The organism is Bosea sp. ANAM02 (assembly GCF_011764485.1).
In the GTDB taxonomy this organism is placed as follows: domain Bacteria; phylum Pseudomonadota; class Alphaproteobacteria; order Rhizobiales; family Beijerinckiaceae; genus Allobosea.
This window is the reverse complement of record NZ_AP022848.1, coordinates 57,100-111,422: the sequence shown is the minus strand read 5'-3', so window position 1 is coordinate 111,422 and position 54,323 is coordinate 57,100. Positions and strand designations below refer to the sequence as shown.

Annotated in this window: 60 protein-coding genes (2 of these 60 only partly in view); 22 read left to right on the top strand and 38 right to left on the bottom strand. The window is 65.7% G+C overall.

Annotated features, from left to right (window positions below; genetic code table 11):
- The 3 genes from typA to OCUBac02_RS00545 all read left to right on the top strand — a co-directional run.
- On the top strand, positions 1–546 hold the 3' portion of the coding sequence (typA, locus tag OCUBac02_RS00555) for a translational GTPase TypA (protein WP_047578856.1). The gene continues 1,278 nt to the left of window position 1, outside the view; the window shows 546 of its 1,824 coding nt (coding positions 1,279–1,824); its start codon lies off the left edge, out of view; it ends in the stop codon at positions 544–546.
- A gap of 139 nt (positions 547–685) precedes the next feature.
- A complete protein-coding gene (locus OCUBac02_RS00550; protein WP_173043052.1) occupies positions 686–1,624 on the top strand; it encodes an aldo/keto reductase in 939 nt (312 codons plus the stop codon).
- A 59-nt stretch (positions 1,625–1,683) separates the two neighbouring features.
- Positions 1,684–2,904, top strand: coding sequence for a DUF2254 domain-containing protein (locus tag OCUBac02_RS00545; RefSeq protein ID WP_173043051.1), 1,221 nt, complete (start codon positions 1,684–1,686; stop codon positions 2,902–2,904).
- Between the two features lie 4 nt (positions 2,905–2,908).
- Here the strand turns inward: OCUBac02_RS00545 and OCUBac02_RS00540 are convergent, their stop codons facing one another.
- Positions 2,909–3,574 carry a nitroreductase family protein gene (locus OCUBac02_RS00540; protein ID WP_465247746.1) on the bottom strand — a complete coding sequence of 222 codons (666 nt, stop codon included), beginning with the start codon at positions 3,572–3,574 and terminating at the stop codon, positions 2,909–2,911.
- A 95-nt stretch (positions 3,575–3,669) separates the two neighbouring features.
- Between OCUBac02_RS00540 and polA the strand changes: the two genes are divergently transcribed.
- The 5 genes from polA (at position 3,670) to OCUBac02_RS00515 (ending at position 10,477) form a co-directional block, all read left to right on the top strand.
- Positions 3,670–6,714, top strand: a complete 3,045-nt coding sequence (polA, locus tag OCUBac02_RS00535) for a DNA polymerase I (protein ID WP_244639047.1) — start codon at positions 3,670–3,672, stop codon at positions 6,712–6,714.
- Positions 6,715–6,965: 251 nt separating this feature from the next.
- Positions 6,966–8,099 carry an AI-2E family transporter gene (locus OCUBac02_RS00530; RefSeq protein ID WP_173043049.1) on the top strand — a complete coding sequence of 378 codons (1,134 nt, stop codon included), beginning with the start codon at positions 6,966–6,968 and terminating at the stop codon, positions 8,097–8,099.
- A 119-nt stretch (positions 8,100–8,218) separates the two neighbouring features.
- Positions 8,219–8,578 (top strand): DUF883 C-terminal domain-containing protein, encoded by a 360-nt coding sequence (locus OCUBac02_RS00525; protein WP_173043048.1) that lies wholly within the window; start codon positions 8,219–8,221, stop codon positions 8,576–8,578.
- Between the two features lie 47 nt (positions 8,579–8,625).
- Positions 8,626–9,006: a hypothetical protein gene (locus OCUBac02_RS00520; RefSeq protein ID WP_173043047.1), complete on the top strand. Its 381-nt coding sequence runs from the start codon at positions 8,626–8,628 to the stop codon at positions 9,004–9,006.
- A gap of 79 nt (positions 9,007–9,085) precedes the next feature.
- A complete protein-coding gene (locus OCUBac02_RS00515; RefSeq protein ID WP_173043046.1) occupies positions 9,086–10,477 on the top strand; it encodes a sensor histidine kinase in 1,392 nt (463 codons plus the stop codon).
- Positions 10,478–10,487: 10 nt separating this feature from the next.
- Here the strand turns inward: OCUBac02_RS00515 and OCUBac02_RS00510 are convergent, their stop codons facing one another.
- Positions 10,488–10,868, bottom strand: a complete 381-nt coding sequence (locus OCUBac02_RS00510; protein ID WP_173043045.1) for a response regulator — start codon at positions 10,866–10,868, stop codon at positions 10,488–10,490.
- A gap of 162 nt (positions 10,869–11,030) precedes the next feature.
- Entirely contained in the window at positions 11,031–11,465 is a 435-nt protein-coding gene (locus OCUBac02_RS00505; protein ID WP_173043044.1) for a DUF992 domain-containing protein, read from the bottom strand.
- 231 nt (positions 11,466–11,696) lie between these two features.
- Between OCUBac02_RS00505 and OCUBac02_RS00500 the strand changes: the two genes are divergently transcribed.
- Complete coding sequence (locus tag OCUBac02_RS00500; protein ID WP_173043043.1) at positions 11,697–11,876, top strand: hypothetical protein; 180 nt, start codon at positions 11,697–11,699, stop codon at positions 11,874–11,876.
- Between the two features lie 6 nt (positions 11,877–11,882).
- On the opposite strand, the gene OCUBac02_RS00495 is transcribed toward OCUBac02_RS00500, so the two are convergent.
- Both OCUBac02_RS00495 and OCUBac02_RS00490 read right to left on the bottom strand, forming a co-directional pair.
- Positions 11,883–12,545, bottom strand: coding sequence for an extensin-like domain-containing protein (locus OCUBac02_RS00495; protein WP_173043042.1), 663 nt, complete (start codon positions 12,543–12,545; stop codon positions 11,883–11,885).
- Positions 12,546–12,987: 442 nt separating this feature from the next.
- Entirely contained in the window at positions 12,988–13,782 is a 795-nt protein-coding gene (locus tag OCUBac02_RS00490) for a response regulator (protein WP_047581199.1), read from the bottom strand.
- A 260-nt stretch (positions 13,783–14,042) separates the two neighbouring features.
- Here OCUBac02_RS00490 and OCUBac02_RS00485 point away from each other — a divergent pair, with 260 nt between their 5' ends.
- From OCUBac02_RS00485 to OCUBac02_RS00475, 3 genes are read left to right on the top strand one after another with little or no spacing between them, the layout of a single operon-like run.
- On the top strand, positions 14,043–14,243 hold the full coding sequence (locus OCUBac02_RS00485) for a NepR family anti-sigma factor (RefSeq protein WP_156134872.1): 201 nt from the start codon (positions 14,043–14,045) through the stop codon (positions 14,241–14,243).
- Positions 14,230–14,844: a sigma-70 family RNA polymerase sigma factor gene (locus OCUBac02_RS00480; RefSeq protein ID WP_082009943.1), complete on the top strand. Its 615-nt coding sequence runs from the start codon at positions 14,230–14,232 to the stop codon at positions 14,842–14,844. The genes OCUBac02_RS00485 and OCUBac02_RS00480 overlap by 14 nt, the downstream gene beginning before the upstream one ends.
- A complete protein-coding gene (locus OCUBac02_RS00475) occupies positions 14,844–16,493 on the top strand; it encodes a histidine kinase dimerization/phosphoacceptor domain -containing protein (protein WP_173043041.1) in 1,650 nt (549 codons plus the stop codon). The genes OCUBac02_RS00480 and OCUBac02_RS00475 overlap by 1 nt, the downstream gene beginning before the upstream one ends.
- Before the next feature lie 78 nt (positions 16,494–16,571).
- On the opposite strand, the gene OCUBac02_RS00470 is transcribed toward OCUBac02_RS00475, so the two are convergent.
- Positions 16,572–16,859, bottom strand: a complete 288-nt coding sequence (locus OCUBac02_RS00470) for a hypothetical protein (RefSeq protein WP_047581205.1) — start codon at positions 16,857–16,859, stop codon at positions 16,572–16,574.
- Positions 16,860–17,042: 183 nt separating this feature from the next.
- Here OCUBac02_RS00470 and OCUBac02_RS00465 point away from each other — a divergent pair, with 183 nt between their 5' ends.
- The 3 genes from OCUBac02_RS00465 to OCUBac02_RS27435 all read left to right on the top strand — a co-directional run bounded on the left by OCUBac02_RS00465 (position 17,043) and on the right by OCUBac02_RS27435 (position 20,049).
- The gene (locus tag OCUBac02_RS00465) at positions 17,043–17,798 is read left to right on the top strand and encodes a Crp/Fnr family transcriptional regulator (RefSeq protein WP_173043040.1); all 756 of its coding nucleotides are present in this window, start codon (positions 17,043–17,045) and stop codon (positions 17,796–17,798) included.
- A 119-nt stretch (positions 17,799–17,917) separates the two neighbouring features.
- Positions 17,918–18,712: a class I SAM-dependent methyltransferase gene (locus OCUBac02_RS00460; protein ID WP_348521639.1), complete on the top strand. Its 795-nt coding sequence runs from the start codon at positions 17,918–17,920 to the stop codon at positions 18,710–18,712.
- A gap of 143 nt (positions 18,713–18,855) precedes the next feature.
- On the top strand, positions 18,856–20,049 hold the full coding sequence (locus OCUBac02_RS27435) for a GGDEF domain-containing protein (RefSeq protein WP_173043039.1): 1,194 nt from the start codon (positions 18,856–18,858) through the stop codon (positions 20,047–20,049).
- 3 nt (positions 20,050–20,052) lie between these two features.
- On the opposite strand, the gene OCUBac02_RS00450 is transcribed toward OCUBac02_RS27435, so the two are convergent.
- On the bottom strand, positions 20,053–20,568 hold the full coding sequence (locus tag OCUBac02_RS00450) for a hypothetical protein (RefSeq protein ID WP_173043038.1): 516 nt from the start codon (positions 20,566–20,568) through the stop codon (positions 20,053–20,055).
- A 138-nt stretch (positions 20,569–20,706) separates the two neighbouring features.
- On the opposite strand from OCUBac02_RS00450, the gene OCUBac02_RS00445 reads away from it, so the two are divergent.
- Positions 20,707–21,642, top strand: a complete 936-nt coding sequence (locus tag OCUBac02_RS00445; protein ID WP_173043037.1) for a glutaminase — start codon at positions 20,707–20,709, stop codon at positions 21,640–21,642.
- A gap of 116 nt (positions 21,643–21,758) precedes the next feature.
- On the opposite strand, the gene OCUBac02_RS00440 is transcribed toward OCUBac02_RS00445, so the two are convergent.
- The 8 genes from OCUBac02_RS00440 to OCUBac02_RS00405 all read right to left on the bottom strand — a co-directional run bounded on the left by OCUBac02_RS00440 (position 21,759) and on the right by OCUBac02_RS00405 (position 29,094).
- Entirely contained in the window at positions 21,759–23,381 is a 1,623-nt protein-coding gene (locus tag OCUBac02_RS00440) for an ABC-F family ATP-binding cassette domain-containing protein (RefSeq protein WP_173043036.1), read from the bottom strand.
- 79 nt (positions 23,382–23,460) lie between these two features.
- Positions 23,461–23,934 carry a Cys-tRNA(Pro) deacylase gene (ybaK, locus tag OCUBac02_RS00435; RefSeq protein ID WP_173043035.1) on the bottom strand — a complete coding sequence of 158 codons (474 nt, stop codon included), beginning with the start codon at positions 23,932–23,934 and terminating at the stop codon, positions 23,461–23,463.
- Positions 23,935–24,121: 187 nt separating this feature from the next.
- Positions 24,122–24,478: a cupin domain-containing protein gene (locus OCUBac02_RS00430; RefSeq protein WP_173043034.1), complete on the bottom strand. Its 357-nt coding sequence runs from the start codon at positions 24,476–24,478 to the stop codon at positions 24,122–24,124.
- An 11-nt stretch (positions 24,479–24,489) separates the two neighbouring features.
- On the bottom strand, positions 24,490–25,260 hold the full coding sequence (gene kduD, locus OCUBac02_RS00425) for a 2-dehydro-3-deoxy-D-gluconate 5-dehydrogenase KduD (protein WP_173043033.1): 771 nt from the start codon (positions 25,258–25,260) through the stop codon (positions 24,490–24,492).
- A complete protein-coding gene (gene kduI / locus OCUBac02_RS00420; RefSeq protein WP_173043032.1) occupies positions 25,260–26,096 on the bottom strand; it encodes a 5-dehydro-4-deoxy-D-glucuronate isomerase in 837 nt (278 codons plus the stop codon). Before kduI ends, kduD begins: the two co-directional genes overlap by 1 nt.
- 10 nt (positions 26,097–26,106) lie before the next feature.
- On the bottom strand, positions 26,107–27,387 hold the full coding sequence (locus OCUBac02_RS00415) for a TRAP transporter large permease (RefSeq protein ID WP_047575073.1): 1,281 nt from the start codon (positions 27,385–27,387) through the stop codon (positions 26,107–26,109).
- 3 nt (positions 27,388–27,390) lie between these two features.
- Positions 27,391–27,924 carry a TRAP transporter small permease gene (locus OCUBac02_RS00410; protein ID WP_052232002.1) on the bottom strand — a complete coding sequence of 178 codons (534 nt, stop codon included), beginning with the start codon at positions 27,922–27,924 and terminating at the stop codon, positions 27,391–27,393.
- Between the two features lie 183 nt (positions 27,925–28,107).
- Positions 28,108–29,094 carry a TRAP transporter substrate-binding protein gene (locus tag OCUBac02_RS00405; protein WP_173043031.1) on the bottom strand — a complete coding sequence of 329 codons (987 nt, stop codon included), beginning with the start codon at positions 29,092–29,094 and terminating at the stop codon, positions 28,108–28,110.
- A gap of 115 nt (positions 29,095–29,209) precedes the next feature.
- Here OCUBac02_RS00405 and OCUBac02_RS00400 point away from each other — a divergent pair, with 115 nt between their 5' ends.
- A complete protein-coding gene (locus OCUBac02_RS00400; protein ID WP_173043030.1) occupies positions 29,210–29,941 on the top strand; it encodes an FCD domain-containing protein in 732 nt (243 codons plus the stop codon).
- Positions 29,942–30,079: 138 nt separating this feature from the next.
- On the opposite strand, the gene OCUBac02_RS00395 is transcribed toward OCUBac02_RS00400, so the two are convergent.
- Both OCUBac02_RS00395 and OCUBac02_RS00390 read right to left on the bottom strand, forming a co-directional pair.
- On the bottom strand, positions 30,080–30,703 hold the full coding sequence (locus tag OCUBac02_RS00395; RefSeq protein ID WP_173043029.1) for a TetR/AcrR family transcriptional regulator: 624 nt from the start codon (positions 30,701–30,703) through the stop codon (positions 30,080–30,082).
- Positions 30,704–30,711: 8 nt separating this feature from the next.
- Positions 30,712–31,905, bottom strand: a complete 1,194-nt coding sequence (locus OCUBac02_RS00390; RefSeq protein WP_173043028.1) for a CaiB/BaiF CoA transferase family protein — start codon at positions 31,903–31,905, stop codon at positions 30,712–30,714.
- Between the two features lie 112 nt (positions 31,906–32,017).
- On the opposite strand from OCUBac02_RS00390, the gene OCUBac02_RS00385 reads away from it, so the two are divergent.
- The gene (locus OCUBac02_RS00385) at positions 32,018–33,169 is read left to right on the top strand and encodes an acyl-CoA dehydrogenase family protein (protein ID WP_173043027.1); all 1,152 of its coding nucleotides are present in this window, start codon (positions 32,018–32,020) and stop codon (positions 33,167–33,169) included.
- Positions 33,170–33,534: 365 nt separating this feature from the next.
- Here OCUBac02_RS00385 and OCUBac02_RS00380 read toward each other — a convergent pair whose 3' ends face one another.
- Entirely contained in the window at positions 33,535–33,939 is a 405-nt protein-coding gene (locus tag OCUBac02_RS00380) for a hypothetical protein (RefSeq protein WP_173043026.1), read from the bottom strand.
- Positions 33,939–34,202, bottom strand: a complete 264-nt coding sequence (locus OCUBac02_RS00375; protein WP_173043025.1) for a type II toxin-antitoxin system prevent-host-death family antitoxin — start codon at positions 34,200–34,202, stop codon at positions 33,939–33,941. Before OCUBac02_RS00375 ends, OCUBac02_RS00380 begins: the two co-directional genes overlap by 1 nt.
- Positions 34,203–34,914: 712 nt before the next feature.
- Between OCUBac02_RS00375 and OCUBac02_RS00370 the strand changes: the two genes are divergently transcribed.
- The 4 genes from OCUBac02_RS00370 to OCUBac02_RS00355 all read left to right on the top strand — a co-directional run bounded on the left by OCUBac02_RS00370 (position 34,915) and on the right by OCUBac02_RS00355 (position 36,632).
- Positions 34,915–35,247 (top strand): four-helix bundle copper-binding protein, encoded by a 333-nt coding sequence (locus OCUBac02_RS00370; RefSeq protein WP_173043024.1) that lies wholly within the window; start codon positions 34,915–34,917, stop codon positions 35,245–35,247.
- 74 nt (positions 35,248–35,321) lie between these two features.
- Positions 35,322–35,660, top strand: coding sequence for a DUF305 domain-containing protein (locus OCUBac02_RS00365; RefSeq protein WP_244639045.1), 339 nt, complete (start codon positions 35,322–35,324; stop codon positions 35,658–35,660).
- 60 nt (positions 35,661–35,720) lie between these two features.
- On the top strand, positions 35,721–36,191 hold the full coding sequence (locus OCUBac02_RS00360; RefSeq protein WP_173043023.1) for a DUF305 domain-containing protein: 471 nt from the start codon (positions 35,721–35,723) through the stop codon (positions 36,189–36,191).
- A 93-nt stretch (positions 36,192–36,284) separates the two neighbouring features.
- Positions 36,285–36,632, top strand: a complete 348-nt coding sequence (locus OCUBac02_RS00355; protein WP_173043022.1) for a hypothetical protein — start codon at positions 36,285–36,287, stop codon at positions 36,630–36,632.
- Between the two features lie 46 nt (positions 36,633–36,678).
- Here OCUBac02_RS00355 and OCUBac02_RS00350 read toward each other — a convergent pair whose 3' ends face one another.
- The 19 genes from OCUBac02_RS00350 to OCUBac02_RS00260 form a co-directional block, all read right to left on the bottom strand.
- Positions 36,679–37,242: a hypothetical protein gene (locus tag OCUBac02_RS00350; protein WP_173043021.1), complete on the bottom strand. Its 564-nt coding sequence runs from the start codon at positions 37,240–37,242 to the stop codon at positions 36,679–36,681.
- 59 nt (positions 37,243–37,301) lie between these two features.
- The gene (locus OCUBac02_RS00345; RefSeq protein ID WP_173043020.1) at positions 37,302–37,931 is read right to left on the bottom strand and encodes a Crp/Fnr family transcriptional regulator; all 630 of its coding nucleotides are present in this window, start codon (positions 37,929–37,931) and stop codon (positions 37,302–37,304) included.
- A complete protein-coding gene (locus tag OCUBac02_RS00340; RefSeq protein ID WP_173043019.1) occupies positions 37,931–38,419 on the bottom strand; it encodes a DUF411 domain-containing protein in 489 nt (162 codons plus the stop codon). The genes OCUBac02_RS00345 and OCUBac02_RS00340 overlap by 1 nt, the downstream gene beginning before the upstream one ends.
- A 162-nt stretch (positions 38,420–38,581) precedes the next feature.
- Positions 38,582–41,758, bottom strand: a complete 3,177-nt coding sequence (locus OCUBac02_RS00335) for an efflux RND transporter permease subunit (protein WP_173043018.1) — start codon at positions 41,756–41,758, stop codon at positions 38,582–38,584.
- Entirely contained in the window at positions 41,755–43,170 is a 1,416-nt protein-coding gene (locus tag OCUBac02_RS00330) for an efflux RND transporter periplasmic adaptor subunit (protein ID WP_173043017.1), read from the bottom strand. Before OCUBac02_RS00330 ends, OCUBac02_RS00335 begins: the two co-directional genes overlap by 4 nt.
- Entirely contained in the window at positions 43,167–43,565 is a 399-nt protein-coding gene (locus OCUBac02_RS00325; RefSeq protein ID WP_173043016.1) for a FixH family protein, read from the bottom strand. Before OCUBac02_RS00325 ends, OCUBac02_RS00330 begins: the two co-directional genes overlap by 4 nt.
- Before the next feature lie 127 nt (positions 43,566–43,692).
- Positions 43,693–44,046, bottom strand: coding sequence for a hypothetical protein (locus tag OCUBac02_RS00320; protein ID WP_173043015.1), 354 nt, complete (start codon positions 44,044–44,046; stop codon positions 43,693–43,695).
- Between the two features lie 57 nt (positions 44,047–44,103).
- Positions 44,104–45,279 (bottom strand): MFS transporter, encoded by a 1,176-nt coding sequence (locus OCUBac02_RS00315; protein ID WP_173043014.1) that lies wholly within the window; start codon positions 45,277–45,279, stop codon positions 44,104–44,106.
- On the bottom strand, positions 45,276–46,709 hold the full coding sequence (locus OCUBac02_RS00310; RefSeq protein ID WP_465247745.1) for an NAD(P)-binding domain-containing protein: 1,434 nt from the start codon (positions 46,707–46,709) through the stop codon (positions 45,276–45,278). Before OCUBac02_RS00310 ends, OCUBac02_RS00315 begins: the two co-directional genes overlap by 4 nt.
- Positions 46,710–46,751: 42 nt before the next feature.
- Positions 46,752–47,069 (bottom strand): ArsR/SmtB family transcription factor, encoded by a 318-nt coding sequence (locus OCUBac02_RS00305; protein WP_173043012.1) that lies wholly within the window; start codon positions 47,067–47,069, stop codon positions 46,752–46,754.
- Positions 47,070–47,128: 59 nt separating this feature from the next.
- Entirely contained in the window at positions 47,129–48,181 is a 1,053-nt protein-coding gene (gene arsB / locus OCUBac02_RS00300; protein ID WP_173043011.1) for an ACR3 family arsenite efflux transporter, read from the bottom strand.
- A gap of 7 nt (positions 48,182–48,188) precedes the next feature.
- Positions 48,189–48,614, bottom strand: coding sequence for an arsenate reductase (glutaredoxin) (arsC, locus tag OCUBac02_RS00295; protein WP_173043010.1), 426 nt, complete (start codon positions 48,612–48,614; stop codon positions 48,189–48,191).
- Positions 48,614–49,141: an arsenate reductase ArsC gene (locus tag OCUBac02_RS00290; RefSeq protein ID WP_173043009.1), complete on the bottom strand. Its 528-nt coding sequence runs from the start codon at positions 49,139–49,141 to the stop codon at positions 48,614–48,616. The genes arsC and OCUBac02_RS00290 overlap by 1 nt, the downstream gene beginning before the upstream one ends.
- Positions 49,134–49,490, bottom strand: a complete 357-nt coding sequence (locus tag OCUBac02_RS00285; protein ID WP_173049193.1) for an ArsR/SmtB family transcription factor — start codon at positions 49,488–49,490, stop codon at positions 49,134–49,136. Before OCUBac02_RS00285 ends, OCUBac02_RS00290 begins: the two co-directional genes overlap by 8 nt.
- Positions 49,491–49,656: 166 nt before the next feature.
- Entirely contained in the window at positions 49,657–50,199 is a 543-nt protein-coding gene (locus OCUBac02_RS00280) for a cytochrome b (RefSeq protein ID WP_173043008.1), read from the bottom strand.
- A 57-nt stretch (positions 50,200–50,256) separates the two neighbouring features.
- On the bottom strand, positions 50,257–52,629 hold the full coding sequence (locus OCUBac02_RS00275) for a heavy metal translocating P-type ATPase (protein ID WP_173043007.1): 2,373 nt from the start codon (positions 52,627–52,629) through the stop codon (positions 50,257–50,259).
- 76 nt (positions 52,630–52,705) lie between these two features.
- Positions 52,706–52,969, bottom strand: coding sequence for a heavy-metal-associated domain-containing protein (locus OCUBac02_RS00270; protein ID WP_173049191.1), 264 nt, complete (start codon positions 52,967–52,969; stop codon positions 52,706–52,708).
- Positions 52,970–53,082: 113 nt separating this feature from the next.
- Positions 53,083–53,877, bottom strand: coding sequence for an amino acid ABC transporter ATP-binding protein (locus OCUBac02_RS00265; protein WP_465247789.1), 795 nt, complete (start codon positions 53,875–53,877; stop codon positions 53,083–53,085).
- A 23-nt stretch (positions 53,878–53,900) separates the two neighbouring features.
- On the bottom strand, positions 53,901–54,323 hold the end of the coding sequence (locus OCUBac02_RS00260; protein ID WP_173043006.1) for an amino acid ABC transporter permease. 681 nt of this gene lie beyond the right edge of the window; 423 of the gene's 1,104 nt are visible here — the last part of the coding sequence; its start codon lies off the right edge, out of view; the stop codon is at positions 53,901–53,903.

Sequence of the window (54,323 nt, the reverse complement as noted above, 5' to 3'; positions counted from 1 at the left end):
CTGGAGATGCGCCCGTCCGGCGGCAATCGCCTGCGCCTCGTCTTCCATGCTCCGACCCGCGGCCTCATCGGCTATCAGGGCGAGCTCCTGACCGATACCCGCGGCACCGCGATCATGAACCGCGTCTTCCACGAGTACATGCCCTACAAGGGCGAGATCGCAGGCCGCCGCAACGGCGTGCTGATCGCGATGGAGACCGGCGAGGCCGTCGCCTATGCGCTGTGGAACCTCGAGGATCGCGGCCCGATGATGATCGAGCCGGGCTGGCGGGTCTATCAGGGCATGATCGTCGGCGAGCACACCCGCGAGAACGATCTCGAGGTCAACGTGCTCAAGGGCAAGAAGCTCACCAATATCCGGACCACCTCGAAGGACGAGGCCGTGCGCCTGACCCCGCCGATCCGCATGACGCTGGAGCGTTCGCTGGCCTGGATCGACGATGACGAGCTGGTCGAGGTCACGCCGAAGTCGATCCGCCTGCGCAAGGGCATACTCGATCCGAACGACCGCAAGCGAGCCCAGAAGCAGAAGGCCGAAGTGGCCTGAGTTCAGATGCCCGGGCGCGCGCCCGGGCATTTTCGTTTAGGGGTCTGCGCCCAGCGCAGCCCGCGGATGACATGCCGGGCGATTGCCCTTGCCCGCTCGCTCTGATCCTCTGCCGCCTCTCAGGGGAAGGATCATCACCATGCAATTCCGCAATCTCGGCCGCTCGGGCCTGCGAGTCTCGCTCGTCGGGCTGGGCTGCAACAATTTCGGCGGCCGCATCGACCTCGACGCGACCCGCAAGGTCGTCGATGCCGCGATCGAGCATGGCATCACCCTGTTCGACACCGCCGACATCTATGGCGAGCGCGGCGGTTCCGAGACGGCGCTCGGCGAGGTGCTGGGCGCGCGCCGCAAGCAGATCGTGCTCGCCAGCAAGTTCGGCATGGACATGGATGCCGAGGGCGTGAAGAAGGGCGGCTCGCGCCGCTACATCATGAACGCGGTCGAGGATTCGCTGCGGCGCCTCAAGACCGACTGGCTCGATCTCTACCAGCTTCACCGGCCCGACCCGCTGACCCCGATCGAGGAGACCTTGCGCGCGATGGACGACCTCGTCCGCCAGGGCAAGGTCCGCTATATCGGCTGCTCCAACGTCGTCGCCTGGCAGGTCGCCGATGCCCAGTGGACGGCGCGCGATCTCGGCATTCCCGGCTTCGCCTCGGCGCAGGACGAGTACAGCCTGCTGAAGCGCGGCGCCGAGAAGGACCTGATCCCCGCCATCGCCCATTACGGCATGGGTCTGCTGCCCTATTTCCCGCTCGCCAATGGCGCGCTCACCGGCAAGTACAAGCGCGGAGCGGCAATGCCGGAAGGTGCGCGCCTGACCAAGCTGCCGCAGCGCGCCGATGAGATCTTCAGCGCGGATAACTGGCGCCGCATCGAGGGCCTGACCGCCTTCGCCGAGCAGCACGGCCACACGCTCGTCGAGCTCGCCTTCTCCTGGCTGGCGGCGCAGCCCGTGGTCTCCAGCGTCATCGCAGGCGCGACGAAGCCGGAACAGGTTGCGGCCAATGTCAAGGCGGCCGACTGGGCGCTGAGCGCGGAAGACCTCGCCGAGATCGACAGGATCACGGCCTGAGCGATTGCGGAACCGCTTCGGCACCGGCCATGTTGTAGCCGTGCCGAGGGGAGAGCGCGTTGACACGCCTGCGTTGGGTCCTGAAACAGCTTTCGGAGCGCCTCTGGGTGAGGGCGGCGCTCTTCGCGCTTCTGGGTATCGCCAGCGCGCTCGCATCGATCGTCGCGGCGCCGCTGGTGCCGGAGGACGTATCGGCCAAAATCGGTGCGGATGCGGTCGACAAGGTGCTGGGCATCCTGGCATCGTCGATGCTGACGGTTGCGATCTTCTCGCTGTCGACGATGGTGTCCGCCTATGGCGCGGCGGCGAGTTCGGCGACGCCGCGCGCGACCTATCTCCTGCAGGCCGATACCGGTGCGCAGAACGCTCTGGCGACCTTCATCGGGGCGTTCCTGTTCAGCCTCGCCGGCATCATCGCGCTGAGCACCGGCCTTTACGGCTCCAGCGGGCGCTTGCTGCTCTTCCTCGTGACGTTGCTGGTCGTCGCCGTGGTGGTGGCGACCTTCGTCGGCTGGATCGACGCGCTGTCGCGGCTCGGCCGGATGAACGAGACGATCGATCGCGTCGCAGCCGCCGCTGCCGAGGCATTGGACGACTATGCCGTCTCCCGGACGATGGGCGCGCAGCCCGGCCGCGCACCGCCGGCCGGCGCCCGCGCGATCACGGCGGATCGGACCGGCTATCTCCAGCATGTCGATATCGCGGCCTTGGCACAGCTTTGCGAGGATGGCGGCGAGATCGACGTCGCCCGCATCCCCGGCGCCTTCGTCGGCAGGGGCGAAACGCTCGCCTATGCCAGCGCCTTCGACGAGGAGCGGGCCGAAGACATCCGGGACGCCTTCATCATCGGCGACCGCCGCTCCTTCCGCCAGGACCCGCGCTTCGGGCTGATCGTCCTCTCCGAGATCGCCTCGCGCGCGTTGTCACCGGCCGTCAACGACCCCGGCACCGCGATCGACGTGCTGGCCTCGCTGGCCCGGCTTCTGACGCGGCCGGTGCCGGAGGACGTGCCGAAGCCGGTGGCCAGTGTTCATGTGCCGATGCTCGTCCCGCACTCGCTGCTCGAGGACTGCATCGTGCCGATCGCGCGCGACGGCGCGGCGATGATCGAGGTCGCCCTGCGTCTGCAGCGCACGCTGGCGACGATCGCGACGAACCCGCGCTTCGCCGAAGCGGCGCGCGACCTCGCCGCGGACAGTCGTGAGCGCGCGCTGGCAACCCTGCCTCATGAGATCGATCGGCAAAGGCTGCGCGCGGCCACCGCCGCAAGCAGCCCCTGAGAGATCACAGGAAGGTCGCGATCTCCTCCAGCGGCTTCTTGCCGATGGCAGGGACGAGGCAATCTTCCGTGGGGTAGCCGACGACGAGCAGGATCAGCGCCTTCTCGTTGTCGGGCCGCCCGCAGAGTTCGTTGAGGAAATTCATCGGCGCCGGCGTGTGCGTCAGCGTCGCAAGGCCGGCATCGTGCAGCGCCGCGATCAGGAAGCCGGTGGCGATGCCAACCGATTCCGGCACGTAATAGTGCTTGATCCTGTTGCCCTCGGCATCGATGCCCCAGCGCTGCGCGAAGATCGCGATCAGCCAGGGGGCTGTCTCCAGGAAAGGCTTCTGGTCGTCGGTGCCGAGATGGGCGAGGGCGTCGAGCCATTCCTCGCCGGCGCGACCGGCATAGAAGGCGCGCTCCTCCTCCTCCGCACCCTCGCGGATCAGCTTCTTGCGCTGGGGATCGGCAATGCAGACGAAGCTCCAGGGCTGCTGGTTGGCGCCCGACGGCGCCGTGCCGGCGACGCGCACCGCCGTCTCGATCAATTCCCGCGGCACCGGTCTCTCCGAAAAGTCGCGCACCGTGCGCCGCTTGCGCATGCGGGCGAGGAAGGCGTCGGCCCGGCCCTGCATCTCCGCTTCCGGGACACCCTCGAAAACGAGGGGCATGGTGACATAGGGACTCACGGGCACTTCGCTCCTGACGCATTTTGGCCAGCTTGCTGCGAATCGCCGTCCGGATGCAATGGACCGGTTGCGTCCTCCCGCTTATGGTCCGCGCCATGAGCGACAAAGCCACGACCGCCCCCGCCCTCAAGCCCGGCGACCATCTCTTCCTGGTCGACGGCTCGAACTTCATTTTCCGGGCCTATTTCCAGTCGATCAACCAGGACCGGAAATACAATGCCCGTTCGGACGGCTTGCCGTCAGGCGCCGTCCGGCTCTTCGCGACGAAGCTGTTCCAGTTCGTCCGCGAGGGCGTGCTCGGCGTCCGGCCGACCCATCTCGCCATCGTCTTCGACAAGTCGGAGAATTCGTTCCGCAAGGCGATCTACCCGGCCTACAAGGGCAACCGCTCCGATCCGCCGCCCGATCTCATTCCGCAATTCCCGCTGATGCGCGAGGCGGTGCGGGCCTTCGGGCTCATTCCGGTCGAGCAGGATGTCTACGAGGCCGACGACCTGATCGCGACCTACGCGAAACAGGCCCGCGAGGCCGGCGCCGACGTCCTGATCGTCTCCGCCGACAAGGACCTGATGCAGCTCGTGAAGCCGGGCGTCGCGATGTATGACCCGGCCTCCGGCGACCAGAAGAAGGGCGCCGGCTTCCGCGCCGAGCGCCGCATCGGCGAGCCCGAGGTGGTCGAATATTTCGGCGTGACGCCGGACAAGGTCACCGACGTGCAGGCGCTGGCGGGCGACGCCACCGACAACGTGCCCGGCGCGCCCGGCATCGGCATCAAGACGGCCGCCCAGCTCATCGGCGAATACGGCGATCTCGAAACCCTGCTGGCGCGGGCGGGCGAGATCAAGCAGCCCAAGCGCCGGGAAACGCTGACCAATCCCGAGGTGATCGAGAAGGTCCGCATCTCCCACAAGCTCGTCAGCCTCGTCGAGGACGTGAAGGTCGAGACGCCGCTGGAGAACCTGACGCTGGAGCAGCCCGATCCGGCGAAGCTCATCGCCTTCCTCAAGGCGATGGAGTTCACCACCATCACCAAGCGCGTCGCCGAGGCCTATGAGGCGGATGTCGGCGCCGTCGATGCCGACCCTGACCTGGCGCCTGGTGGCGCGCGCGCGGCCGAGCTCAAGGCGCTCTATGCCGGTGCCGATGCCGCAGAGGATGCGGCTCCCGGCATTGCGGCGGCGGCATCTCTCGCGCCTGCCGCGGCCGCTTCAGCCGCCACAGGTGGCGAAGACGGCTGGCTGAAACCGGCCGATCTCGCCGCTGCCCGCAAGAACGAGGCGATCGCCGGCAAGATCGACCGCTCCGTCTACGAATGCGTGCGCACGCTCGCCGATCTCGAACGCTGGATCGGCTGGGCCTATGAAACCGGTCATGTCGCCCTCGACACCGAGACCAATTCGCTCGACGCGATGCAGGCCGATCTCGTCGGCATCTCGCTCGCGGTCGCGCCGGGCCGTGCCTGCTACATCCCGCTCCAGCACCGCGGCGGCGATGGCGGGCTCTTCGACGAGGGACTGCTGGCCGACCAGATTCCACTGGCACAGGCCGTCGCCGCGCTGAAGCCGCTGCTCGCCGATCCCGGCGTGCTCAAGATCGGCCAGAACCTGAAATACGACCTGCTCATCCTCGAGCGTCATGGTCTCTCCGTGTCCCCGATCGAGGACACGATGCTGATCTCCTATGCGCTCGATGCCGGCAGCAACAGCCACGGCATGGACAAGCTCTCGGAATTGCATCTCGGCCACGAGACGATTCCCTATGCGCAGGTCGCCGGCACCGGCAAGAATCAGGTCACCTTCGACAAGGTGCCGCTCGACCGGGCGACCGACTATGCCGCCGAGGATGCCGACGTCACGCTCCGGCTCTGGCTCGCGCTGAAGCCGCGCCTCGTCGCCGAGAAGAAGACGGCGGTCTACGAGGTGCTGGAGCGGCCGATGGTCGAGGTCCTCGCCAGGATGGAGCGCCGCGGCATCGCCATCGACCGGCAGATCCTCTCCCGGCTCTCCGGCGATTTCGCGCAGGGCCTGGCGCGGCTGGAGGACGAGATCTACGAGCTCGCCGGCGAGAAGTTCACCATCGGCAGCCCCAAGCAGCTCGGCGACATCCTGTTCGGCAAGATGGGGCTGGAAGGCGCCAAGAAGACCGCGACCGGCCAATGGGCGACCGGCGCCGGCGTGCTGGAGGATCTCGCCGAGCAGGGCCATGCGCTGCCCTCGAAGATCCTGGAATGGCGCCAGCTCGCCAAGTTGAAATCGACCTATACCGACTCGCTGCCGGGCTATGTGAATCCCGAGACCAACCGGGTCCACACCTCCTATGCGCTGGCGGCGACCACCACCGGCCGGCTCTCCTCCTCTGAGCCCAATCTGCAGAACATCCCGATCCGCACCGAGGCCGGCCGCAAGATCAGGACGGCCTTCGTGCCCGAGAAGGGCTACAAACTGGTCTCGGCCGATTACAGCCAGATCGAACTGCGCCTGCTCGCCCATATCGCCGAGATTCCGCAGCTCCGGCAGGCCTTCGCCGATGGCATCGACATCCATGCGATGACGGCGTCCGAGATGTTCGGCGTGCCGGTCCAGGGCATGCCGAGCGAAGTTCGCCGCCGGGCCAAGGCGATCAATTTCGGCATCATCTACGGCATCTCGGCCTTCGGCCTCGCCAACCAGCTCGGTATCGGCCGCGAAGAGGCGAGCGCCTATATCCGCAAGTATTTCGAGCGCTTCCCCGGCATCCGCGACTACATGGACCAGACCAAGACCCATGTCCGCGCCCATGGCCAGGTCACCACGATCTTCGGCCGCGTCTGCCATTTCCCGGCGGTCGCCTCCAAGAACCCGTCCGAGCGCGCCTTCGTCGAGCGGCAGGCGATCAACGCCCCGATCCAGGGCTCCGCTGCCGACATCATCCGCCGGGCGATGACCCGGATGGACTCGGCGCTCGCCGCCAATCGCCTCAATGCCCGCATGCTCCTGCAGGTCCATGACGAGCTCGTCTTCGAGGTGCCGGAGGCCGAGGTCGAGAAGACCCTGCCGATCATCGAGACGGTGATGGTCGAGGCGCCGCATCCGGCCGTGCAGCTTCGTGTGCCGCTCGCGGTCGAGGCCCGTGCCGCCGACAACTGGGACGAGGCGCACTGAGAACTGGACTGCGCGCCGCCTTCGAGCCCTCATCCTGAGGAGCGAGCCAAAGGCTCGCGTCTCGAAGGATGTTCCAGTTATCACTGGAGCCTCCGGGAACATCCTTCGAGACGCCGCCGATGCGGCTCCTCAGGATGAGGGCTGTGGTGGTCGCATCGGGGCCATGAGGTAGCTGGAACCCGGCCGATCCTCCCGGCGTTGATCCTTCCGACGCGCCAGGGGGGCGCGGGTTGCGCGTTGGGATCGAAGACATGCTCAGCTCATCGGCCTGGCGGCCGTTTCCGCGCTACATGGCGGAACCGGAACCGGCGGAGGACAACGCCGAGGTCACGCCCTCCGAGCATGACCTCATCGTCCGCTATGCCATCGTCGGCATCTTCGTCATTCTGGCCATGGCCTCGCTGGCGCTGACCAAGGTCATCGCCATGCCGATCGTGGCGGGGGTGATCTTTGGCCTGGTTCTCGGCCCGCTCGTCGATATGCTGGCGAGTCGCCGCGTGCCGCAGCACGCGGCCGCGGCCCTGGTCGTGCTGCTCTTCATCGGCCTGCTCTTCGGCGCGATCGCCATTCTCGCGGTGCCGGTCGCCGGCTGGAGCGACCAGGCCCCGGCGATGATGGCGGCGCTCAGGAGCAAGCTTGCCGGCGTCTTCGCCTTCATGGACGAGTTCAAGCGCGGCATCGGTTCGCTCACCGGCAAGGGCGCGGAGCTCAGCGTCTCCCAGGGCAACCCGCTCTTCGACATCGCCCTGACCTCTTCCGCGGCGGCAGGCGGCATGCTGATCTTCGTCGCGACGATCTATTTCTGGCTGGCGACGCGTCGCCATCTCAAGGCGCGGATTCTCCGGCTCTGCCTCGGCCGGAGCGAGCGCCGCTCGGCCGGCTCCTTCTTCGAGGAGATCGAGGCCCGGGTGGCCCGCTATTTCGCGCTGGTGACCACCATCAATTTCGGCATGGGCGTGCTGACCACGGCGATTGCATCGCTCGCCGGCCTGCCCTTTCCGGTGTTCTGGGGCGCGCTCGCCTTCCTGCTCAACTATCTCGCCTTCATCGGCCCGATCATCGTGGCAGTCCTGCTGCTGGCGGGCGCCCTGCTCGATGCCCCCTCGATCGTCGCGGCCTTCTGGCCGGCGACGGCCTATTACGTCCTGCACCTGATCGAGGGGAATGCGGTCACGCCGATCTTCGTCGGCAACCGCCTGACGATCTCGCCCTTCCTCGTCTTCACCGCCTTCGTCTTCTGGCTCTGGCTCTGGGGGCCGGTCGGCGCGGTGCTGTCGACGCCGATCGTCATCGTCGCCATGGTCGCGCAAGAGGAATTCGCGCGCTATCGGCGCGAGAAGGCGAAGGCCGAGGCCGAGGAAGCCGTGGAGGCGAAGGCCGCCTGACGGCCGCTTCCGGAACCGAAGCAACGCTCATGCGTTTGCCGAAACAAGGCGGAGGGCCTTGCGGCGACCGCGTCTCCTCGCCACCATCTGACCTTCATCAGCGACAGGATCACACCGCCATGGCCACCACGACATCCGCGAAACGTCAGGCCGCCGCTGCCGCCAAACGTGCGAAGGCCGAGGTCGAGGCCGGTGCCGAGGATGTCGCGACGGAGGCGCGCCAGGCCGGCGCCCGCGCCAGGCGCCAGGCGAGCGCTCTGGAAGACACCCTGACCCGCAGCGCCGAGGATATCGCCGCGACCGTCAGTGAGCGCCTGCGCGCCGTCGGCGTCGACACCGACAGGATGGTCGATGTCGCCAAGGAGCAGGCGACCGAGCTGCAGCAGCTGATCGAGGACGAGATCCGCGAGCGGCCGCTGCGTGCGCTCGGCATCGCGGCGGCCGTCGGCCTCTTCGTCGGCTTCCTGTCGGCGCGCTGACCATGCTCGGGGGGATCGGATCCTTCATCACCGCGGAAGTTTCCGGAGTGGTAAGGCGCAATGTCACCGTCTACGGCCTGTTCGGCCTTGCCGCGCTGCTGATGCTCTGCGCCGGCGGCTACGCCCTGAATGCGCTGCATACCGTGCTGGTGCTGCGCTATGGCGCCGTCGCCGCCAGCCTGTGGATCGCCGGCGGCCTTTTCTTGGCGTCTCTGATCGCGCTCGGGATCGCTGCCATCGTCAAGAACCGCCGTCGGCCGCCGCGCCCGGCCGCGACGGCGGCGCTCGCGGCCGCGCCGCTGGCCGCGAAGCTCATCGGCTCGCGCCTGAGCTGGCGCATGGCGGCTGCCGGCGGCATCGTCGTGCTGGGCGCGATTCTGGGTCGCCAGATCGTCGCCGGCGGCTCGGATGACGATGCGGAAGCCTGATCCCGTGCCGATCGGCAGCATGGACGAGGCATGTCTTTTTACATAGGGATGTCGCCATGCATCCCCTAACAAGACTTGCATGTCTGCACAGGTGAGGCCTCGCACCCGCTTTCCGATGCCGGTTTTCCCGGTCTTCGGCGCGCGCCTTCGCTCGGCGACGACCACGATCATCGCGATCGGCGTGGTCGCGCTCGCGATCCTGCTCGCCGCCTTGATCAACTGGCAGGCACGGCAGACGGCGGACAGCGTGTCCCACGCGATCGAGATCCGCGAACGGGCCGAGCGTTTTCTCGGCCGCATGCGCGACGCCGAGACCGGGCAGCGCGGCTTCCTGCTCACCGGCAGGATCGATTACCTCGATCCCTTCACCGAGGGACGGGCCGCGGCCGGTCCCGAGCTCGACATCCTGGCGGCGTTGGTCGATTCCGATCCGGTCCAGAAGGAGCGGGTCGCGGCGCTGCGTGCGGATATGGCGATCAAGTTCGCCGAGCTGGACCGGACGATTTCGCTGGAGCGGGCCGGCCGGCGCGGCGAGGCGCTGGCGCTGGTCCGCAGCGAGAGCGGCATCGCCGCGATGGACCGGCTGCGCGACACGGTCCAATTGGTCCAGCAGAGCGAGAATATCCGCCTGAGGTCGCTCTACAGTCGCGAGGAGCGCCGCCGCCTCTGGGGCAGCACCGGCATCGTCGTCGCGCTGGCAGGCCTGGCCTTCGCCGCCTGGCAGCAATTGCGCAGGCGCCAGCGCCTGAGCCATGCGCTCGCGATCAGCAATGCCGAACTCGAGCAGATCGTGGGCGAGCGCACCCGCCAGCTCGAAAGCGAGCGCCTGCGCATCGAGGCGTTGCTGCGCGATGTGAACCACCGGGTCGGCAACAACCTCGCCATGGTCTCGGCGCTGCTCAACGTGCAGAGCCGCCAGACGCGCGAGCCGGCGGTCAAGGCTGCGTTGGCGCAAGCCCAGTCGCGCATCCAGGCGATCGCAGCAGGGCAGCGGCGCCTGCGTCTCGATATCGAGACCGACGAGATCGATGCCCGGCCCTATATGGAGGATCTGCTCGCCGAGATCGGCAAGACGGCCGAGGGCCGTCCGCTCCGGATCGAGCTCGAAATGGATGCGATCCGCCTGCTTGGTCGCGATGCCGTCTCCTTCGTCGTCATCGTCAACGAGCTGGTGACCAACGCGATCAAGCATGCCTTTCCCGACGGCATGGCCGGAAGGATCGTCGTCCGCTTCCTGCCGATCGCATACGAGGGCGAACCGGCCTTGGCGCTATCGATCGAGGATGACGGTGTCGGCATGCCCGCCGAGGCGGGGAGCAAGGGGCTCGGCCAGACCGTGATCGCGAGCCTGCTGCGCAGCATGCGGGCCGTGATGACGTCGGAGCCGGTTCATCCGGCGCAGATCGACCGCCCGGGCACGCGGGTCACGATCGTCTTTCCGAAGCACGAGGCGCTCCCGGGCCAGGCTTGAAGCCGCGCTTTCAGGCTTGTGCCGCCTCCAGGGCCGATCCGCCCACGGCGCTTTTGACGAAGGCTGCGACCTCGCGCGTCGAGAACGGCTTGCGCAGGAAGCGCACGTCGCGCAGGCTCGGCGGCACCTCGTGGGGCGCCGATCCCGAGACGAAGGCAAAGGGTGTTCCGATTTCCTGAAGCGCGCTCGCGACGTCGAAGGTCTTGCCGCCGACGACATCGATGTCGAGCAGGGCGCAGGCGAGTTGCCTGCCCGTCATCCGCCGCGCCTCGGCCACGGATTCGACGACGATCAGTTCGACCCCGTCGCCGAGCTGCTCGGCCACGGCGGTCTCGATGTCCATCGCGATGAACGGGTCGTCCTCGACGATGAGTACGCGGATATCAGCCATCGACCGGCTCTCTCACTCACTGCAATCCTGTTACCTGACCCCAACGTCACAGGATTGGCGATGTTCCTGCTCTGGCGCCCCAGCATGGCGGAAAGCTTTGGATTTGAGTCGATTTTGACCGGTCAAGGTTAGCAAAAGGTAATTCGACCCTTCGGCGGCGCGTCAGCGCCGCCGCCCCGGTGGGACGAGCGTCAGTTCCAGCGCCGTGACGCCGATAGCGATGTTAAGGCCGCGATTGCCCTGGAGCGGGAGCGGCAGCAAGGTCGCCTCATTGTCCCTGCCGCCCGACAGGGCATTGCTCGGCGTGGATGGCGCGGCCGCGTTGCCACTCTTGTAGGGCCCGCTCAACGCGCCCAACGGCGCACGCGCATAGGGCCCATAGACGCGCCAGACCATGGTCGCGGTCCGGACGGGGCCGAGACCGAGGCTGAAGCTGCGGACGATGCCGGTATAATGCTGCACCGGTCCGCGGCGCGGCCTGAAGCGGCATTCGGTCGGACGTTGCGCCTTGGCGATCGCGTTGAAATTGCTGCCGACGGTGCAGGACAGGCGCCCTGTCGGCGGACCTGCCGACTGCGCGGAAGCAGGCTCATGCATTCCGATGAGGCCGGCGAGGGCAAGGGCGGTTAGACAGGATCGGAATTGCCCTCGGTTCATCGCGAATGCTCCTGGTGAACTGCGGGACGAACGCCCCAAGAAACCCACAGTTCCGGATTAGGGAACCGGGAGAGGTTTGTCGCGTTGGCGTTTCATCTTGGCATGGGAATGTCGATGTCCGTGAGTCGTCGTCTTGGGGAAACCCCAACAATAATCGATCCCGATCTCGTGATGGCGCTGCCGCCTTTCTGGGAGCTCGAAGATCTCGTTGCGACCGGCCTCGACCAGCAGGGCGCACTGGCGGTCATGGCCGCGCGGCGCAGCGGTCCCCGGCTTGTCGGGGATATCGCCGCCACGGGGGACGAGCAGGGTTTCCTGCTGCGTTTCGGCCGGGTCGAGAGCTCCCACTGAAGGCGATCACTGGCAGAAGCGCGACGCGCGCGAGCGCCGTTCCTGGATATCGACATGCAGGTGATTGGCATGGGCCGCGTCGGAGCCCGGCCCCAGCGTGGTCATGAAGGCGCCGCAGGCCGATTGCCGGACAGCATCGAGAAAGCGGTTCTGCACCAGGCCGCTCGGCGTCTCGACCACAACCTGTGACGCGGTCCCGCCATTCCCCAGCCTGAAGGCGAAGATATCGAGCGCCTGACCGGTCGCGTGCTCGCTGACCGGCCCGGCGGTGGCCCGGTTGCGCCGCCGGCATTCATGCCCGCCGCCGACGCGCAAAGCCGTGAGATCGCGCTCGAAATAGCCACGCGCCAGCGGCTGCACGCTGCGGTCGAGCCAGTCCGCCAGCGTCCGGGCCATGGCGCAGCTCAGCAGCGGTGGCGGTTCGAACGACACGGTCGCCCCGCCGCCCACGCCCCGGATGGCGAGAGCCTCGACACGCACGGGATCGATGACCCGGCAGGCTGCGTCGCCATGTTGGGGGGTAGGGGTCGCCGGGGCGACACGATTGCCGGGGATGGCGGCCAGAGCCGACAGGCATGGGCTTGACCCGGCCGGTGCCGGTGCGTCTCCGGCTCTCGTGGAGGCAGGCTCCGCTCCGCCGGCGCCGGCCTTTCCAGCCTCGTCAGGCATGGCTGGGCGCAGCTCAGGTGGTCGTGGCGGAGGACTGCTCGGAAACCGGCGCCGCGGCAGGGGTGGCCTTGCTCGCAGAGGACATGATGCAGAGGCCGATGGCGGCGATGGCGGCCGTGGCTCCGAGCCTGGCCTTGCCTAGCTGTCGAGGGCCGAGGCGCTGGCGATCGCCAGGCCGGTCAGGCCGGCAAGGGCGAGGGAGAGAAGTTCCGCGCTGGGGGCTCCCGGCTGTATGTATCCCGAGAAAAGCGCGGTCCCGATCGATAGCGCCGCGATCACGGCCGAGAAACAGGTCGTCGCCATAGTCCACGCCCTCCCCAACTGCAAACGAAACCGTCATTTCACGCGAAACGCATCATTTCCGCTCGGGTTCCGAGCGGCAAGAAAAAAGGCCCGCGGATCGCGCCGCGGGCCTCGATCGTCGCCGAGCGGCGTCGAAGCGTCAGGCGGCCTTGCGGCCGGCGCGGCGGTCGAAGAACAGCGCCTGGCTGATCGCGGCCTTCACGGCCTCGGGCTGGAACGGCTTGGTGATCAGGAAGGCCGGTTCGGGCCGGTCGCCGGTGAGCAGCCGCTCCGGATAGGCGGTGATGAAGATCACCGGCACGTCGATCGAGGTCAGGATCTCGTTGACGGCGTCCAGGCCCGAGCTGCCGTCGGCGAGCTGGATATCGGCGAGCACGAGGCCGGGCCGCTTCTTGGCGACGAGCGCGATCGCCTCGCGCTGCGTGCGGGCGACGCCGGTGACGCTGTGGCCGAGCTCCTCGACCATCGTCTCGATGTCGAGCGCGATGATCGGCTCGTCCTCGATGATCAGGACCTCGGTCGCGACCTGTTCGGCGATCTCCTGCCCGGCCGCCTGGACCAGCGCGGCCGCTTCCGCAGCGGAGACGTCCATCACCTTGGCGACGTCGTCGATCGGGAAGCCTTCCACCGTCCGCAGCAGGAAGGCCTGACGCGGTCGCGGCGTCAGCGCTTCGAGATTGCGCTCGGCCGGAGCGCGCGCCAGCTCGACGATCGGCGCCGTGGCGTCGACGCTGGCCGAGGACCACAGCTTCAGGAAGGTCCTGTACAGGCCAATGCGCGGATCGAGATCGCGCGGGAAGCCGGAGGGATCTGCCACGAGGGCTTCGAGCATCGCGACGACATAGGCGTCGCCGCTCGGCTGGCTGCCGCACAGCGCGCGCGCGAAGCGGCGCAGGTAAGGAAGATGAGGCGCAATTTCTTTTGCAATCGACATGAACGCGTCCCTTTTAGCGTGCGGGAATAATGGCTTAGGATGCGTCGGAAACAAGAAATTTATTTTTGCGGAACCGTGGAACCTTGTCGAAGAATGCCTGTTATTAAGGCGTATTGGTGTCGCCATCGCGACCTGGCTCCGGCATCGCCGGCAGGAACGGCAAGACCGGAGATGGCAGGAATTGGAGATGCGGGACCGGCTGGAAAAGCCGGCCCGATGGTGGTGGTGCGAGGGCTGACATGAGCAGGTTGGATGCAGCGATGACGGAACCTGACGATCCCGAGGATGGGTTCGGTCTGGTTCTGGATCCCAGGGTGCAGGAATCCATCGGCCGCTCCCTCAAGGCCCATTACGACGACATCGTGAACGCACCCGTGCCCGACAAGTTTCTCGTGCTGCTCGCGCAGCTTGAGGCGACCGAGCAGCGTGCAGCCGGAGCGTCGCACGATGAGTCCCAGTGAGACGGTGACGGCCGCGCCGGCCGAGACCTTGGCTCTGGAGCGCAGGACCGAGGACTTCAAGGACGGGCTGATCCGCGAGATTCCCAATCTGCGCGCCTTCGCCGCGTCCCTCTCGGGATCCATGCAGCTGGCTGACGACCTCGTGCAGGACACGCTGCTGAAGGCCTGGGGCAATTCCGACAAGTTCGAACCCGGCACCAGCCTGCGCGCCTGGCTCTTCACCATCCTGCGCAACACCTATTACTCGCTCTACCGCAAGCGCGGCCGCGAGGTGCAGGACAGCGAGGGCACCTATGCCGAGCGCATGGCGACCCATGGCAACCAGGAAAGCCATCTCGATCTCGCCGATTTCCGCAAGGCCCTGGCGAAGCTCCCCGAGGAGCAGCGCGAGGTGCTGATCATGGTCGGTGCCACCGGCCTGTCCTATGAGGAAGCGGCGGAGATCTGCGGGGTGGCGATCGGCACGATCAAGAGCCGCGTCAATCGCGCCCGCACGAAACTCGCCGAGCTGCTGTCGATCGGCAGCGTCGACGATCTCGGTCCGGGCCGCACCAGCGCGGCTGCGATGCAGAGAGTTGGTTCCGAACCCGTCGGGTCCTGATGCGTTTGCGGCGTTTCAGCACTGTCAGGACACGCCTGCTGGCTTTGCTGGTCGCGATCGCCATTCCGATCGCCTGTGCCTCCGCTTTCGCGGCCTATGCGACCTACCGGGCCGCGATCGTCGCGATCGAGGCGGTGCAGTCGCGCGCCGTCGATGATTTCGCGGTGCGCACCCGCGTCTGGTATCGCGGCATGTCGCGCGTCCTGCTCGCCTTGGGTACGGTGGCAAGCGAGGCCCGCCTCGGTGCTGCCGGCTGCGCCGATGCCGGCATCAAGGCGTTGAAGGGATCCGGCGGTGTGCGCGGATTCCTCCTGCGCAATCGGGATGGACAGCTCTGCACCGGGGCGCTCGATCCCGGACTCACGGCCGAACTGCTCGATCAGGTCGCCCGGCAGCTTGCCGGCCGGGCTCCGGTCGGGATGTGGAATGGCGCCGATCTCGGCAGGATGCGCTACGATCAGGTGACGGCGGGCGGGCGGCGCTATCTCGCCGTGCTCGCATCGGACCTCCCCGGAGAGGGGTTGCTGCAGCAAGGGCTTCTGCTGTCCGATCCGACGCTTCTCGAGAACGTCTTCGACCTGGGCGAGGACCGTCAGGTCCTGCATATCGCTCTTGTCGGGCGTGAAGCCGGCGTCGTCGCCAGCCGGGGCGACGACCGCGATCTTTCCTGGCTCCCGCGCACGGACCTCATCCCGGAAAAGCATGCGCGCTGGGAGGCCCCGAGCCGCGCTGACAAGGATAGCGTCTTCGCCGCCCGCATGGTGGCCGACCCCGATTTCTACATCGTTGCGAGTTTCGACGATCGTCCGGCCGAGGCGGCGCGGCTGCAGTTCATCGTGCTGCTGCTCGCCCCGCTGCTGACGCTCGGCCTGCTCTGTCTCGTCTGCATGCGCGCCATCGAGAAGCATTGCCTGCGCTGGCTGCGCGGCATCGAGGTCGCCGCCCGGTCGAGGACGGCCAACAACCGCGTGCGCGCAACGGTGGCGGAGGGCATGCCCAGCGACATCCGCAGCGTCGCCGAAGCCTTCAACGGCATGGTCGAGGAGCAGGAGGTGCGCCAGCGCCGTCTCCAGACCGCGCTCGACGACAACCGTTTCCTCGTGCGCGAGCTGCACCATCGGGTCAAGAACAGCCTGCAGGTCGTGCAGAGCTATATCGGGCTGAGCAAGCGCGACCATCGCGACGAGGCGCGGCTGGCATTGGCCGATGCGGAATGTCGCGTGCATGTCCTCTCGGCCGCCTATCGCTTCACCCTTGCCGATGGCGAGATGCAGCCGGTCCGCGTCGATCTCTTCCTGGACGATGTCGTGACGATGATCTCGAACCTGATCCGCAGCCGCGACCAATGGGTGACGAGTCGGATCGAGACAGCGGCGACGCTCTCGGTGGACCGCATCATCCCGCTCGGCTTTCTCGTCGCGGATGTCGCCTCGCGCGCGCTGCGGGGCACGCCCGGCGTGCGGATCGTCGTCGAGGTGCTGGATGTCGATGCGTCGGCGATCGAGGTGGGGCTGACCGTCGACCGCGATATCGAGCACAGCGCGCCGCCGCGCCTCTTCGCCGGCCTCCTCACCCAGATCGAGGCAGTGCAGACGCAGGAGCCTCAAGGCCGCAGCCTGGGACGCTGGCGCATCGGCCACGGTTCCTGAGACCATCCGCCCGAACGGAAACGCGCCACCGATCCGATGAGGAGCGGCAGCGCGTGGGCAAGAAAAATGGTTGGCTGGTCAGCGTACGATATGGGTGACCGGACCGCCGGCCATGGCCTGTTGCGAAGGCGACGCGATCGCCCGCTTCGCGGCGCTGCGCGAGCGGTCGGCGTGATCCACGGCGGCGAGTTGCAGGTTGTCGGCATAGCCGCGCTCGCTCGCACCCTTGGCAAGCGCCACAGTGGTCGAGCTCTGGTCGTCAGGCGTTTGGAGCCCGGCTCCCAGGGTCAGGCCGGTCACGGCCGCGCCCATGAGGCCGAAGAAGACGACGGCGCGCATGGCCGGCGCGAGGCTGGACTTCTGCATCTATGTCTCCAGGGCTGTCCGGCCGATCGACCGGTTCTCGGCAGGGAAACGCCGGACAAGACATTTCGGTTCCCTGCGCCCCTGAGGGCTCGGCCCGTCCCTCTCCCTGCGGAACGCGAAGCAGCCTTGCCGCGTTGTCCGAAAGCCGGCTCCGTGCCGGCGATCGGGGGATCGCATTCGACCATGAACATCGCCAGCCGGCCGGGGCGCCTCGGCACGCCATGCCTCGCTTGTCCCTTGCGGCTCAAGCCGGCCTTCAAGGACAAGACCGATGACGAAATCCGCTTCATCCAGACGATGAAGATCGATCACCGGACCGTGCGCGCCGGATGCGACATCATCCATCCCGGTCAGGAGGATGCGGAGCTCTATACGCTCTTTTCGGGTTGGGCTTTCCGCTACAAATCCCTCCCGGACGGGCGTCGCCAGATCCTGAATTTCCTGTTGCCGGGCGATCTCGTGGGGTTGCAGGCCTCGGTGCTTGCGGCCGCCGAACATGGCATCGAGGCGCTGACGGATGTCGAGCTTTGCGTCTTCCCGCGCAAGCGCCTGTGGGATCTGTTCGAGCGGATGCCGGCGCTGGCCTATGACGTGGCCTGGCTCGGCTCGCGCGAGGAGTGCATGGTCGACGACAATCTCACCTCGGTCGGGCAGCGCAACGCGGCCGAGCGCCTCGCGGCCTTGGTCATCTCGCTCTATCACCGGGCCGATGCGCTAGGGCTCGTCAGCAATGACAGCTTCGACTTTCCACTATCGCAGCAGCAGATCGCCGATGCACTCGGGCTCTCGCTCGTTCATACCAGCAAGACTTGGTCGCGCCTGCGCCGGGAGGGGCTGTTCGCGCTGGCCGGGGGCAGGCTCACCTTGCTCAACCCGCATCTGACCGCGCGGATGGCCGAAGTCTATGAACGGATCACGGCGCCGCGGCCGCTGATCTGACGGGTTCGATTGCGGCCGATGCGGATTAAAAGCTTGGCGACAGCCCGCTCTTGACCCCATATGCCGCGCAGGTAACGTGATTTGCGTCAGACGCGTCTCTGCGGCGCTCAAGGGGTGTCATGTCTTCGACGATCCGCCATCGCCCGCCACGTGCCGCATCGCTGGCGGTTCGCCTCGGGCAGTCCCGCGTCGCGACGCGGCTCGAAGGCGAGATGCGCGTCACGGCAGCCGATCTCGTCGATCGCGTGGCCGAGGCGAAGCTCAAGGTGGCCGCCGTCCGCTACAAGGTCGAAGGCGAAGTCCGCAGCAAGGCCGAGAAGCTCAAGAGCCGCGTGACCGAAGCCAAGACGAAGCTGGGCGACGAGGCACGCTTCATCAAGTCCTGGATCGACGACCCGCGCCGGACCGGCTCGGTCACGCCGTCGAGCCCGGCGCTGGCCCGGCGCATGGCCTCCTTCGTCGACCCTGCGCAGCCCGGCCCGGTCATCGAGATCGGCCCCGGCACCGGCCCGGTCACCGAGGCGCTGATCGAGCGTGGCATCGACGAAGGCCGCCTGGTCCTCGTCGAGTACAGCCCAGAATTCTGCGCGTTGCTGAGCAAGCGTTTTCCGCGGGCGACGATCGTGCAGGGCGACGCCTATGCGTTGTCGACGACGCTCGCCGGCCATCTCCAGGAGAAGGCGATCGCGCTGGTTTCCAGCCTGCCGCTGTTCAACCGGCCGCCGGCGACCCGTTCGGCGCTCGCGCGCGAGGCGTTTCCGCTGCTCGTGGAGGGCGCACCCTTCATCCAGTTCACCTATTCGGTGATCTCGCCGATTCCGCGCAAAGGCTCGGGGCTCAAGGCCTTCGTATCGGACTGGGTATTGCGCAACATCCCGCCGGCACGCGTCTGGGTTTATCGCCAGATTCGATGATTTTCCGATATTCTGACGCTGCGTCAGCGCGCTTCATCGCGTATTCCGGCCGTTTCCATACGAAATCGTAAGACCTCGCCGTTAGGCAGCGGTCGCGATCAGGTGCCTGTCGGCCTGCTCGCGCATGAGGAGCCTAACAGCCGATGAGTGGCGCAGTCCTCCGCTACAGCCTGCCGCGTTGGCGCCTGACGCGCTGGCTCGCGGATGCCGGACCGGATGTTCCGCCCGAAATCCGGGTCGCGCTGATCGCCAGCCTCTACGGCACGCTGCCGATCTTCGCCGGCGGCGTCATCAATTCGCTTGCGGTCTCCTTCCTGATCGCCTGGCGCATCCCGACCCTGCCCTTCATGCTGTGGTGCGCCTTCGAGCTGGTCTGCTGCAGCATCCGCCTCGCCGTGCTGGTCCATGCCCGCCGCCGGGCCCTGCGCGGCGCTTCCACCCCGACCGATCTCTATCTGCTGCTCGGCATCGCCTGGGCAGCCGGCATCGGCGCCGGCACCTTCCTCAGCCTGATGAGCGGGGACTGGGTCGCGGCGACCCTGGCCTGCCTCTCGGCCGCCGCGATGGTCGGCGGCATCTGCTTCCGCAACTTCGCGGCGCCGCGCATGGCGGGCGTGATGATCGGTTTGACGCTCGGGCCTTGCGTGCTCGCCGCGCCCGTCCTGTCCGAGCCGATCATGCTGATCACCTTCATGCAGATCCCGTTCTACCTCTTCAGCATGACGGTCGCCGCCTACAAGCTCAATGCGATGTTGATCTCGACCATGCGGGCCGAGCGCGAGAACGCCTTCCATGCCCGCCACGACATGCTGACCGGCCTGTCGAACCGCACCGGCCTGGCCAAGGCCTTCGCGACGCGCTTCGAGAGCGAGACCGCGCCGCGGGGCCTGGCGCTGGTCTATCTCGATCTCGACGGCTTCAAGGCCGTGAACGACAACCATGGGCACATGGCCGGCGACGCGCTGCTCCAGCTCGTCGCCGAGCGCCTGCGCGGACTCGTGCGCAGCACCGACATCGCGGCCCGCATCGGCGGCGACGAGTTCGTCGTGCTTTCCGAGCAGACCGAGCGGGTCCAGCTCCAGCGCTTCGGCGAGCGCATCGTGCGCGAGATTTCGGAGCCCTACGAACTCGACAGCGGCCATCAGCTCAGTATCGGCGCCTCCGTCGGCATCGCGCTGGCGCCCGAGCACGGTCGCGACATGAACAGCCTGATGGCTGCGGCCGACGCCGCGCTCTACCAGGCGAAATCGCGCGGCAAGTCGCTCTGCGTCATCGCCGGGCAGCGTTCGGTCCTGGACGCGCGCGCTTCAGGCGGGCGCTCGCTGCGACTGCAATAGCCGCTACTCGATCGTGCAGGCATCCGTCGCGGGCAGCAAACGCCAGACGCCGTCATCGGGCTTGGCGGGAATCTTCACCGCGCCGTCGGCGATCTCCTCGGCGTCATAGGGATTGGGATTGGCGATGATCCCGCCATTGCGGATATCGAGGGCGCCCTGCGGTCCGCTCTCCAGCCGCCAGTGGCCGGCCTCCCATTCCGGCACGCAGCGCAGGGCGTTGCCCTGTGGCTTGCAGAAGCCGCCGAGCTGGTAGTCGAAGCGGCCCGTGGTCGTGCGCTGGCGCAGGTTGAAATAGAGGGCGACATAGAGCGCCGCATGCGGCTCGGCCTGCCAGTTGACGGGCTTGTGGACGAGGCGGATCTTCGCGACCTTCTGCTGTGGATGCGCCTTGAGATGGGCCTCGTCGTAGGCGCGCTCCCAGCAGGCGTCCCGTTTCGGTGGCAATTCGCTTTCGAGCGGGCGGGCCATGGCCGGCAGGGCGGCGACCAGCAGGGCGGAAACGACGGCAGCGCGGCGCATTCTGAGGGCCTCCGGGCTTTGGAGCCTCAGGTCAACGCAGTTTCAGGCCGGTTGCAACGGTTTTCGCTCGGCGCTTGACCGCGAGCGCGCGCTGGGGCTTGGCTGTCGCGCCGGGACGGAACAGCCGGAGCGGGAAGCGTGACGGATATCGGGCGGCTGGTCCGCGACATCACCGACGAGATGCGCGGCGCGCAGGAGCGCGGCGAGGTCGCGACCTATATCCCGCCGCTCGCACGCATCGATCCCCGCCAGTTCGGGCTCTGCGTCGTGACGGCCGATGGCGAAATCCATGCCGCCGGCGACAGCGAGGAGCCCTTCTCGATCCAGAGCGTCTCGAAGGTCTTCGCGCTGACGCAGGCGCTCGGCAAGGTCGGCGATACGCTCTGGCGCCGGGTCGGGCGCGAGCCCTCGGGCACGCCGTTCAATTCGATCGTCCAGCTCGAGCGCGAGCAGGGCGTGCCGCGAAACCCCTTCATCAATGCCGGCGCGCTGGTCGTCTCGGATATCAACCTCGCCGGCCACGAGCCGCGCGTCGCCATCGGCGAGCTGCTGCGCTTCATGCGCTACCTCGCCGATGACGACACGATCATCATCGACGAGGCGGTGGCGCGGGCCGAGCAGGCGACCGGCTTCCGCAACATCGCGCTCGCCAATTACATGAAGGCCTTCGGCAACATCACGCATCCGCCGGAGCTGACGCTCGGCGTCTATTTCCACCAATGCGCCATCGCCATGAATTGCCGCCAGCTCGCCATGGCCGGGCGCTTCCTGATGCATGGCGGCTACTACGAGCCCGGCGGGCCGCGCGTCGTCTCAGGGCAACGGGCGCGGCGCATCAACGCGCTGATGCTGACCTGCGGCCATTACGACGCCTCGGGCGATTTCGCCTTCCGGGTCGGCCTGCCCGGCAAGTCCGGCGTCGGCGGCGGCATCCTGGCGATCGCGCCGGGCAAGGCCGCGATCGCGGTCTGGTCGCCCGGCCTCAATACCAACGGCAATTCCCTGCTCGGCACGCTGGCGCTGGAGCGCCTGACCGAAGCGACCGGCTGGTCGGTCTTCGCGCTCGCGCGGTAGGGACAATGCGCGTCATGCTCGGGCTTGACCCGAGCATCTCGTGCCGAGAAGGGCGCCTCTTCCCGCCTGAGATTCTCGGGTCTGCGCTTCGCTTCGCCCGAGAATGACGGGGAGATTTAGCTCCGCAACCCCGGCGCTTCCTGCCCGGTGCGAGCGACATACTCGGTATAGCCGCCGCCATAGGCATGCACGCCGTCCGGCGTCAGCTCCAGCAGGCGGTTGGACAACGCGGCGAGGAAATGCCGGTCGTGGCTGACGAAGAGCATCGTGCCCTCGTAGTTCGAGAGCGCGGTGATCAGCATCTCCTTGGTGGCGATGTCCAGATGGTTGGTCGGCTCGTCCAGCACCAGGAAATTCGGCGGATCGTAGAGCATCATCGCCATGACGAGCCGCGCCTTCTCGCCGCCGGATAGCACGCGGCAGCGCTTCTCGACATCGTCGCCGGAGAAGCCGAAGCAGCCGGCGAGCGAGCGCAGCGAGCCCTGCCCGGCCTGCGGGAAGCGGTCCTCCAGCGCCTCGAACACGGTGCGCTCGCCGTCGAGTACTTCCATGGCATGCTGGGCGAAATAGCCGAGCTTGACGCTGGCGCCGATATTGACCGTGCCGGCATCGGGCTCGGTCGTGCCGGTGACGAGCTTCAGCAGCGTCGACTTGCCGGCGCCGTTGACGCCGAGCACGCACCAGCGCTCCTTGCGCTGGATCTGGAAGTTCAGCCCGTCATAGATGCTGCGGCTGCCATAGGCCTTGCCGACATTCTTGAGGCTGACGACGTCGTCGCCGGAGCGTGGTGCCGGCTGGAACTCGAAGGCGACGCTCTGGCGCCGGCGCGGCGGTTCGACCCGCTCGATCTTGTCGAGCTTCTTCACCCGGCTCTGCACCTGCGCGGCATGCGAGGCGCGCGCCTTGAAGCGCTCGATGAAGGCGATCTCCTTGGCGAGCATCGCCTGCTGGCGCTCGAACTGCGCCTGCATCTGCTTCTCGGCCAGCGCCCGCTGCTGCTGGTAGAACTCGTAATCGCCGGAATAGCTGGTCAGCGCGCCGCCATCGATCTCGATGATCTTGCCGACGATGCGGTTCATGAACGCGCGGTCATGCGAGGTCATCAGCACGGCGCCGTCATAGTTCTTGAGGAAGGATTCCAGCCAGATCAGGCTTTCGAGGTCGAGATGGTTCGACGGTTCGTCGAGCAGCATCGCATCGGGGCGCATCAGCAGGATGCGGGCGAGCGCGACGCGCATCTTCCAGCCGCCGGAGAGCCCGCCGACATCGCCCTCCATCATCTCCTCGCTGAAGCCCAACCCCGCGAGCACCTCGCGGGCGCGCCCGTCGAGCGCATAGCCGTCGAGCTCCTCGAAACGGCCCTGCACCTCGCCATAGCGGGAGATGATCTCCTCCATCTCGTCGGCCCGGTCCGGATCGACCATGGCGGCTTCGAGCGCGGCGAGCTCGGCCGCGACCGTGCTGACCGGGCCTGCCCCGTCCATCACCTCGGCGACGGCGCTGCGCCCGGCCATCTCGCCGACATCCTGGCTGAAATAGCCGATGGTGATGCCGCGATCGGTCGAGACCACGCCCTCGTCGGGCGCTTCCTCGCCGGTGATCATCCGGAACAGGGTGGTCTTGCCGGCGCCGTTCGGTCCGACGAGCCCGACCTTCTCGCCCTTCAGAAGCCCGGCCGAGGCCTCGATGAAGACGATCTGCTTTCCGTTCTGCTTGCTGATATTCTCGAGGCGGATCATGGAAATAGGGAACCTTGGAGGAATGCTCCCGCGGCACTAAGCCATCGGGGCGTGTCGGGAAAGATCGGGGAGCCTGCCATCAGGCCGAGATGACGGCGCTGCGGGCATTGGCCGCGCTCAGGAGATCGGCGGGCGCGAGCGCGATCTGCAGGCCGCGCTGGCCGCCATTGACATAGACCAGCGCCTCGGCAGCGGCCGGCTCGTCCACGATCACCGGCAATCTGCGCTTCTGGCCGAAGGGGCTGACCCCGCCGACCTTGTAGCCGGTCAGACGCTCTGCATCGGGCACCGGCATCATTGCCGCAGCCTTTCCGCCGAAGGCCGCCGCGACCTTCTTCATGCTGGCCTCGCGATCGGAGGCGAGCACGATGCAGACCGGCTTGCCGTCCACCTGCGCGATCAATGTCTTGAGCACGCGATGCGGCGGCTCGCCCAGCGCCTCAGCCGCCTGCAATCCGACGCGCTCGGCATTGGGGTCGTAATTGTAGCTATGAAGCTCGAAATGGATTCCGAGCTGCTTCAGCGCCAGAGTGGCGGGGGTCGTCTGAGCCATCGTGCCGGTACCGCATGGGCGGAAACATGGAAATCCGCCTCTCTCTGCAGAGATTTCCCGAAATATCAACGGCTCTCTAGTCTCAGACAGGGCCGGCCAGCAACAGAGCAATGTCAGCGCGGCGTTACCGGCGATCTCGCAGATCGTCGGAACGTGATCCGTGCGCTCCGGCTTCGCCCTTGGATCGTCAAGGGTCGTTTGGAGAAGTCACGAAATCCCGGCGCATCGGCGTGAAGACATCGACGAGGACGCCGGCCTCGATATTGACCGCGCCGTGGATCGCATCCGGCGGCACGGTGAAGCTGTCTCCGGCGACGAGGCGCTCGGTGCGCCCGGAGATGGTGATGTCGAAGACCCCGCTCTCGACCAGCGAGCACTGGATATGGGGATGGCTATGCGCGGGGCCGATCGCACCGGTCTCGAAGCGCACGCGCACCATCATCACCTCGTCGCGATAGGTCAGGATCTTGCGCGTCACGCCCTCGCCGGCGGGCTCCCAGACGAGATCGGCGTCATGGGCGAAGGGCTGGTTCCTGCGGTCCATGTCATTCTCCCTCAGCGCGCGAGCCAGCCGCCGTCGACCGGCAGAACGATGCCATGGATATAGGCGGCGGCATCCGAGGCGAGGAAGACGGCTGCTCCGCCCAGCTCCCGCGGCTGCCCCCAATGCCCGGCCGGGATGCGCCCGAGGATCGCGGCGTTGCGCTCGGGATCGGCGCGCAGGGCTTCGGTGTTGTTCGTCACGAAATAGCCCGGCGCGATGGCATTGACGTTGATGCCCCTGCCGGCCCATTCGCAGGCCAGCAGCCGCGTCAGCCCGGCAAGCCCGCTCTTCGACGCCGTATAGGACGGGATGCGGATGCCGCCCTGGAAGGAAAGCAGCGAGGCGATGTTGATCACCTTGCCGCCCTTGCCGTCGGCGAGCATGCGTTTCGCTACCGCTTGGGTCAGGAAGAAGGTCGATTTCAGGTTCACGTCCATCACCGTGTCCCAATCGGCCTCGGTGAAGTCGATCGCGTCGGCACGGCGGATGATCCCGGCATTGTTGACGAGGATGTCGAGCCGCGAGCCGTCGGCCCTCGCCACCGCTTCGGCTTCCTCGACGATCCGCGCGACCGGCTCCAGCGTGGCAAGATCGGCGGTGATCTCATGGAAGGGCTGGCCGGCCGCCGCGACCAGCGCCTTGGTCTCCGCCGCGCTCGAACGGCCGACCGCGACGATGCCGGCCCCCGCCTCGGCCAGCGCGACCGCGATCGCCTGGCCGAGACCGGTATTGGCTCCGGTGACGATTGCCGTGCGGCCGGTCAGGTCGAAGGGCGAGACCATCAGCGCAGGTCCCCGGTCGCGACCATGTCCATGTCGGTATAGTCGACATTGTCGCCGCCCATGCCCCAGATGAAGGAATAGGCCTTCGTCCCGACGCCGGAATGGATCGACCAGCCGGGCGACAGGATCGCCTGCTCATTGGCGACGACGAGATGGCGGGTCTCGTGCGGCTCGCCCATCAGGTGGAAGACGCGCGCGTCGGCGGGGACGTCGAAATAGAGATAGATCTCGCAGCGCCGGTCATGAACATGCGCCGGCATGGTGTTCCAGGTGCTGCCCTCCTCCAGCGTGGTCACGCCCATCACGAGCTGGCAGGTCTCGCAAACGCCGGGGATGATGTACTGCCGGATGACGCGCTTGTTGGCGGTCGCCTGCTCGCCGAGCGCCAGCGTCTTGGCGTCGGCCTCGCGGATCACCCTGGTCGGATGCACGGCATGGGCCGGGGTCGAGAGCAGGTAGAACCTCGCCGGATTGCCCGCAGCATCGCTGGCGAAGGAAACCGCCCCGGCTTCCTTGCCGATATAGAGCGCATCGCGCTTGGCGAGCGCGTAATCCTGGCCGCCGACCGAGACCTTGCCGGGGCCGCCGACATTGACGATGCCGAGCTCGCGCCGCCTGAGGAAGGCGTCGGTACCCACCGCCTTCGGCGTCGGCAGCGTGACGGGCTTGTCCGCCGGCATGGCGCCGCCGACGATGACGCGGTCGAGATGGCTATAGGTCAGCCTGACCTCGCCCGCAGCGAACAGCGTCTCGATCAGGAAGTGGCGCCTGAGCTCCGCCGTGTCGAAGCCCCTGACGGCTTCGGGATGCGAAACCTGGCGAATCTCGATGGTCATGATCGGTCCTTCAGTGGAACAGGCGCGGCAGCCAGAGCGACAGGCCGGGCAGATAGGTGACGAGCAGGAGCACGGCGACGCTGGCGCCGTAGAACGGCCAGATCGTGCGCATGGACTCGCCGATGGAGATGCGGCCGATGGCGCAGGCGACGAACTGCACCGAGCCGACCGGCGGGGTGTTGAGGCCGATGCCGGCGTTGAGGATCAGGATCACGCCGAAATGCACGGGATCGACGCCGAAGGCCTTGACCACCGGCAGGAAGATCGGCGTGCAGATGATGATCATCGGCGCCATGTCCATGAAGGTGCCGAGCACCAGCAGGATCAGGTTGATCATCAGCAGGATGACGATGGGATTGTCGGAAACCGCCTTCATCGCGGCGATCGTCGCCTGCGGCACCTGCAGAAAGGCCATCAGCCAGCCGAAGGCGCCGGCCGTGCCGATCACCAGCAGCACCATCGCCGTGGTGCGCACCGCGCCCAGGGTCGCCTCGACGAAGGCCGTCCAGGTGAGCTGGCGATAGACGAAGACGGTGACGAGCAGGGCGTAGACCACCGCGACGCAGGAGGATTCCGTCGCCGTGAAGACGCCCGAGCGCACGCCGCCGAAGATGATGGCGATCAGCAGGATGCCGGGCAGCGCCAGCACGACATGGCGGCCCACCGCGGCGAAGCCCGGAAAGGCCTCGCGCGGATAGCCGCGTCGCGCCGCGACGGCCCAGGCCGCGACCATCAGGGCCAGGCACAGCATCAGCCCGGGCACGATGCCCGCGGTGAACAGGTCGGCGATGGAGAGGTTGCCGCCGGCCGCCAGCGAATAGATGATCATGTTGTGGGAGGGCGGGATCATCAGGGCGATGATCGCCGCGTTCGCCGTGACGTTGACGGCATAGTCGGCATCGTAGCCGCGCTTCTTCATCTGCGGGATCATCAGGCCGCCGACGGCGGAGGCATCTGCGACCGCCGAGCCGGAGATGCCGCCGAACAGCGTCGAGGTCACGACATTGACCTGGCCGAGGCCGCCGCGCAGATGGCCGACGAGGCTCGCCGCCATCTGGATCAGCCGCTCGGCGATGCCGCCGCGGATCATCAGGTCGCCGGCATAGATGAAGAACGGGATCGCCATCATGGCGAAGGCGTTCATGCCGGAATTCATCTGCTGGAAGACGACGACCGGCGGCAGCCCCATATAGGCGACGGTCGCGAATGAGGCGAGGCCGAGGCAGAAGGCGACGGGCACGCCGATCAACAGCAGGACCGAGAAGACGCCGAAGAGAATCCAGAGTTCCATCGCTCAGGCCTCCCGGCTCTCACCGAAATGAACGAAGCCGAGCGGCGCCTGCCGCTCGCCGGTGACGAAGAGGAGCAGCTTCTCGAGCGCGAAAAGAGCGATCAGCGCGCCGCCGGCGGCGATCGGGACGTAGTCCCAGCCGCGGGATATGCCGATGATCGGCATCCGGTCGCTCCACGTTCCGGCGGCGAGCTGCCAGCCATAGCCGAGCATGGCGAGGCCGAAGGCGCAGACCAGGGCCTCGCCGACGACGATCAGCACGGCGCGCAATCGTGGCGGCGACAGCACCAGCCCGACCTCGAAGCCGAGATGGTCGCTCTCGCGCACGCCGACGGCGGCGCCGAGCAGGATGAACCAGGACATCAGGAAGAGCGATCCGGCTTCGACCCAGATCGGCGTGTCGTTGAGCACGTAGCGGCCGAACACGCCCCAGGCGACCATCGCCGTCATCAGGACGAGGCCGGCTCCGGCGGCGATGAGCGCGAACAGGCTGAGCTTGGCGTCGATACGTGTCAGGAAAGCGGTGAAAGCGCGCATGGGATGTCCGTGGATGCGGGTTTCTCATCCTCAGCCTTCATCCTGAGGAGCCGCGAAGCGGCGTCTCGAAGGATGGTCCGGCGATCTCTGGATCATCCTTCGGGACGCAATCTGCGATCGCTCCTCAGGATGGGGGCTTTTGGAAATCGGGGCGGCCCGGAAGCCGCCCCGCCTAGGCGAGGCTCAGTTCACCGCCTGGATCGCGGCGACCATTTCCTTCAGCTTCGGGTCGGTGACGAACTTGTCGTAGACCGGCTTCATCGCGTCGATGAAGGGCTTCTTGTCGACCTGGTTGATCTGGGCGCCACCGGCCTTGACCTTGGCTTCGGAGGCCTTCTCGCGGGCATCCCAGAGCTCGCGCATCTTGGCGACGGATTCCTTCGCGGCCGCCTTGATGATCGCCTGGTCGGCGGCGTTGAACTTGTCGAAGCTCTTCTTCGACATCACCAGCGCTTCCGGCGAGAGCGAATGCTCGGTCACCGAGTAGAACTTGGAAACCTCGAAATGGCGGGTCGACTCATAGGACGGCCAGTTGTTCTCGGCGCCGTCGATGACGCCGGTCTGGAGCGCGGAATAGACCTCGCCGAAAGGCATCGGGGTGGCATTGGCGCCGAGCGCCGAGACCAGCGCGACGAACATGTCGGACTGCTGCACGCGGATCTTCATGCCCTTCATGTCGGCGGGCGTGTTGATCGGACGCTTGGAATTGTAGAACGAACGCGAGCCGGAATCGTAGAAGGCGAGGCCGATCAGGTCGTGCTTCTCGAATTCCTTCAGCAGGTTGTCGCCGATCGGCCCGTCCATCGTCTTCCGCATGTGGTCGACCGAGCGGAAGATGAAGGGCAGGGACGGAATGTTGGTCGCCGGGATCAGGTTGTTGAACGGCGCCATGTTGATGCGGTTGATGTCGATGACGCCGAAACGGGTCTGGTCGATCGTGTCCTTCTCCTGGCCGAGCTGGGCCGAGTGGAAGACGTTGATCTTGACGCGGCCCTGCGTGCGCTCCTCGAGCAGCTTGCCGAAATGGCGGACGGCCTCGACGGTCGGGTAGTCGGTCGGGTGGATATCGGCCGAGCGCAGCGTCACGCTCTGGGCCGGGGCTGAGGTCGCGGCGGCAGCCGAAAGGGCGAGCGCTGCGGTATAGGCGAGGAAACTGCGGCGTGCGGTCATGGTGCGTTCTCCCGTGTTTTCGAAGGCCCCGCCGTTTCCCGGCTTGTTCGCTGGCGCCTCGAACGTAAGCTTGCTGCCAGCCCCCTTGCGGTTGCGGCAGTGATTGTATGGTAGTATGTTGTGGTATGGTACGCAACAGGCTGTGGAGGTTTTCGACTTGAGCCTTTCGTTGGCGTCACCCGCCCTCGCACTGGGCGCTTCGGCGGCCGGGCGCGTCGAAGCCGAACTGCGTCGCGCGATCATCGCACTCGAACTGCCACCGGGCACGCGGCTGTCGGAGCAGGAGATCGCGCTGAAATACGGGGTCTCGCGCCAGCCGGTGCGAGAGGCCCTGATCGCGCTCGCCCGGACGCGGCTGGTCGACGTGCAGCCGCAGCGCGGCACGGTCGTGGTCAAGTTCTCCGTCCGCAAGATGATGGAGGCCCGCTTCGTCCGCGAGGCGGTCGAGGTCGCGATCGTCCGGCAGGCTTGCCAGTCCTTCGCCGCGCAAAGCCGCCAGCGGATCGGCGATCTCCTCGACATGCAGGACAAGGCGGCCGCGCGCGACGACCACGCCGCCTTCCAGCGCTATGACGAGCTGTTCCATATCGAGCTGACCGAGGGCGTCGGCATGCCCCTCGCCTGGGAGGCGATCCGGGACATCAAGGCGCATATGGACCGGGTGTGCCAGCTCACGCTGCCGGGGCCGGATGCGATGCTGCCGCTGGTGCAGCAGCATCGCAGCATCATGGTTGCGATCGACGCTCGGGACTCAGGACGGGCGGAAACGGCGATGCGCCACCATCTCACCGAAATTCTGCGCGCACTCCCCAGAACGGAAGCGAGCTTTCCCGATCTGTTCGAATGACCGTCGCCGCTCCGCGAACGCGGCTAGAGCATCGGACTGAATATCATATTCAGTCCGATGCTCTAGGCCTTTGATTTTGCATCGGCTTTTCCGAAAGCCGCGTTCCACTTTTCGGGCCGATGCTCTAAAGGCCGCCAATCAAGCGCGCAGGCCGCCGAGCATCAGGTCGCAATAATCCTGCGCGAAAGCAGCCGCGCGGCGGCCCTTCCCCGGCTTGAACCAGCGCACCATCCAGTTGAGCAGCGAGAGCACGGCGCGGCTGGCGACGTCGATATCGACCGCCCGGAAGGCCCTCGTGGCGACGCCGTCGGCGATGATCTGCCGCAGGGCCTGTTCGTGCTCGTCGCGCAGCTTCTGCGCCTCCACGATCATCACCACATTCTCCATGCCGCCATAGCCGACGAGCATGGTGAGGAAGCCGTCATAGTGCTCCTCGAAGAAATCGGCATGCGCGGTCATGAAGCGGGCCAGCGCCTCTTCCGGGCCGGAGGCCTGCGCCGTCGCCCGCGAGACGTGATGGCGCAGCCCTTCGAGCGTGCGCACGATGATCGCCTCGTAGATCTCCTTCTTGTTGGGGAAGTAGTGATAGATCGCGGCCTTGGTCACGCCGACGGCGGCCGCAAGCTCGCCGAGCGACGACCCGTCATAGCCGTCGCGGGCGAAGAGCCGGGCGGCATCGTCGAGGATACGGTCGCGCGCGTTCGCGATGGTCGGCGGGCGGCCTTGGCGCCTGGGTTTCGCTTCGGTGTTCGTCCCTGCCATGGCTGACCTCAGCCGATCGCGCCGGCGGCGCGCAGTCGCTCGATCTGCTCGGGCCCGAGACCGAGATGCTCGGCAAGGACCGCATCGGTATGCTCGCCGACCGCGGGCGGCGGCGTCGGCTCGCGCTGCGGGCTTGCCGACATCCGCAAGGGGCTGCGGACCGAGCGGAAGGTGCCGATCGTCGGCGCCGGAACGGAGACGACGCTCTGGCGCAACGCGGCGATGTCGCTCGTCAGCGCCTGGCCGACGCTGCGGACATCGCCGGCGGGCACGCCGGCAGCGTGCAGATCGCCCAATACGTCCGTCAGGTTCAGGCTTGCGAAGTGCCGTTCGAGCAGGGGCAGCAGGGTTTCGCGATGCTCGGTGCGCTTGCGGTTGGTCGCATAGCGCGGATCGTCGGAAAGGTGGGCCAGGCCAAGCGCCCGGCAGAACCGGCGGAACTGCTCGTCATTGCCGACGGCGATGGCGATCCGCCCGCCGATGCAGGCGAAGATCTGGTAGGGCACGATGCTGGGATGGGCGTTGCCGTAGCGGCCGGGTTCACTGCCGGTATTGAGATGGCCCGAGGCGATATTCGCCAGGAAGAACAGGGCGCTGTCGTTGAGGCCGATATCGAGCCATTGCCCCTCGCCGCTGCGCTCGCGCATGTAGAGCGCCGCGAGCACGGCCTGCACGGCGTTCATGCCGGTGACGAGATCGATGAAGGCGACGCCCAGCCGCATCGGCTCGCCGTCGCGCTCGCCGGTGATCGCCATGAAGCCGGATTCGGCCTGGATGATGAAGTCGTAGCCGGGGCGTTCCTCCTGCGCATGGCCGCGGCCATAGCCGGAGATCGAGCAGACGATCAGGCGCGGATTGATCGCCTTGAGGTCGTCATAGGTCAGCCTGAACTTGCGCAGCGAGGCCGGCCGGAAATTCTCGACGAGGACATCGGCCTTGCGGGCGAGTTCGACGATGATCTCGCGACCTTCTGCCGTGCCCATGTTGACGGCGAGGCTCTTCTTGTTGCGGTTGGCGCCGAGATAATAGGTCGAGATGCCTTCGACCGAGGGCGGCATCCAGCCCCGCGTGTCGTCGCCCGCGCCGGGCTGCTCGATCTTCCAGATCTCGGCACCGAGATCGCCCAGCGTCATCGTCGCCCAGGGGCCGGCGAGAACGCGGGTGAGATCGAGGACCTTGATGCCTTCCAGTGCCGCGCCCATCGCTCGTCCGTCTTGCATTTCGATATTTACTTACCGGCTGGATGGTATTTAAATAACCCGCCTTGTCAAGAAAGTCCGAGCTGCCGGACGGCGGCAGGCGAGGGAGATGGCGATGGCTTTGGATAGCGAGACCATGCGGGACCTGCTGGATACGGTGGCGCGCTTCGTCCGCGAGCGCCTGCGGCCTCTGGAGCATCAGGTCGCGCGGGAGGATCGCATTCCGCCCGAGATCCGCCGGGAGATCGCGGAGATGGGCCTGTTCGGCCTGTCGATCCCGGAGGAGTATGGCGGCCTCGGGCTGACGATGGAGGAGGAGGTCCGCGTTGCCTTCGAGCTCGGCCGGACCTCGCCGGCCTTCCGCTCGCTGATCGGGACCAATAACGGCATCGGCTCGCAGGGGCTGATCATGGACGGCACCGAGGAGCAGAAACGGCGCTATCTGCCGCGACTGGCCTCGGGCGAACTGATCAGCTCCTTTGCGCTGACCGAGCCGGAGGCGGGCTCCGATGCCGCTTCTCTGAAGACCTCGGCGCGAAAGGTCGAGGGCGGCTATGTCCTCAACGGCACCAAGCGCTTCATCACCAATGCCCCGCATGCCGGGCTGTTCACGGTGTTCGCGCGCACCGATCCGGCGCAGCCCGGCGCAAGAGGCGTCTCGGCCTTCCTGGTCGAGGCGGGCACGCCGGGGCTTTCGCTCGGGCCGGTCGACAGGAAGATGGGCCAGAGCGGCTCGCACACCTGCGATGTGATCTTCGCGGATTGCCGCGTCCCCGGCGATGCCCTGCTCGGCGGGCGCGAGGGACAGGGGTTCCGGACGGCGATGAAGGTGCTCGATCGCGGGCGCCTCCACATCTCGGCGGTCTGCGTCGCGATGGCCGAGCGCGTGATCGAGGACAGCCTGCGCTATGCCGTCGAGCGCAGGCAGTTCGGCCAGCCGATCGCCGAGTTCCAGCTCGTCCAGGCGATGCTCGCCGACAGCCGGACTGAGGCCTATGCGGCACGCTGCATGGTGCTGGAGACGGCGCGCGCCAAGGATCGCGGCGAGGACGTCGCGACCGATGCCGCCTGCTGCAAGCTCTTCGCCAGCGAGATGGTCGGCCGAGTGGTCGACCGCGCGGTGCAGATCCATGGCGGCGCCGGCTATGTCGCCGATCACGGCATCGAGCGCTTCTACCGGGATGCGCGCCTGTTCCGGATCTACGAGGGCACGTCGCAGATCCAGCAGATCGTCATCGCACGAAACATGGTGAAGGCGCTCGGCTGATACCCGCCCTTGACGTCATGTGTCGTTTCTCAGCAAAAGATGACTCGGAATTGCGCTCAGAGCCGGCGTTTTAGCAAGAGTCATTGACTCGATTATCTTAGAAGCATGACTCATCAAGTTTGCGGCTGAGTCGGGCTAAAGATTGGGGCCTCAAGCCTCTTGGTGTTCCGTCGCTTAGCCGGATTGGATCGCTCGCGCTTGGCAGCTGCCGGGCAATGTCGTCCCGTATCGAGCAAGGCTACGGACCCGAAATTCAATCTTCGACTGGTTTTTCCCGACAGGCCTTTCGTGCCATGGGAGGCAGTGTAGCAATGTGATCGGTTCAATCCGGCGGAGTATGAGGCGCTGGAATACTGATCGCCTGCCTATCGCCGGATCAAGCCCCGGATAGGACGCTTCTCCTGGATGGCCTGATGCAGATGCCGGGCGACGTGACCGACGAACCGAGGACTCAGGCTGCCCGTAGGCGTCATGCTCGCGAAGTCGTAGAGCTCGTCGGAGCGGACCTTGTTGTAGTCGTCGAGGACTAGGTAGCTGGGCTTGTCCAGGCTCAGGCCGACACGGCGCTTCTCAGTTTCTGGAATCTCGACATACAGCCTCTCCTCCCCCGCCTCCGGCTGGGGTTCCAGGCTCGTGATCGGGAACAGCAACAGCCAGTTCTCGACCTGCATCATCAGACAGACCCTGCGGATCTTCTTGCTGCCTGTCTGCGCCTTTTCGGCCTCGTGACCCCAGAGATAGTTGAAGCGATAGACGTCGCCTCGCTTCATCACCGACCCTCCCGATCGTCCTCGTCGATGATCTCCTGAAGGCCAGCCATCAACATCGCGATGTCCTCCTCCGGCGCGTTCTGGAGCGTGAACGCCCTCTGTTCGGTCGGCCGGACCGCATCCCGTAGCCGCTCGTACTGTTCGACCGGCAGCATTACGATCTTCGCCTTGCCCCTCTTCACCAGCGACACCGGCTCCGCCAAGGCCGCATCCAGGACATCGCCGGAACGACGGTTCAGGTCCGAGAACGAGAATTCCTTCATCGAAGTCTCCAACTAGAGAATATACGTATAATACGTCAATAACGTATCATTGCCAAGCCCATTCCTCATCCGAAACGAAGGACCGGCCGGCGCCGGTTCTGACGGCGCGGCACGGACGACCGCGAAGGTGTGTCAAATCGCGTTGAAGCGCAGCCCTCTTCTGGCGTATTTGAATGCTGATCTGAGGATCGCAATCTCGCCCGATGGACCGTCCTGAACCTGCTAACGTCCAATGTCGAGCCGTGCTTGCCATGAGGCCCGCGGAGCTGTCACCTGGACCCGAGCGACGATATGACCTTCTTCCTCGCTAAACGACCCGGTCGACATTGCCAGAGCAGAAGCCGCAATCGACGCGGCTTGGCATCAGGTGAAATCCTCTCTCAAAGAAGCTTCCAATAGCAAGTCCGAGCGGCTACGGCTCGCCGACATCATCGTGAGCCTCGTCCCCATCGCCGAAGATGAGGCAGATTTGGCATGGCGCGCTAGCGAACGATATTTCAAGGCTCCGTAGCCGTGAAATCTTATCGTAAGCTCAACCCGCGTGGATGACGATGGTCGCGGCTAGCATGCGCGCGAGCACGCTTGCAGGCGAAAGAGCCGCCGACGGTGCATTTGTTACAGATTGTAACGGGCAGGAACCGCGGCTCTCCGCTCGCGTCTTTCCTTCGAGCAGGTAGCTCTCTGCTACCGCAAGCGCTCAAGGAGACAGCCCATGCACCACCTCTCGCCACAGATGCAGTCCTGCATCGACGAATGCCTGCGCTGCTATCGAACCTGCCTTGGCATGAGCACCAGCCATTGCCTCGAACTCGGCGGAGAGCACGCTAAACCATCTCACATCCAACTGATGCTCGCTTGCGCCGAAGTTTGTCGCGCGAGCGCCCAGGTCATGATCATTGGCTCGCCGCATCATAAGCATCTCTGCGCTGAATGCGCCGACATCTGCGAAGACTGCGCCAACGAATGCGAGCGGATCGGAGACATGGACGATTGCGTTCAGGCCTGCCGCAGCTGCGCTGAAAGTTGCCGGAAAATGGCGGCGTAGCCGCTCTACCCTCGACTTTTCGGAGAATTCAGATGACGCGCCTCGCACTGACCATTGGTCTCGCGGCTTCGATGATGACCGCCGCACTCGCCCAACCCGCCCCAAAGCCTCAGATGGGTGATGGGATGCCCATGAAAACGATGATGCCAGAGGCATCCGATTCCGCGTCAACCAAGGGGTACAAGGAATCGATGATGAGCATGATGAGCAGGATGCCTGCCTATACCGGCGACGCGGATGTCGACTTCATGAAGCAGATGAAGGGTCATCATCAGGCGGCGATCGACATGGCCAAGGTCGAGCTCGCAGCTGGAAAGGACGCCGACGCCAAGAAGCTCGCCCGCGAGATCGTCGCCGCTCAGGAGAAGGAGATCTCGACGATCGACGCGTGGCTGAAGGCTAAGGGTAAGTAGCGCCGCTCTCAAGTTTTTCAGCAAATGCGGAACGCCTGAGCTATCCGACAGGAGGCCGCCATGGAGCATGGCAGTGACCATAAAGGCCAGAACCATTACGGCCGGCTAACGATCGAACTGACGCTCGATGTTATCGTCATGTACCTGGTCATGTACACGATGATCGCGACGTTCAGGCATTTCCACTTCAACCTCAACAATCTGTACATGACGCTGATGATGGTCGCGCCGATGACGATCATCATGGTGGTTTCAATGCGCTCGATGTTTCCGTCGCAACGGCTGAACTGGCTCGTCATCGCAGGCGCCGCGGCGGTCTTCCTGCTCAGCTTCGCTGGCATGCGAACGCAGGCCGGTATCGGCAATTCGGAATTCCTGCGCGCGATGATTCCTCACCACTCTGGCGCGATCCTGATGTGCGAAAAGGCCAGCATCACCGATCCTGAAATTCTTGCGCTTTGTCAGGAGATCACGAAGTCGCAGAGCCAGGAAATCGCCCAGATGGAAGCGATTCTCGCCCGGCAGAGGTGAACACTTCACATCCGAAGCCGACGTCCCCATTTCGAGCTTAGATCTCAAGCCCCCGAGCGGGTTTGCCATCGGGGCAAGCCAGGGGAGGCTGTGATGAGATTGTCCCGCCAAAACGTCCTATCGGCGACCTGCTTACTTCTCTTAGCTCAGCTTGAACCCGTGGTAGCCCATCGTGTGAATCTCTCCCCCGGACTGCGAGAGGTCACCAGCGCCATCAACGGCAAGGTCTGCGCAACAGCAGGAGGAGCGCGCTTCACCTTCCAAAATGACGGGCGCTTCTCCTACGATGGCCTCTGGCAAAGCAGCGGAAGCTTCACGCTTGGCGAGAACGCGGTCGTGGTGACCTTCGACAGCGGCCTCCAGCGCTCGTTCGGGATCTCGAAGCGAGACGGAGCGCTCTACATGGAGCAAACCCGCGTTGTCTGCACCGCGAAGGATTAAGCTGGCATGCTTGTAGCCACGAGCATCGGCCAACTCGTTTCGGCATTTAGTGGCGCTTCGCGCCGAGGTCATTGGCTCCTCTTTCTGAGGGGCCATCATATCCACGCAGTCTGTTGTATCGCGCGATCTGCTCCGGCGTGAGCAGCTGTGCAGTCTCGATATGGGCCACGAGATGGACCGCGCGTAGCATGGCCTGCTTCGCGCCGATCTGTGCCGTCAGCTGGTTCAGTCGAACTTGATCGATCTTTCGCTCCGCAAAAGCCGCATCGAGCTCGCGCTCCAAATCAATAATCTCGGCTCCGAGCGCCTTTGCCCTCGCGCTCATACGCGCTTTCGATGCCTCAACGGCGTTGCGCTGCCCGGCCGCGAGCTGAAGCTCGGGTGCCAGTTCCAAGACATGGAGCGGGCCGGGATAGCGGTTTAGCTCGGCCGGCTTGGCCAGGCCCACACCCCGCCCCTGAGCCAAGTCGTCGACCTCCTTCTGCGAAAGGGCTTTGATCTCGCGGGTTTCCTGGGCGGCGTAAGGATTCGTCGGGTGCTGTGCCAACGTTGGCCCCGCGGATCCCCACATGGTAAGGCTGAGCAGGCTGACGGCGGTCATCTTGATCATGGAATCGTCTCCTCGACAATTCCGATACCAGCCGCGCGCGCACTGCCGCATGATTTCGATCATGTCAGTTCAATCGAGCCGTCGCTTCTCCGGATGACCCGTTCAGCTTCCAGCTGCGCCAGCGTCCGATAGAGAACCGCGGGCGCCAGGCCGATGGTGGCCGCGACATCTTTCAGCAGTCCCTTGATGGCGACAGTCCGGCCATCCGCGCCGGTCCGCGCGACTAGATAGGCAAGCACACGCTCGCGCGCCGAGCGAACATCGCGCAAGGTCAAGGCAGATCGGAGTTCCATGACCTGGCGCGCAAGGTCGGCCGTCAGGTCCAGCCGCGCAGCCGCATCGTTCTGCAGCAAATGGAGCGCTTCCGTCCTGGGGAAGCATGCGACCGTGCTCTCGATTATGGCCTGCGCATCGCAATGATAGGTCTCGGCAAAAAGCGAAGCCTCGGCGAAGCGCTCGCCCGTTCCGGCGACGAAGAGGACCGTCTCGCGTCCGCTCGCGCTGCAGCGCGCCAAACGGATTTGCCCGTTACGGACCGCGAAAAAGCCCCGGGTCGCGTCCCCGGTTGCGAACAGAGTCTCGCCGGCTGCGAGTTTTCGGATGGTGGGCCTCAACGCCTGGAAGAGCGATTCAGCCTGCTGAAATCGCCCCTTTTCACCGGCCGGACCGAAAATTGCCATCGCTGCCATCAAATCTGCTGAAGCCCTCGATAGCGCGCAAACATGTGGTGCTTGTCGGCCGAAAAAATAGCGATCTCGTAGGACTGCGGCGCTTGGCCAGGCACCTCCATGCCGGGCGAGCCGACAGGCATGCCTGGAACTGCGAGACCGATCGCCTTCGGGCGCTCGATGAGCAGGCGCTTCACCGCCTCAGCCGGGACATGTCCCTCGATGACGTAACCGCCAATCTCGGCCGTGTGGCACGACATCAAAGCCTCCGGTACGCCAAGTCTGGCCTTGAGGGGCATCACGTCATTGACCTGGACCACGTCGACTGGAAAGCCCGCGGCCTTGATATGCTCGACCCAATTGCCGCAACAGCCGCAGTTCGGATCGCGGGTCACGATCATCTTCGGCAGTGTTTCCGCTACCGCCGTTCCGGCCAGCGCCAAGGCTGTGAAGGCGTGCGTCGCTCCGATTATCAGCCCACGGCGGTTCGTTGAAATACCGTCCTGCATGTTCACTCTCCTTCATCTCGACCGCGCTCTTCAGCGGAAGAACACGTATTTGACCAAAGCGGCGATCGCCAACAGAAGCACGGCGATGCCGAGCCAGTGCAAAGCACCCATGCTCCAGCCCATTCCGTTCATCATGTCGCTCATGTCGGTCACTCCACCTATTCAACGATGGCAACTTGCCGCTGCACCGGCATAAGGCTGAGCTGCCACGCTCTCGATTTCCTCAGCAGATAGAAGCCGCCAGCCCTTCACCAGCCCGTAGATCGCCGGGATTACCAGCAGCGTCAGCACGGTCGAGGAGACCATGCCGCCGATCATCGGCACGGCGATCCGCTGCATCACCTCGGAGCCCGTGCCGGTATTCCAGAGGATCGGCAGCAGGCCCGCCATGATCGCGACTACCGTCATGATCTTCGGTCGGACGCGCTCGACGGCGCCCAGCATGATCGCCTCATGCAAGTCCGCGCGCGTGAAGACCCGACCCTCCGCTTCGCATCGCGCCCGCACCTCACCGAGTGCGTGGTCGAGATAGATCAGCATGATCACCCCGGTCTCTGCGGCTACGCCGGCGAGAGCGATGAAGCCGACGGCCACGGCGACCGACATGTTGAAGCTAAGCCACCAGAGCAGCCAGATTCCCCCGACCAGGGCAAACGGCAGCGACAGCATGACGATGAATGTCTCCGTCAGCTTGCGGAAGTTCAGGTAGAGCAGCAGGAATATGATCGCGAGCGTCACCGGGACGACCAGCTTGAGGCGCGCCTCCGCCCGTTCGAGATATTCGAACTGGCCGCTCCAGGCGATGCGGTAGCCTGTCGGCAGCTTGACGCTCTGCGCGATCGCATTCTGGGCGTCGCGGACATAGCCGCCGAGATCGCGCCCGACCGTGTCCACGAAGATATAGACCGCGAGCTCACCGTTCTCGGTGCGGATCGAGGTGGCGCCACGCTTGCGGTCGATGCTCGCGACTTCGCCGAGCGGCACGCTGGCACCGGAGGGCGTCGAGACCTGAACCTCGCGCGCGATCGCCTGTGGGTCGGAGCGTAGGTCGCGTGGATAGCGAATGGCGACCCCGTAGCGCTCGCGGCCCTCGACCGTCGTCGTTACGGTCTCGCCGCCCATCGCCATCACGACCGCGCTCTGGACATCGCCGACGGAGAGCCCGTAGCGCCCCAGCGCGATCCGGTCGGGCACGATGTCGAGGAAGTAGCCGCCGATGACACGCTCCGCATAGGCGCTGCTGGTACCCGGCACAGCCTTCAGCACGGTCTCGATCTGGCGCGAGATCGCCTCCATCTGCACGAGATCGGTGCCGAAGACCTTGACCCCGATCGGCGTGCGAATGCCCGTCGCCAGCATATCGATGCGGGCGCGGATCGGCTGAGTCCAGGCGTTGGAGACGCCCGGGAACTGGAGGGCCTTGTCCATCTCCGCCTTGAGGCTGTCGAGCGTGACGCCTTCGCGCCATTCCGCCCTCGACTTCAGATTGATGATGGTCTCGAACATCTCGGTCGGTGCGGGGTCGGTCGCAGTCTGGGCGCGACCGGCCTTGCCGTAGACCGAAGCAACCTCCGGGAACGAGCGAATGATCCGGTTCTGGGTTTGCAGCAGCTCGGCCGCCTTGGTCACGGAGATCCCGGGCAACGTGGTTGGCATGTACATCAACGTGCCTTCGTCGAGGGTCGGCATGAACTCCGAGCCGAGTTGCCGAGCTGGCCAGAGACTGAGCCCGAGGACGGCCACCGCAACCAAGATCGTTAGCGTCTTGGCCTTCAGAACGCCACGGATCAGAGGGCGGTAGAGCGCGATCAGCATCCGGTTGATCGGGTTCTTGGCTTCCGGAATGATCCGCCCCCTGACGAAGATCACCATCAGCGCGGGAACGAGCGTCACCGACAGGAGCGCGGCCGCCGCCATGGCGAAGGTCTTGGTGTAGGCGAGCGGCCCGAACAGGCGGCCTTCCTCCGCTTCCAGCGTGAAGATCGGCAGGAACGAGACGGTAATGACGAGCAGGCTGAAGAACAGCGCCGGCCCGACTTCGCTGGCCGCCTCGATCAGGATGTCGACGCGTGGCTTGTCCGGCGGCGCCCGTTCGAGATGCTTGTGGGCGTTCTCGATCATAACGATGGCGGCATCGATCATGGCGCCGACTGCGATAGCGATGCCGCCCAGGCTCATGATGTTGGAGCCAAGGCCGAGCGCCTTCATCGCGGCGAAGGCCATCAGGATGCCGACAGGCAGCATGATGATTGCGACCAAGGCGCTGCGCAGATGAAGCAGGAAGACGATGCAGACCAGGGCGACGATGATGCTCTCCTCGATCAGCGTGCCTTTCAGCGTCTCGATCGCTCGCTCGATCAGCCCGGAGCGGTCATAGACCGGCACGATCTCGGCCCCTCCCGGCAGGTTCGCCGCGACCTCGGCAAGCCGCGCCTTGGCATGCTCGATGACGGCAAGTGCATTGGCGCCGAAGCGTTGCAGGATGATGCCGCTCGCGACCTCGCCCTCGCCGTTGAGTTCGGTGATACCGCGCCGCTCGTCGGGACCGAGTTCGACGCGAGCGACATCGGAGAGGCGCAGCGGCACACCCCGATCGCTTTTCAGGACGATGTTCTCGATATCCGCGACCGACTTCAGGTAGCCGCGGCCGCGGACCATGAACTCGAACTCGCTGAGCTCGACCGTGCGTCCACCGACATCCATGTTGCTGCTGCGCACGGCCTCGCGCAGCGTCGCGAGCGAGACACCCTGGGCACGCAGCCGCACGGGGTCAACCACGATGGCGTATTGCTTGACGAAGCCGCCGACGCTGGCGACTTCGGCCACGCCCTCGGCGCGCGAGGCGGCAAAGCGCACCACCCAATCCTGCAAGGAGCGCAACTCGGCCAAGGTCATGTCCTTGGCCATGACCGCATACTGGTAGACCCAGCCGACGCCGGTGGCGTCAGGGCCTAGCGTCGGCGAGACACCCGTTGGGAGGCGCCGCGCCGCGGCATTGAGATATTCGAGCACACGCGAACGCGCCCAATAGGGATCGGTGCCGTCCTCGAAAATCACGTAGACGAAGGAGACGCCGAAGAACGAGAAGCCACGCACGACGCGTGCCTTCGGCACGGTGAGCATAGAGGTCGTCAGCGGATAGGTGACCTGGTCCTCGATCACCTGAGGCGCCTGCCCGGGATATTCGGTGTAGACGATGACCTGGACGTCGGAGAGGTCGGGGATGGCGTCGAGCGGCAGGGTCTTGAGTGCATAAGCCCCGGCCGCCACGGCGAAGGCCGCGGCGACGAAGACGAGCACCAGGTTGCGCGCCGACCAGGCGATCAGGCGGGCGATCATGGCTTGGCCTCCGGCTGCACGAAGCCACTCAGGGCGGCCTTGAGGTTGCTCTCGGCATCGATCAGGAAGTTGGCGGAGATGACGACGCGATCGCCCTCTGCGACGCCGTCGGTGATCGCGACCATCCCCTCGCCGTGGCGGCCAAGCTTCACGTCGCGCGGCTCGAAGCGACCTTCGCCGCGATCGAGGATGACGATGCGGCGTGTCCCGCTGTCGATCACGGCGCTATCGGGGACCGCGAGCTCCGGAGCTGCATCACCGGAGCCGATCTCGACGTCGGCATACATGTTCGGCAACAAGATGCCGTCGCGGTTGGCGATTTCGATGCGGACCTTTGCCGTGCGGGTTGCCTCGGCGATTTCCGGGTAGATCAGGCTGACGCGGCCCTCGAACGGGCTCCCGGGACGGCCGCGCAGTCGCACAGTGGCTGGTGCGCCGATGCCGACGGCAGCCAGTTGGCGTTCCGGAACATCGGCCAGAACCCAGATCGTCGAGATGTCGGCGAGCCGGAACAGGCTGCCGCCGGCAGCTATCTTCATGCCATCGCTGACGGAACGTTCGAGCACGATGCCATCGCGCGGGGCCGACCAGTTGATCGTCAGCGGCACCTTCCGGCTGTGTTCGATCTCGGCAATGACCTCCGGGGGAACGCCGAGGTTTTCGAGACGCTGTCGCGCGCCGCCTTCGGGTACGCCGCGCGCGGCGGCATTGAGTTCGGTGATGAACTGCGCACCGGCCGTACTGATCTCGGGAGAGTAGATCCGGGCGAGCCGCGTTCCCTTCGAGACGCGGTCGCCGGTCGTGATCGGTGCGACCTCCTGGACGAAGGCGTCCGCTCGTATCGTCACGACGGAAATCCGTCGCTCGTCGAGCTGCACCACACCCGGAACCCGAATGGTTTGGGCAATGCTCTGACGCCGGACTGGTTCGGAGCGTACGCCGCTGCGCTGGATGCGCCCGGGCGAGAGCTTGATGACCCCGTCCTCGTTTCCCTCGCCTTCGTAGACGGGGAGATAGTCCATCCCCATCGAGTCCTTCTTCGGCACGGGCGACGTATCCGGGAGGCCCATCGGATTGCGGTAGTAGAGGATGCGCTTCTCGCCGGCCTGCGCCGACCGCTCCTCGGCCGGGGGCTTTTCCTCGAAGCTGACGTCCTGACTGGCGCGGACGGCCGCGAAGGGCCTGCCGTCCTTGGTCTGGCGCGGTTCGGCAGAATAGACCGGCTTCCGGTCCGGATCCTGATAGTAGATCACCGGACCGGTTCCGACGGGCTCGTTCGCGGCGAACGAACCTTCTATGCCAAGCCAACCACGCCAGCCGACCACAAGGCCGCGTTGCCCGGCCCAATAGCCCGCACCTCCCGCCGCCAGAACGGCGGCGAGAGCGAGGCCCGCGAGGGCGATGCGTTTCATGGCAGGGCCTTGAGGATCAGCTTGTTTTCGAGCGTGCCGCTCTCGCCCTGGACCTTGGCGCCGAGCGACAGGCGCCAGCCTCCGGCCATGGTGAGATTGGTCTTGAAGCGGTAGGTCCCCGGCTCGGTCGACGGCATCGCCTCGATCGGGGATGCCATCATCTCCATGCCGTCGGGCGCCATGTCGATGCGCTTGGCGAAGATCACCGCGTCGGGAATCGGCTTGCCCGAACGCTTGTCGACGAGCTGGACGGCGACGACGACGCCGTTGCCCTGCTTGATCTCGCTCTGCACGAGCCGGAACTCATAGTCCTTGATGTCCGCGAGCGCCGGAAGGGAGACGGCCGCGAGCGGAAGCGCCGTGGCGAGCGCCCGCAAATTGGTGATGAAGGTCATTGTTCGTAGTCCTGAGTGCATCAGGCCGCCGCACAGGCGCGCAGCCTCAGACGTGGCGATGGCCACGGCTCACCGTCCGCCCGGAACTGCCGTGCGGACGAACCAGCGCGGTCGCGCTGGCGATGTCTCAGGTTCGTGGAGGTCGGACGGGCGGCTCGAACGGCCGCGAAACATGATCGGCCTCATCACCGCCCAGTCCGAGTTGGGCAACGATGGACCTGGCAAGCGTGACGAACGATGTGGGTTCGCTGGCGAAGCACTTGGCCAGGCAGAAGCTCAACGCGGGGCAGTTGGTCGAACAGTCCTTGGCTTTGCCTTGATCAGTCGGGCAGCACGGCATGGCGCCGTCCATCGGCATCGCCATTTCCATGATATTGGAGCGGCCAAAGCCAGCCGTCGCCGGGCTGACGAAGGCAGCCAGAACGGTGGCCGTGACGAACAGGGCCAGCACCAGACCATGGGCGATAAGCCGAAGCTTCATGAAGATGCATTGCCATGGCGGCGAAATCCGCGAAAGGCCCCTCGCTTCAAGACTTCGTCATCTTCGATCATGGGCACTCCACAGGCAGGCCCCGAGCAGGACATTGGTGAGGGCCAGCAGCATGAGGGCCACATACGTCCAGTTCGAACCCGCCCTTTCGATAAGAAGGGCCCCAATCGTAGGTGCCAACGCTTGGGCAATGAGGCTAGGCCTCGCGAGCTTTCCGACGAGGGGTGCGTACCGCTGCGGCCCGAACTGAGCGAGGGGCAGCGTTCCCTTCGCGATTGAGAAGACGCCGTTCCCTGCGCCGTAGAGGATCAGCGCCAAGGTGATCGGTCCAGCCCCGAATGCCAGCATCGCAAGCCCCAAGGCGATCAGCCCGAGGGCCGCGCTCATCGTCCAGATCGGGTGGTGGCGGGCTCCACCTGCCATTTCGACGATCCGGCCGCCCACCTGTGCGGGGCCGACAAGCGCTCCGAGCGTAACGGCCGCAGCCAAGCCGATCCCTTGAGCCTGAAGCAGCGTCAGCAGATGGACACCAACGATCGCGGTGATGGCCCCGCCGATGATCATGATCCCGGACAGAAGCTGGAACGCGCCGCGCTCCGATGGCAGCAGGTCGACCGACAGGCCACCACCTCCGGCCTTCGCCTTAGGAAGCTCCGGCGGAACCTTCGGGAGTGTCATCAGGATGATCGGGAGGGAAACCACGAGCTGGATGGCGGCGTAAGCGAAGCAGGTTCCACGCCATCCGAGATGAGCGACGAGGTAGGCTGACAAAGGCCAGCACACGGTGCTGGCGAAGCCGCCCCATAGGGTCAGCATCGTGATCGCCGACCGCGCGGTGCCGCCGTAAAGACGACCAAGCGTCGAGAACGCTGCATCGTACAGACCTGCCGCCATCCCCGCGCCGAGAATGATCCACCCGAGCACGAAGACCGGCAGGTTCGGGGCCAAGCCCAGAGTGCATTGTCCCGCGGCCAGAAGGATCGCCGCCGCAGCCAGGACTGGTCGCCCGCCTGTCTCGCCGATGGCACGGCCGACATAGGGCGCGACGGCCCCAGCGGTGAGCAGGCCGATCGAAAGTGCGCCGACGATCCACGACAACGGCCACCCGGTATCGGCGGCGATGGGCGCGGCAAGAACGGCCGGAAGATAATAGGAGGAGCCCCAGGCGAGGATCTGCACCACGCCCAGGGCTGAGATGACGGTCAGCCGATCACGATCGATCATGCAGCCTTGCCGCAGCAGGAGGACGTGGTCTGCGCGGGCTCGGGTGCCTTGGCGGGACCACAGCCGCATCCGGGCTTGCCGTCTGCCTTCGCTGCGGCGTCATCGGCGCAACAGGCGTCCACTTCGGCCGGTGCGGGACCTCCGCAGCATGCTCCGGCCCCCGCCGGAGCTGCGGTGCATACGCCCGTTTCCGGCAAGACGAGTCTGACATTGTCGGCCTCGGCCAGATCGCCGGCGATCGCCGCCACGACCGACCGAACCTGCTCGAAGCCCGTCATCATCAGGAAGGTGGGCGCGCGCCCGTAACTCTTGATCCCGACGGTGTAGAACCCGGGCTCGGGATGCGAGAGTTCGCGATGCCCGTGCGGCGGAACGGATCCGCAGGAATGGAGGTTCGGGTCGATCATGGGTCCGAGCGCCCGTGCGCTTTCGAGCCAGGGGTCGAACTCGACCCGCAGCTCCCGGGTCAGCGAAAGATCGGGTCGCTGTCCCGTGCAGGCCACGATGCTGTCGATCGGTCCGATGGTTCGGCCGACACCGCCGACCTCGCCGTGTACGACGATGCCTGCTCCTTCCTGGCGAAGACCCGTGATGGCGAAGCCGGAGACCAATTCGATGCCGCCTTCCGCGACCAGGCGGCGCAGGCGCTGCCCGAGATCTCCCCTGGCGGCGAGCTGGTCGTTCGAACCACCACCGTAGACACGAGATAGATCCCGGCCGCGCGTGGCCCAGATCGCCTTGGTCGCGCCGTCCCGAGCCGAGAGTTCATCGAGATCGAGAAGCACGTTCGCGGCGGAATGTCCGGCGCCAACCACCAGCGTCGTCCGGCCGACATAGTCGGCGCGGGCACGGCCGAGGACGTCGGGGATACCGTAGGCGATCCGATCGGCCAATGTTTCCTCGCCGTCCGCACGCACGCCGCTGGCACTCACCGGGTTCGGAGTCGTCCATGTTCCGGAAGCGTCGATCACCGCGCGGGCCTGGACGCGGCTTACCGCGCCGTCGCGAGCGGCTACGGTCAGTTGGAACGGACGCAGCTCGCGGTCCCTGCTCACCACCTTGTCGATGCCATGCCGGCTGATCGCGGCGACGCGGACCCCGTATTCGATGACGGAGGCCAGATCTTGCGTTGCCGCCAACGGTGTCAGGTACGTTTCGACGAGCTCGTTCCCGGTCGGATAGCTTCCGGCTTCGGGCTCCTGCCAACCGGCCGCCTTAAGCAGGGTCCGGCTGGCCGGGTCGACATTGAACTCCCACGGCGAGAACAGTCGTACGTGACCCCAGTCCCGGATGTTGGCGCCGACCGCGTCGCCTGCCTCGAGCACCTTCACCGGGATACCTCGCGTGACGAGGTTCGCTGCGGCCGCGAGTCCGATCGGTCCGGCCCCGATGACGACGACGGGAAGCTCCTTCATCTGGATATCCTCCATTCCTGCTAGAAACATGGAATTAAGTGGCAAATGAAAAGCCACTCAGGCGGCTTTCCCGGAAGCCTCCGAGCAGCCTTCCTCGATGCAGCATTCGTCGGCGAGGAAGCCGAGAAGTGCATCCATGGCAGGGTAGACCGCGCGGCAGATCAGGGTAGTGGCCTGTCGCTCCTGCGTGACGAGACCGTTCCGGATCAACCTCTGAAGGTGGTGGGACAGGGTCGAAGCCGGGATCCCCAGACGCTCCTGCACCTGATTGACCGGGAGGCCGCCGTGACCCGCGCGAACCAAGGTTCGATAGAGCTGGAGGCGCGTCGGGTTACCGAGCGCTTCGAGCTGCTTTGCTGCTTCTTCGACGTTCATGGAAATAAGTAGGCATGAGTGGGATCGCTCCGTCAAGCTCTATTTCCATGAACGTCGAATTACTCGGCTGCCTGAACCTTTCGCACGCTGTCGCCGCGCTCGTACCAACCCTTCGATCGATTCACGATCCAGACGACGGTGAGCATGACGGGCACCTCGATCAGGACCCCCACCACGGTCGCGAGCGCCGCTCCTGAGTTGAAACCGAACAGGCTGATCGCGGCGGCGACGGCGAGTTCGAAGAAGTTCGAGGCCCCAATCAAGGCGGACGGCCCCGCGACGCAATGCTGCTCGCCGGCGATCCGGTTCAGGAGGTAGGCCAACCCGGCATTCAAGTAGACCTGGATCAGAATCGGCACCGCCAGCAACGCGATCACCATCGGCTGGGCGAGAATCTGCTCGCCCTGGAAGCCGAAGAGCAGGACGAGCGTTGCGAGCAGCGCGACCAGGGAAACCGGTCCGAGGCGGCCGAGCAGCCGATCAAGCGCGGCCTGCCCGCCCTTCGCCAGAAGGCGGCCGCGGACAAGCTGCGCGACAATCACGGGGATGACGATGTACAGGACGACCGAAAGGACCAGCGTTCCCCACGGCACGGTGATCGCCGACAGGCCGAGCAGCAGGCCGACGATCGGTGCAAAGGCTACGACCATGATCGCGTCGTTGAGCGCGACCTGGCTGAGCGTGAAGTGCGGCTCGCCCCTCGTCAGATTCGACCAGACGAAGACCATCGCCGTACAGGGCGCTGCCGCCAGAATGATGAGACCGGCGATGTAGCTGTTGACCTGGTCGGCCGGGAGCCATGACCGGAACAGCCAGGCGATGAAGAACCAGCCGAGCGCAGCCATCGAGAACGGCTTCACCGCCCAGTTGATGAAGAGGGTGACGCCGATTCCGCGCCAGTGCCTGCCGACCTGCCCGAGCGCCGCGAAGTCGATCTTCAGCAGCATTGGAATGACCATCAGCCAGATCAGGACCGCAACGGGAAGGTTGACCTTGGCGATTTCGGCCGAGCCGATGGCCTGGAAGACACCCGGCATGACATGGCCGAGGGCGATCCCGACGACAATGCACAGCGCAACCCACACCGTGAGGTAGCGTTCGAAGGTGGACATGAGGACCTCAGGCGAGAGCGGCGGGGCGACGGGAGGCATCGACGACCAGTTCGCCGTCCTCCTTTCGGAATTCCCCGAGTTGCGGCGGCAACAGAGACAGAACGGCCTCGGGCGGCCGACACAGCTTCACGCCCTTGGGGGAAACGACCAACGGACGATTCATCAGGATGGGATGGGCGTCGATCGCGTCGAGCAGAGCCTCGTCGGAAAGGCTTGGATCGCCGAGGCCGAGTTCGGCGAACGGCGTGCCCGTCTCGCGGAGGATTTCACGGACGGTCAGCCCGGCCCGGTCGAGAAGCTGTTTCAGCAGCGCCCGCGTAGGCGGCGTCTTCAGGTACTCGATGACATGCGGCTCGACGCCAGCGTTGCGGATCAGACCGAGTGTGTTCCGCGACGTCCCGCAGGCAGGGTTGTGGTAGATGATGACGTCCATCACGCCACCTCCGGGCGACGGCCGCTCGCGCCTTCGAGACTGCTGATCCGCCGGACCTGCTGCGCCAACGCCATCTGGTCCAGGCTGGCCATTGGAAGGGATAGGAGAACACTGATCCGATTCCGGAGATAGCGGAGCGCCGTCACGAAGGCCCGCTCGCGTTCGATTTCGCCGCCCTGAACGTTGGAGGGGTCTTCGATGCCCCAATGCGCCGTGATCGGCTGCCCGGGCCAATGCGGGCAGGCCTCTCCGGCAGCTTGGTCGCAGACGGTGATCACGAGGTCCATGACGGGCGCGCCAGGTTCAGCGAAGACATCCCAGGTCTTCGACGACAGGCCCTCGGTCGGGATGCCTTCGGCTTCCAAGACCTTGAGCGCCATCGGCTTCGGCCCAGGGCCACCCTCGCTGCCTGCGGAGAAGGCCCGGAAGCGCCCTTCCCCGAGATGATTCAGCAAGGCCTCGGCCATGATCGACCGGGCTGAGTTGTGGGTGCAGAGGAACAGCACGTTGTGGACGCGATCAGGCATCGGTCGTGACCTTCGGTGGGCAGCAGGGAGTAAGCTCGGCCAGGAGCGGCGCGCAGATCGCCGGGCGGCCGCCGCAGCAATCCTTGAGGAGGAAGGCGATGGCCGATCGAAGCGCGTCGAGATCGGCTCGGTAGACGATCGAGCGGCTGAAGCGCTCCGAACGAACGAGCCCCGCCCGGCTGAGAATGCTCAGGTGTGACGACATGGTGTTGTGGGGAACTTCGAGACGACGGGCGACCTCACCGGCAGGCAACCCCCCCGGCTCCGCGCTCACCAGCAAGCGGAAGACGTCCAGACGGGTGCTTTGCGCCAGCGCCGCAAGGGCGAGAATGGTCTGCTCTGAATCCATATGTCGGGACATATCGACATATTGCAACATGCGCAAGTGGCGAGTTTATCGGATCGCCGTAAGCAAGATGAAGATAATGCCGCCGCCGCTCAACGTGTCTGTGCGATTGATTAAGCGACGGAATTTGTAAAAGAGCGGGGACTGCGGCTCTTTTGCAGAAGCCGATTCAAATCGCTCTTTCGTGATTGTGAGAATGGCTCTTCAACATGCGGCGCAGGATGTCATCGCGCCGATGGAAATGATGCCACAGCGCCCCGGCGACATGGACCAGCGCGAGCACCAACAGCGTCCAGCTGAGCAACCGGTGCAGCGGCGCAGCGCGGAAGCTGAGATACATCGCAACGGTGCCCGTGAACGGCAAGAGCAGCAAGAGGCCATACAAGGCGACATGAACCCCTGTCGCAGTCCATCGTTCGAGCGGCGATAAACCTTCGAGCGACGGGCGGCCATGGATGTAGCGCAGCGCGATCAGCACCAGCGCCAGTCCCGTGATCAGCCAGCCCGTCCAGGCATGGACCTGGTGCAAAAGCAGATCGAACGGGTTGGGCCTGGTGAAGCCATGCGCCAGATGGGTGCGTTGGATCGCCCAGGATGTCGGAACCTGGGCGATGCACAACACCGGCACGCTCCAGTGGATCCAACGCTGATAAGCACCAAACGATTTCCCCGAGCTGACCTTCGGAAGAAGAACGCTGTGCAACAAACTCACGATGCAGACCCGTTAATCGAATGGCATTGGCTGGGTTGGGCGCCGGGGACCGAACACCTATTGGAGAGCCACGGACCTTAGGCGCAGCGCATTGGCGATGACGCTGACCGAGGATAAGGCCATCGCCGCCGCCGCGATGATCGGGGATAGCAGCAGCCCAAAGATTGGATAGAGCACGCCGGCCGCAACCGGCACACCCGCCGCGTTGTAGATGAAGGCGAAGAACAGGTTCTGGCGTATGTTGCTCATCGTCGCCCGGCTGAGCTGAAGCGCACGCACGATGCCCTCGAGGTCGCCCTTGAGCAGAGTGACGCCTGCACTTTCGATCGCCACGTCGGTACCTGTGCCCATGGCGATGCCGACATCTGCCGCTGCCAGCGCAGGGGCATCGTTCACGCCGTCGCCGGCCATGGCAACGACGCGGCCCTGCGAACGAAACTTGCTTACGACCGCGCTCTTGTCCTCGGGCAGGACCTCGGCCTCCACCTCGCCGATGCCGAGCCGGCGCGCCACCGCCTGTGCCGTCGTCTTGTTGTCGCCGGTCAGCATCACCACCCGAATGCCGGCGGCCTTGAGAGATTGAATTGCCGTCGGGGTGGTCTGCTTGACCGGGTCGGCGATCGTCAGCAATCCGGCGACGCTGCCATCGATCGCGACAAAGATCACCGTACCGCCCTCGGCGCGCAACGCCTCCGCCTCAGTCGCCTGCGCGGCCGTGTCTATGCCGGCTTCGCTCATGATCCGGTGGCTGCCAATTACCAGCGCGTGGCGCTCGACCGTTCCGGTCACGCCCTTGCCGACCGGACTGTCGAAGTCCTGCGCCTCGGCCAGAGCAAGGCCGCGTTCCTTCGCGGCATCGACGATCGCGGCGGCGAGCGGATGCTCGCTCGCCCGCTCCAGCGAGGCGGCTAGCCGCAGCAGCTCGCTTTCCGCGATTGCCCCGACCGGCTTCAGTCCGGTCAGCCGCGGCTTGCCTTCGGTTAGCGTGCCGGTCTTGTCGACGACGAGGGTATCGACCTTCTCGAAGCGCTCCAGCGCCTCGGCATTTTTGATCAGGACGCCGAGATGCGCACCGCGCCCGACCCCGACCATGATCGACATCGGCGTCGCCAGGCCGAGGGCGCAGGGGCAGGCGATGATCAGCACGGCGACGGCGGCAACGAGTCCATGCGCGAAGCGCGGCTCCGGCCCGAATGCCATCCAGGCGCCGAAAGCGACGATGGCAATGACGATGACGAGCGGAACGAACCATCCGGAGACCTGGTCCGCGAGCCTCTGAATCGGCGCCCGGGAGCGTTGAGCCTCGGCTACCATGTTGACGATCCGCGAAAGCATGGTGTCGCTGCCGACCTTGCCAGCCCGCATGATGAAGCCACCGGTCGTGTTCAGCGTGCCGCCGATCACCGCCGCACCGACCTCCTTGGTGACCGGCATCGATTCACCCGTGACCATGGATTCGTCAATCGAACTGCGTCCTTCGAGCAGCTCCCCGTCGACCGGGACGGTTTCACCGGGCCGAACCCTCAAACGATCGCCGACATGAACCGCCTCGAGGCCGATGTCTTCGTCCTCACCATTGTCCCGCACACGCCGAGCAGTCTTCGGCACCAGGTCGAGCAAGGCCCGGATGGCGCCACCGGTCTGCTCGCGGGCCCGCAATTCAAGAACCTGGCCGAGCAGCACGAGGACGGTGATCACGGCCGCCGCTTCGAAATAGACTGCGACCGCGCCTTCCGCGGAACGTAGCGTTTCTGGGAAAAGGCTCGGGGCCACGGTGGCGACGACGCTGTAGACCCAGGCGACGCCGGTACCCATCGCGATCAGCGTGAACATGTTCAGGCTGCGGTTGACGAGAGAGGTCCAGGCCCGCTCGAAGAACGGCCAGCCGGCCCAGAGAACGACGGGGGTCGCCAGGATCAGCTGCAACCAGTTCGAGCTCTTTTGGCTGAGCAGCATATGTAGGTCGACGAGATGCCCGCCCATCTCCAGTGCGACAACCGGCAGAGCGAGCACGAGACCCACCCAAAACCGACGTGTCATGTCGACGAGCTCGGCGCTGGGCCCCTCCTGAACCGTGGCGATCTCCGGTTCGAGTGCCATGCCGCAGATCGGGCAATTGCCCGGCCCGGGCTGGCGGATCTGGGGATGCATCGGGCAGGTGTAGATCGTGCCTTCGCGCGCCGGCTTTGCTGTCGCAGCTGCCTCGCTCCCGGTATAGGCCGTCGGGTCGGCCTCGAACTTGTTGTGGCATCCGGCTGAGCAAAAGAAATAGCTCTGCCCCGCATGCGCGGCGCGATGCTTGGCCGTGGCCGGATCGACGGTCATGCCGCAGACCGGGTCCTTCACACTCTCCCCGACGCCATGAGAATGGCCGTGGTGGTGGGAGTGATCATCGTGTTGATGACCGGCGTGACGCTGATGATCTGCCATGGCTCGCCGCCTCGCTCCTTGCCCTTTACCCTGCCAATGCATGAGCGGCCGGCGGGTTCATGCCGGCCGCTCGCTATCAGCTTACGCGGTCTGGGCTGGGCGTGTATCCAGCGCCCGTCACGATCGATTTGATCGCAGAAAAGTCCGCCGCTCCGACGACGCTGACGAGCTTCGAAGCCGGATCGGCAGTGACTGCGGATCCGGGCAACTGGCCCTCGATTGCCTTCTTGATCGTGCCGGCGCAATGGCCGCAAGTCATGTCCTCGACGCGAAAGCTGATCGCGTCTTTGGGGGCGCTTGTCGAATTGGCGGTACCCGAATGTTGTTGGCAGGAGCACATAGCTGCAATGTCCCATAGTGACGGTTGCAGCAATCTGCGCCTTCCCATTGTGGGAAGGTCAAGCAGCTTTCGCTCGTTCTCTACCGGTCAAGCGCTCCGGCCAACCAGCCGTCTCAGTGCAGGATCTGGCTGAGGAAGAGCTTGGTGCGCTCGTGCTGCGGGTTCTTGAAGAACTCGTTGGGGGTGTTCATCTCGACGATCTGGCCGGCGTCCATGAAGATGACGCGGTCGGCGACCTGGCGGGCGAAGCCCATCTCGTGCGTGACGCAGAGCATGGTCATGCCCTCCTCGGCCAGCGAGACCATGGTGTCGAGCACCTCCTTGACCATCTCGGGGTCGAGCGCCGAGGTCGGCTCGTCGAACAGCATGATCTTCGGGCTCATGCAGAGCGAGCGGGCGATGGCGACGCGCTGCTGCTGACCGCCCGAGAGCTGGCCCGGATATTTGGCCGCCTGCTCGGGGATCTTGACGCGCTTGAGATAGTGCATCGCGATCTCCTCGGCGTCCTTCTTGGGCATCTTCTTCACCCAAATCGGCGCCAGCGTCAGGTTCTCCAGGATCGTCAGATGCGGGAACAGGTTGAAGTGCTGGAAGACCATGCCGACGTCGCGGCGGATCTCGTCGATCTTCTTGAGATCGTTGGTGAGCTCCGTGCCGTCGACGATGATCTGGCCCTTCTGGTGCTCTTCCAGCCGGTTGATGCAGCGGATCATCGTCGACTTGCCCGAGCCCGACGGGCCGCAGATGACGAGCTTCTCGCCGCGGGAGACCTTGAGATTGATGTCGCGCAGCACGTGGAACTCGCCATACCACTTGTTGACACCGACCATCTCCACCGCCGTCGCGGTCTTCAGCGAGGTCGGCTTCAGCGCCACCGGGCGGGTGTCTGAGGTCTTGGTTTCGGCCATTGCCGTGGTCATGGAGGCGTCTCCTAGCGAGCAACGGGGCCGCGCCGCTCCAGGAAGTCGGCGAAACGGGCAAACGAGAAGGACAGCGCGAAGAAGATCGCGCCGATGAAGAGGAAGGTTTCGGCGGCCGGCGACGGCCAGGCCGGATCGGCCAGCGCCGCCTTGCCGGAGCTGATCAGGTCGAACAGCCCGACCACGAGCACGAGGCTGGTGTTCTTGATCATCACGATGATCGTGTTGGCCAAAGCCGGGATCACCACCCTGATCGCCTGCGGCAGGATGACGAGATATTGCGTGCGCCAGAATGGCAGGCCGAGCGCCGCGGCCGCCTCGTACTGGCCCTTCGGGATCGCCTGCAGCCCGCCACGGATGACTTCGGCGAGATAGGCCGCCGCGAAGATCGTCAGCGCGACAAGGGCCCGAACGAACTTGTCGGGCAGCAGCGC

Bases quoted from the DNA above. Each gene is read 5' to 3' on its own strand.
- OCUBac02_RS00325 (WP_173043016.1), bottom strand. From the start codon at position 43,565: ATGACCTTCATCACCAATTTGCGGGCGCTCGCCACGGCGCTTCCGCTC.
- OCUBac02_RS00335 (WP_173043018.1), bottom strand. From the start codon at position 41,758: ATGATCGCCCGCCTGATCGCCTGGTCGGCGCGCAACCTGGTGCTCGTC.
- OCUBac02_RS00320 (WP_173043015.1), bottom strand. From the start codon at position 44,046: ATGAAGCTTCGGCTTATCGCCCATGGTCTGGTGCTGGCCCTGTTCGTC.
- OCUBac02_RS00415 (WP_047575073.1), bottom strand. From the start codon at position 27,387: ATGGAACTCTGGATTCTCTTCGGCGTCTTCTCGGTCCTGCTGTTGATC.
- kduI (WP_173043032.1), bottom strand. From the start codon at position 26,096: ATGACCATCGAGATTCGCCAGGTTTCGCATCCCGAAGCCGTCAGGGGC.
- OCUBac02_RS00340 (WP_173043019.1), bottom strand. From the start codon at position 38,419: ATGCAGGACGGTATTTCAACGAACCGCCGTGGGCTGATAATCGGAGCG.
- OCUBac02_RS00350 (WP_173043021.1), bottom strand. From the start codon at position 37,242: ATGATCAAGATGACCGCCGTCAGCCTGCTCAGCCTTACCATGTGGGGA.
- OCUBac02_RS27435 (WP_173043039.1), top strand. From the start codon at position 18,856: ATGAGTGGCGCAGTCCTCCGCTACAGCCTGCCGCGTTGGCGCCTGACG.
- OCUBac02_RS00450 (WP_173043038.1), bottom strand. From the start codon at position 20,568: ATGCGCCGCGCTGCCGTCGTTTCCGCCCTGCTGGTCGCCGCCCTGCCG.
- OCUBac02_RS00345 (WP_173043020.1), bottom strand. From the start codon at position 37,931: ATGGCAGCGATGGCAATTTTCGGTCCGGCCGGTGAAAAGGGGCGATTT.
- OCUBac02_RS00510 (WP_173043045.1), bottom strand. From the start codon at position 10,868: ATGGCTGATATCCGCGTACTCATCGTCGAGGACGACCCGTTCATCGCG.
- OCUBac02_RS00475 (WP_173043041.1), top strand. From the start codon at position 14,844: ATGCGTTTGCGGCGTTTCAGCACTGTCAGGACACGCCTGCTGGCTTTG.
- OCUBac02_RS00375 (WP_173043025.1), bottom strand. From the start codon at position 34,202: ATGAAGGAATTCTCGTTCTCGGACCTGAACCGTCGTTCCGGCGATGTC.
- OCUBac02_RS00405 (WP_173043031.1), bottom strand. From the start codon at position 29,094: ATGACCGCACGCCGCAGTTTCCTCGCCTATACCGCAGCGCTCGCCCTT.
- OCUBac02_RS00305 (WP_173043012.1), bottom strand. From the start codon at position 47,069: ATGAACGTCGAAGAAGCAGCAAAGCAGCTCGAAGCGCTCGGTAACCCG.
- OCUBac02_RS00400 (WP_173043030.1), top strand. From the start codon at position 29,210: ATGTTGTGGTATGGTACGCAACAGGCTGTGGAGGTTTTCGACTTGAGC.
- kduD (WP_173043033.1), bottom strand. From the start codon at position 25,260: ATGGTCTCGCCCTTCGACCTGACCGGCCGCACGGCAATCGTCACCGGA.
- arsB (WP_173043011.1), bottom strand. From the start codon at position 48,181: ATGTCCACCTTCGAACGCTACCTCACGGTGTGGGTTGCGCTGTGCATT.
- OCUBac02_RS00500 (WP_173043043.1), top strand. From the start codon at position 11,697: ATGGCGCTGCCGCCTTTCTGGGAGCTCGAAGATCTCGTTGCGACCGGC.
- OCUBac02_RS00490 (WP_047581199.1), bottom strand. From the start codon at position 13,782: ATGTCGATTGCAAAAGAAATTGCGCCTCATCTTCCTTACCTGCGCCGC.
- OCUBac02_RS00355 (WP_173043022.1), top strand. From the start codon at position 36,285: ATGAGATTGTCCCGCCAAAACGTCCTATCGGCGACCTGCTTACTTCTC.
- OCUBac02_RS00275 (WP_173043007.1), bottom strand. From the start codon at position 52,629: ATGGCAGATCATCAGCGTCACGCCGGTCATCAACACGATGATCACTCC.
- OCUBac02_RS00460 (WP_348521639.1), top strand. From the start codon at position 17,918: ATGTCTTCGACGATCCGCCATCGCCCGCCACGTGCCGCATCGCTGGCG.
- OCUBac02_RS00495 (WP_173043042.1), bottom strand. From the start codon at position 12,545: ATGCCTGACGAGGCTGGAAAGGCCGGCGCCGGCGGAGCGGAGCCTGCC.
- OCUBac02_RS00370 (WP_173043024.1), top strand. From the start codon at position 34,915: ATGCACCACCTCTCGCCACAGATGCAGTCCTGCATCGACGAATGCCTG.
- OCUBac02_RS00550 (WP_173043052.1), top strand. From the start codon at position 686: ATGCAATTCCGCAATCTCGGCCGCTCGGGCCTGCGAGTCTCGCTCGTC.
- OCUBac02_RS00270 (WP_173049191.1), bottom strand. From the start codon at position 52,969: ATGTGCTCCTGCCAACAACATTCGGGTACCGCCAATTCGACAAGCGCC.
- OCUBac02_RS00525 (WP_173043048.1), top strand. From the start codon at position 8,219: ATGGCCACCACGACATCCGCGAAACGTCAGGCCGCCGCTGCCGCCAAA.
- OCUBac02_RS00440 (WP_173043036.1), bottom strand. From the start codon at position 23,381: ATGATCCGCCTCGAGAATATCAGCAAGCAGAACGGAAAGCAGATCGTC.
- OCUBac02_RS00430 (WP_173043034.1), bottom strand. From the start codon at position 24,478: ATGGACCGCAGGAACCAGCCCTTCGCCCATGACGCCGATCTCGTCTGG.
- OCUBac02_RS00360 (WP_173043023.1), top strand. From the start codon at position 35,721: ATGGAGCATGGCAGTGACCATAAAGGCCAGAACCATTACGGCCGGCTA.
- OCUBac02_RS00410 (WP_052232002.1), bottom strand. From the start codon at position 27,924: ATGCGCGCTTTCACCGCTTTCCTGACACGTATCGACGCCAAGCTCAGC.
- OCUBac02_RS00310 (WP_465247745.1), bottom strand. From the start codon at position 46,709: ATGGAGGATATCCAGATGAAGGAGCTTCCCGTCGTCGTCATCGGGGCC.
- OCUBac02_RS00285 (WP_173049193.1), bottom strand. From the start codon at position 49,490: ATGGATTCAGAGCAGACCATTCTCGCCCTTGCGGCGCTGGCGCAAAGC.
- ybaK (WP_173043035.1), bottom strand. From the start codon at position 23,934: ATGGCTCAGACGACCCCCGCCACTCTGGCGCTGAAGCAGCTCGGAATC.
- OCUBac02_RS00380 (WP_173043026.1), bottom strand. From the start codon at position 33,939: ATGAAGCGAGGCGACGTCTATCGCTTCAACTATCTCTGGGGTCACGAG.
- OCUBac02_RS00465 (WP_173043040.1), top strand. From the start codon at position 17,043: ATGAACATCGCCAGCCGGCCGGGGCGCCTCGGCACGCCATGCCTCGCT.
- OCUBac02_RS00485 (WP_156134872.1), top strand. From the start codon at position 14,043: ATGACGGAACCTGACGATCCCGAGGATGGGTTCGGTCTGGTTCTGGAT.
- OCUBac02_RS00290 (WP_173043009.1), bottom strand. From the start codon at position 49,141: ATGCCTGATCGCGTCCACAACGTGCTGTTCCTCTGCACCCACAACTCA.
- arsC (WP_173043010.1), bottom strand. From the start codon at position 48,614: ATGGACGTCATCATCTACCACAACCCTGCCTGCGGGACGTCGCGGAAC.
- OCUBac02_RS00530 (WP_173043049.1), top strand. From the start codon at position 6,966: ATGCTCAGCTCATCGGCCTGGCGGCCGTTTCCGCGCTACATGGCGGAA.
- OCUBac02_RS00265 (WP_465247789.1), bottom strand. From the start codon at position 53,877: ATGGCCGAAACCAAGACCTCAGACACCCGCCCGGTGGCGCTGAAGCCG.
- OCUBac02_RS00470 (WP_047581205.1), bottom strand. From the start codon at position 16,859: ATGCAGAAGTCCAGCCTCGCGCCGGCCATGCGCGCCGTCGTCTTCTTC.
- polA (WP_244639047.1), top strand. From the start codon at position 3,670: ATGAGCGACAAAGCCACGACCGCCCCCGCCCTCAAGCCCGGCGACCAT.
- OCUBac02_RS00330 (WP_173043017.1), bottom strand. From the start codon at position 43,170: ATGAAACGCATCGCCCTCGCGGGCCTCGCTCTCGCCGCCGTTCTGGCG.
- OCUBac02_RS00390 (WP_173043028.1), bottom strand. From the start codon at position 31,905: ATGGGCGCGGCACTGGAAGGCATCAAGGTCCTCGATCTCACCCGCGTT.
- OCUBac02_RS00480 (WP_082009943.1), top strand. From the start codon at position 14,230: ATGAGTCCCAGTGAGACGGTGACGGCCGCGCCGGCCGAGACCTTGGCT.
- OCUBac02_RS00395 (WP_173043029.1), bottom strand. From the start codon at position 30,703: ATGGCAGGGACGAACACCGAAGCGAAACCCAGGCGCCAAGGCCGCCCG.
- OCUBac02_RS00315 (WP_173043014.1), bottom strand. From the start codon at position 45,279: ATGATCGATCGTGATCGGCTGACCGTCATCTCAGCCCTGGGCGTGGTG.
- OCUBac02_RS00515 (WP_173043046.1), top strand. From the start codon at position 9,086: ATGTCTGCACAGGTGAGGCCTCGCACCCGCTTTCCGATGCCGGTTTTC.
- OCUBac02_RS00365 (WP_244639045.1), top strand. From the start codon at position 35,322: ATGACCGCCGCACTCGCCCAACCCGCCCCAAAGCCTCAGATGGGTGAT.
- OCUBac02_RS00385 (WP_173043027.1), top strand. From the start codon at position 32,018: ATGGCTTTGGATAGCGAGACCATGCGGGACCTGCTGGATACGGTGGCG.
- OCUBac02_RS00505 (WP_173043044.1), bottom strand. From the start codon at position 11,465: ATGCATGAGCCTGCTTCCGCGCAGTCGGCAGGTCCGCCGACAGGGCGC.